Source organism: Archangium sp., assembly GCF_045802675.1.
Lineage (GTDB): Bacteria > Myxococcota > Myxococcia > Myxococcales > Myxococcaceae > Archangium.
On record NZ_JBJMQO010000119.1, the window covers coordinates 1 to 56,056 of the forward strand.

A 56,056-nucleotide genomic window follows, 5' to 3' on the forward strand; every position below is an offset into this window, starting at 1 on the left:
CGCGCAGCAGGGCGTCTTCTACCTGCTCGAGGGCGACGGGGACGGCGCGATGCTGAAGCTGCTCTCCAGCTACGCCTACCGCGAGCGGAAGCACCTCTCCAACCAGTTCCGGATCGGCGAGGGCCTGGTCGGCCAGTGCGTGCTGGAGAAGGAGCGCATCCTCCTCACCGACGTGCCGGACGACTACATCCGCATCAACAGCGGCCTGGGTGAGTCCAAGCCCCTCAACATCGTCGTCCTCCCCGTCATCTTCGAGGGCCAGGTCAAGGCCGTCGTCGAGCTGGCCAGCTTCTACCGGTTCAGCGAGACGCACCTGTCCTTCCTGGATCAGCTCACCGAGTCCATCGGCATCGTGCTCAACACGATCGCCGCCGGCATGCGGACGGAGGAGCTGCTCAAGCAGTCGCAGAGCCTCGCCGACGAGCTGCGCAGCCAGCAGCAGGAGCTCACCGAGACCAACCGCCGCCTGGAGCAGCAGGCCAAGAGCCTCCAGGCCTCCGAGGAGCGCCTCAAGCAGCAGCAGGAAGAGCTGCAGCAGACCAACGAGGAGCTCGAGGAGCGCAGCCGCCTCCTCCAGGTGCAGAACATGGAGGTCGAGCGGAAGAATCGCGAGATCGAACAGGCCAAGGTGGCCCTGGAAGAGCGCGCCCAGCAGCTCGCCCTCTCCTCCAAGTACAAGAGCGAGTTCCTGGCCAACATGAGCCACGAGCTGCGCACGCCGCTCAACAGCCTCCTCATCCTCTCCAAGCTGCTGGCGGAGAACTCGGAAGGCAACCTCAGCGGCCGTCAGGTGGAGTTCGCGCAGACCATCCACGGCGCGGGAAGCGATCTGCTCAGCCTCATCAACGACATCCTGGACCTGTCGAAGATCGAGTCCGGGACGATGAGCGTGGACGTGGACGAGGTGTCGCTCAACAGCCTCAAGGACTTCGTCGAGCGCACCTTCCGCCAGATGGCGGTGGACAAGAAGCTGGGCTTCAAGCTGGACTTCGCCCAGGCCCTGCCCTCGCACGTGCTCACCGACGGGCGCCGGCTGCAGCAGGTGCTCAAGAACCTGCTGGCCAACGCCTTCAAGTTCACCGAGGAAGGCCAGGTCATCCTGGACGTGCGCCCGGCCCGCGGCGGCTGGAGCGTGGATCACCCCATCCTCAACCAGGGTGGCTCGGTGCTCGCCTTCTCCGTCATCGACACGGGCATCGGGATTCCCGAGAACAAGCAGCGCATCATCTTCGAGGCCTTCCAGCAGGCGGACGGCACCACCAGCCGCAAGTACGGCGGCACCGGCCTGGGCCTGTCCATCAGCCGTGAGATCGCCAAGCTGCTCGGTGGCGAAATCAAGGTGGTCAGCGCTCCGGGCAAGGGCAGCACCTTCACCCTCTTCGTGCCGCAGACGTACATGCCGGCGCCCAGCCTGGTGCGGCCGCAGATGCCCACGGGCAATGGCAATGTCGGTCCCATCGGCCTGGGCTCGCCCAGCAGCCGGGCCGCGTCCGAGGAGCGGCTCAACGCCCTGCGCGCCGAGGTGGAGACGGCGGTGCAGGACGCGGAGCTCGCCCGCGAGGAGGAGGTCGAGGACGACCGGCGCACCATCCAGCCGGGAGACCGCACGCTGCTCATCATCGAGGATGACATCGTCTTCGCCCGCATCATCCTCGGCCTGGCGCGCGAGAAGGGCTTCAAGGGACTCGTCGCGCTGCGCGGCGACACGGGCCTGGCCATGGCGCGCCAGTACCGCCCGGACGCCATCACCCTGGACATCGGGCTGCCCGTCATCGACGGGTGGAACCTGCTCGACAGGCTCAAGCACGACAGCCGCACCCGCCACATCCCGGTGCACATCATCTCCGCCAGCGAGGAGGAGCGCAGCCGCGGCCTGCGGTTGGGCGCCCTCGCGGTGCTCCAGAAGCCGGCCAGCCGCGACGCGCTCGTCGAGGCCCTGGGCCGCGTCAAGGGCTTCATCGAGCGGCCCATGAAGAACCTGCTCGTGGTGGAGGATGACGAGCGGCAGCGCGACAGCATCGTCAGCCTCATTGGCAACGGCGACGTGAAGTCCACCTCCGTGGGCAGCGGCCAGGCGGCGCTGCTGGCCATGAAGGAGAAGTACTTCGACTGCGTGGTGCTCGACCTGGGCCTGCCGGACATGACGGGCCTGGAGCTCATCGAGGCGATGAAGGCCGCGGGCCACACCCCGCCCATCATCGTCTACACGGGCAAGGAGCTCACCGAGGAGGAGGAGACGGTCCTCAAGCGCGTCACCGACGCCATCATCATCAAGAGCGTCAAGTCGCCCGAGCAGCTCCTGGACGAGACGGCCCTCTTCCTGCACCGCGTGGAGGCCAATCTCCCGGAGAACAAGCGGGCGATGATCAAGCAGGTGCACCAGAGCGATCCGGTGCTCGCCGGCAAGAAGGTGCTGGTGGTGGACGACGACGTGCGCAACATCTTCGCCCTCACCAGCGTGCTGGAGAAGCACAAGATGCAGGTGGTCTACGCGGAGAACGGCCGCAAGGGCATCGAGATCATCCGCAGCACGCCGGACCTCAACGTGGTCCTCATGGACGTGATGATGCCGGAGATGGACGGCTACGAGACCATGCGCGCCATCCGCCAGGTCAACGAGCTCAAGTCGCTCCCCATCATCGCGCTCACGGCCAAGGCGATGAAGGGCGACCGCGAGAAGTGCATCGAAGCGGGCGCCAGCGACTACATCACCAAGCCGGTGGAGACGGATCAGCTCCTCAGCCTGCTGCGCGTGTGGCTGTTCCGCACCGCGGAGCGCCTCATCAAAGGGTAACCCGTGACGAAGGAAGCCCTGGCGTTGGAGGTGGCGGAGAGCGCCGACGCCCTCGAGGACATCGAGCTGGATCTGCTCCTCGAGGGCCTGATGCGGCGCTACGGAGTGGACTTCCGTGGCTACGCCCGTGCGTCCCTGCGGCGCCGGGTGTGGAACATGGTGCACGCCCGGAAGCTCGGAACCATTTCCGCGCTTCAGGCGGCGGTGCTGCATGAGCCGCGGGTGATGGACGAGCTGCTCCAGCACCTGTCGGTGAACACCACCACCATGTTCCGCGACCCGAGCTTCTTCGTGGCCTTCCGCGAGAAGGTGGTGCCGCACCTCTTCTCCTCGCCCTTCGTGCGCATCTGGCACGCGGGGTGCTCCACCGGAGAAGAGGTGTACTCGCTGGCCATCCTCCTCATGGAGGCGGGCCTGTACGAGCGCAGCCGCATCTACGCCACGGACATGAACGCGGCCGTGGTGGAGCGGGCCAAGTCGGGCATCTTCCCGCTCGAGCACATGCGCGAGTACACCGCCAACTACCTGCGGGCCGGCGGCCAGGCCGTCTTCAGCGACTACTACACGGCCAACTACGACCACGCCATCTTCAAGGCCCCGCTGCGCAAGAACATCGTCTTCGCCCAGCACAACCTGGTGAGCGACGGGACGTTCAACGAGTTCAACGTGGTGCTGTGCCGCAACGTGCTCATCTACTTCGGCCCGCAGCTGCAGGAGCGCGTGCACCGGCTGCTGCACCAGTCCCTGCGCCGCTTCGGCATCCTCGCGCTCGGCCGCGGCGAGACGCTGCGCCACACCGTGCTGGAGAACGACTACGACGAGGTGGACGTCCAGGATCGCCTCTACCGGCGCCGCGCCTGAGCCGCCCCGGGGCCCGCTACCGGGCCCCTACTCCACGGGGGCCGGCAGGCGGTACATCTCGTAGATGTCCCCGTGGTGCCTCAGCCCCATCGCCTCGCGCTGGACGATGAGGTACCAGCGCTGCTTGTCCGCGTCCGCGCGCAGCTCCTTGTGCCGGGCCACCAGGCGGGCCCTCGCCGGGCCGCTCGTCTCCCGGAGCACCTGCTCCGTCTCCTGGAGCTCCACGAGCAGGGCCTCCAACCGCGAGGCCACCCGCCGCATGGCGGAGGCCTTCTCGGATTGGATTTCCACTTCGATGGCGAGCGGCGTGTCCGGAGAACGGGGGCGCGTGGACATGGCGTTTGTCTAACCATGTCCTCTCGCGGTGGCCAGGGCCCGAGCGCCCTGCCGGCGGCTCGCCGGGTACCTCGGCGCTCCCGTGGGCCGCGGCATGAGAGGGATTGAGGGCCCCCTGTCCCTCACGGCTCGAGTGCTTGGGGCGGGGGTTTGGCACTGAGGATGGGCGCGTAGCACTTGCCCTCGTTCTCGTAGACGTAGCGCGGGCTCTCCGGGCATGGGGCCTCGAGTTTGAGAATGATCCAGCAGGCGCCGATCAACTCGGCCTCGACGTAGCGGGCGCAGGGAGGGCGCTTCTGCCCCTTGAGGGGCTCGCTCGGCAGCGGCCGGGAGATGGGGATTTCATTCCCAGCATCCTGGGCGTCCGTGAGCCATCCCTCGTCGAACGGGTCATCCGGCGTCCCGGCTGTATCCGCCTGTACGTCATAGCTCTCGGCGGCGGGCGGGGTGCTCGCCAGGGACTCCGGGCCACCCGGTGGTGGGGACCCGGAGACCAGACGCACCAGCGCGAAGAGCAGGGCAGCCACCGCGGCAACGCTCGCCCATGCCAATCCCAGACGCCACAGGGGGCGCGGCTCCTCGGGGCCGTCGAGGGCGCGAGTCATGCGCCCCACTCCCTCACGCACATCGCCGAGCAGCGGCATCAGTGCATCCGCCGAGTGCTTGTCAGGGGCCCGGGCCCGGCGCGAGTCCTTCACCTCCAGGGCGAGGTAGTCCTTCGCTTGCGAGGCGATGAGCTCCACCCGGAAGTCCGGAATGGGGGCCGCATCCTCCCCGGCCGCGGGCTTGAGCACCACGGCCGTAGCGCCACTCTCCTCGTGCGTGGCCAGGTAGAGCTCCCCGGGACTGCCAGGGTCTTGGGGCAGCTGCTCCTCAAGCTGATAGGGCCCCACCTGCGTCCGCTCCTCCCACTTCTTCTCCTCGTCCATGCGGGCTTCTCCCAGGCCTCTCCGCGCACCCGAGGCCTTGTGCGCTTGTTCGCATGGTGCAGGGCCCTCGTGCCAGGAGCCGCCCGGTGCCTCTCGTGACGTCCTACCCCACGAGTGCACTCGAGTGTCACCCCTTGGGTCTCCTGCTGATGGGCCTACCCGCGTTTTGACACAGGCGCATGGTTTCCATTAAATCCTGGAATCCCATTTTCATACTGGATGGCCGCAGGAGGTGCGCTGTGTTCCCTCGTCTTCCTCGCCCGCGCCTCCCCAGCGCGCAGTGGCGTCCTCCGCTGGGGGCCTGGTTCCTCCTCTTCTTCTTCGTTCAGGCCGCCTGCGCCACGAGGGCCCCATGGGGAGGCCTCACACCGGGCTACCGCTATTCGTCGCCCACTCCCCCACCGGCACCCAGGGAGCGCACGACGGAGCCCGACCTCGGGGCGGCCACCGTGTACGAGGTAGGCTTCCTGGAGCCCGGTGCCGTCGCCCCCCGCCCGGTGCCCATCCGCACGGCGGAGTTCCAGCGGGCCTTCCAACGCCTCAGTGAGGATGTGCGTTTGGGGCGTCGTACTCCACGCCAGGCCGCCCTGGAGTTGCTGCGCATGTCCAAGCAGCAGGCGCAGGAGGTGGAGACGGTGGAGAGCGCGGGAGAGTGGAACCTGGAGACGTACGCCGGCCAGGGCTACACCCTGGTGCCGGCGAAACAGGAGGGCCCGGTGTCCCTCACTCCCGAGGCGGAGGAAGCCCTCAAGCAGCAGTACCTGCACTGGTGCGAGCCCCAAGGCGGAGGCGATTGCCTGGGCTTGCTGGACGATGGGCCGTACCTGCGCACGGATGATCGGCGCACGTTCGCCCTGGCCCTGGCCTTTGGCCGCGTGCTGGAGGAGACGCAGGCAGCTCTGGGCCGCCAGCTCAACGCACAGGCGCTCGTGTCCATGGCCGTCTGGACGGTGGCCTTGTACTGCATGCTGTGGGTGGTGCCCGAACCCACCACGAAATTCCTCGCCGCGAGCCTGACCGTGATTCTCATGGCGTGGCTGGGGCTGGAGACGGTGTACGGGCTGATGGATGGCTGGGCCCGCATGGCCAACGCGGCGCACGAGGCCAGCACCTTCGAGGAGTTGCGCGCGGCGGGCGAGGAGTTTGGCCGGGTGCTGGGAGAGGACACGGCGCGGGCGCTGATTCTCGCGGTGTCCACGCTCGCGGGGCGCACGCTGGGCGAGGTAGCGGCGAAGGTGAAGTCCCTGCCGGGCTTCCGCCTGGCCGAGATGCAGTGGGAGGCGCAGGGAGGAGCCGCTGCGCTGGCGCCCGAGGTGGTGGAGGAGACGGCCCTGGCGCAGGAGAGCGCGCTGGCCCGGGCGGTGGCGGCGGCGGAGACGGTGGCCACGTCGCCCCAGGGCCCCCTGGCCGTGGTGCTGCTCAAGAAGACGGGTGGTGCGGCGAAAAGGGCCCCGGGGGGCCGCTCGGCCCGGACCGTCATCCGCCATCGGGGCGGCAATCAGCAGGTGGAGCTCAGCGATGGCCAGCGCTGGCACTTGTCACGGGGCAAATCGCTCGCGGACATTCCCGCCCAGGACAAGGTCGGCGACATGCTCCAAGAGGCCGTCACGCGGGCCGCCCAGGAATGGGGACCCCACAGGCTCAGCATCAAAGAACGCAAAGCCATCAACGATGCCCTCGAAAAGGGAGAATACTGGCTGGCGCGGCTGTTGGAACGCGAGGCCCGGGGGCGCTACGTAAACGAGACGGTGAAAGCCCAGTTCAAACGGCTCTATCAGTTCAATACTCAGGGAGTAGACGTGGTTGACCCAGCAACCAGCTACAAGTACGAGATCCTCTCCGGCACCGAGTCGAACCTGGCGCGTCATGGCAGACGTATGGCGGGCGAGCTCTTCCGGATGCTCACCTTCTGAAAAGGAACGGCCATGAACGGGCCCGGTAACATCATCATCGAGGACAGGGAGATTACAAACGAGCGGTTCGAGTTAACGGACAAGAGCGCTCATTACTTCCTGGGTCCCAACCTGACGCTGCGCCACTGCACCGTCGTCTTGAAGGTGCCCGCCAGTCGCTTGTACTTCGACCGGCCCCTGTTCATCGACTGCACCTTCGAGGTGAAGCAGGAGTTGAAGAACCATCAGCAATGGGTAGCCGCCTCCCTGAAAGGCTGCCGGTTCAAAGGGCGGTTGTCGGGGTGCGACTTCGGGCACTGGCCCGAATACAGCAGCCTGCCGGGATTCCAGTTCGGTTCCATTGAGGACTGCGACTTCACCGAGGCCCGTATGGATGGCTGCCGCATCATGGGGTGCGACCCCGCCACCCTTCGCTTTCCCAAGTGGCCCTGCTTCACCATCCTGGATCCCATCCGCCGGGCTCCTGAACTGTGCCGTGTCAAATGGCCCGGTCGTATTGGCCGTGTCCTCATGGAGGACCTTCACGCCCAACCGGCTCGCACCCAGGCACTGACTGAACATGCCCCTTCCCTTGCAAAGCAATTGGGCACCACTCCGGAAGAGATTCGCGCCGTCATCGAGCAGTTCGACTGCATCGTCTACTGACGCCCCCCGGCCCCGAGCGCCTCAATGCGTGTCAGCCGCGGGAGGCTCGTCCCGTTGCTCGGGCGGCAGTTCCTGCGCCACCTTCTTGCGCACCAGTTGCTTGGTGGCGATCTCCTCCTCCTCCGTCCGCTGGCGCCGGCGCACCAGGCCCTGCGACTCGTCCACGAACCAGAAGAGGACCCGGTAGAAGGCCGCGATCACGGTGACGAGGATGGACGAGAGGAACCAGCTCAGCACGCTGCCTACCCAGCCCCCCACCACCACCCGGATGGGATAGGTGCCCGTGAGCGGCACCAGCGCGAAGGCCACGTAGTGCGAGACGCAGTAGGGGCAGGACATCAGGTAGCCAAACCACGTGTCCATGCCGCCCAGCCGCTCGCGAATGGGGGCGCTGATGCGCTCCTTCGCGATCGTCTGGGAGATGCCCATCACCACCGCGGAGACGGCGAAGAGTTGGAACAGGTCCGTCATGCCGCCCAAGGTGGGCACGGCCGCGCGCCCGCGCGTGGTCCCCGAGGACAACCCGCCCCGGAAACCGGCACCCGAGCAACCAGGCGCTCCTCAGCGCGCCCGCCGCTCCGGACGCTCCCGGGCCTCGGCCTGCTTGCGCCGTGAGGCCTCGGCCGCCGTCTCTGGAGGCACCAGCGCGTTCGGCCCCCGGCCGATGAGATCCTCGCGGCCCGCCTGCTCCAGCGCCTCGCGCGCCAGCGGCCAGTGCTCCGGGTTCCAGAAGAGCAGCAGCGCCTTCTGCAGCCGCTTCTCGCGCAAGCCCTTCGCCGTGTACACGGGCTCCATCTTCAGGGGATCCAGGCCCGTGTAGTACATGGCCGTGGCCACCGACATGGGCGTGGGGATGAAGTCCTGCACCTGGCGCGGGCGCTTGCCGTTCTTCTTCAGCCACAGCGCCAGCTCCACCATGTCCTCCAGCGCCGAGCCCGGGTGCCCGCTGATGAAGTAGGGAATGTCGTACTGCTCCTTCCCCGCCTCCTCGCTCGCACAGGCGAACATGTGCTGGAAGCGCTCGAAGCTCTCAATGCCGGGCTTCTTCATCTTCTCCAGCACCCGCTTCGACACGTGCTCGGGCGCCACCGACAGCTGGCCTCCCACGTGGTGCGCCGCCAGCTCCTTCACGTACTCGGGCGAGCGCTCGGCCAGGTCGTAGCGCACCCCGCTCGCGATGAAGACGTGCTTGACGCCCTCCTCCTCGCGCACCTGTTGCATCACGTCGATGAGCGGCCCGTGGTCCGTGCCCAGGTTCTCGCAGACGCCCGGGTGCACGCACGAGAGCTTGCGGCACCGGCGCTCGATGTCCTCGCTCTTGCACTTGAGCTTGTACATGTTCGCCGTGGGGCCCCCGAGGTCGGTAATCGTCCCCCGGAAATCCCCCATCCGCCTCAGCGCCCGCACCTCGCGCAGCACGCTCTCCGCGCTGCGGCTCTGGATGACCCGGCCCTCGTGCTCGGTGATGGAGCAGAAGGTGCACCCGCCGAAACACCCGCGCATCAGCACGATGGAGTGCTTCACCGTCTCGTAGGCCGGAATCCGCTCCTGGTACATGGGGTGCGGCACGCGGTTGAAGCTCAAGTCATACAGCTCGTCCATGGCCACCGACGCGCCGTCGCCCTTGCCCTCCCCGTCCTCCAACGGCCGCGCCGGAGGGTTGAAGTAGACGGCCCGGTTGCCGTGCCGCTGCGCCAGGGGACGCCCGTTGCCGGGGTTCGTCTCCATCTGGAAGTCGCGCGACATGCGGGCGAAGGCCACCTTGTCCGCCACCGCCTCCTCGTACGAGGGCAGCACCACCACCTTCTGGTCCGCCGCCCGCTTCGCCGGGTCCGCCTCGTGCGCCTTCATCTCCGCGTCGTTGATGATGTACGCGGTGCCGCGCACGTCGCGGAGCTCCTCCACCTTCTCGCCCCGGCGCAGGCGGTCGGCGATCTCCCAGATGGGGCGCTCGCCCATGCCGAAGACGAGCAGGTCCGCCTTGGCGTCCATGAGGATGGAGCGGCGCACCTTGTCGCTCCAGTAGTCGTAGTGCGCAATCCGGCGCAGCGAGGCTTCAATCCCCCCGAGGACGATGGGCACGTCCGGGTACGCCTCGCGGCAGCGCTGGGCGTAGACGATGGTGGCGCGGTCCGGCCGGCAGTTGGTGCGCCCGCCCGGGCTGTACTGGTCCTCGGAGCGGTTCTTCTTCTGCGCGGTGAGCCGGTTGAGCATCGAGTCCAGGTTGCCCGCGGCCACCCCGAAGAAGAGCCGGGGCTTGCCCAGCGCCTTGAAGGGCTCGGCCGAGTGCCAGTCCGGCTGGGAGATGATGCCCACCTTGAAGCCACGCCCCTCGAGGAAGCGGGCGATGAGCACCGGGCCGAACGCGGGATGATCCACGTATGCGTCCCCGGAGACGATGATGATGTCGAGTTGCTCCCACCCCCGGGCCAGCATGTCGGCGCGGGTGACGGGAAGGAAGGGATGCGGGAAGCGGATCTGCGTGGCCATGGGGGTACCCATCCCTCCCCTAACCGCTGAAGGCGGCCGGACGCAAATGCCCGCTGTCCGAAAAGCCCTCCGCCCCCCGGCTAGCCGGGCCCCTGGGCGCCCGTCCTGCCGAGCCTCTGGGCCTCCACCCGGGGGGTGGGCAGCACCAGTCCCGCCGCCCGGAAGCGCCCCGCGGCCCAGTCCCGCGCCGCCTGGAGGTCGCTCACGATGGTGTGCGGACAGGGCAACGGCTTGAGCTGGTAGATGATGTTCAGCGCCAGCCGGATGAAGGGCGAGGTAATGATGAAGGCCGTGCCGAGCGAGCGCTGCCGCAGCGCCACTTCGTGGCGTTGAATCCACTCCACCTGGAGCTGGCGCTGCTCCATCGTGGGCGCGGTGGTCTCCGCCCGGGTGTCGAGGATGGCCAGGTACTTCTCGCCCCGGTTCAGGTACGCGCTCATCCTCGACAGGTAGGCGGCGAAAACCTGGGACGAGCTCGTCCCCGAGAACGTCACCCTCAGCAACGGCCACTGCGAATCATCGAATGTAATCAACGCACCGCCCCCCGTGAGGAGGACAGTGTACCGGCGGGGTCCGCGCTCCCCGTCTCCCACCTCCCCGCCGGGCCCCCGCTTCTGTTGTGGGGTGATCGCACGAGGGGTACATCCGTGGTCACTCCCCGCCAGCCCCCGCGGCCGATTGACTCTCAGCCCTCGAGCGGCCGCTGGGAGACGCCGGTGCGCCGCCGCCACGCGGAGATGGCGAGCCGGTACACCGTGCTCGCGCCCAGGCCCGCGCAGACGTAGAGCGGGGGCAGCACGAGCAGCAGGTACTGCGCCCACTTGGTGGGCCAGAGCACCAGGAACACCACGCCCACCAGCGCCCAGGCCGCCCACACGGGACGCTCGCGCCAGGTGGCCGGCAGTCCGAGGAGCGCCAGCGGCACCAGCACCCAGACGGTGGCCCCGGTGGCGAAGACGTCCCGGTGCCACTCGGTGGGCGTCGCGTGCGTCAGGTGGTAGAGCGGCTGGTACCAGGGCAGCGCCGAGCGCACCACGTGCTCGCTGTGCGAGTAGTTCCAGTGGAACGTGAGCGACTCCCACAGGTGCCCCACCGGATCCGTCCAGAGTGCCGGGTGTGCTGCCAGGAACATGGCCGCGCAGGGCAGCACGAAGGCCGCCCAGACCCGGCCCCGCGCGCGCCCGTGGGCCACCAGGAACGGCAGCAACGCCAGCCCCACCACCATGGCGTACGGGTACTTGCCCGCGGCCGCGAGCCCCAGCAGCGCCCCGGAGAGCGCGAGCGGCACGAGCTGGAAGGAAGCCCCCTGCCCCGCCTCGACGGCCTCGCGGCGGGCGCGCTCGAAGGCCAGCACGGCCAGAATGGCGAAGAGCCCCGGGACGCCCTCCAGGTAGGCCTGGGAGGTGTACTTCGCGTGGTACGAGTCGAACGCGAGCAGCAGCGCGCCCACCGGGTGCACCAGGCCCGTGAGCCCCACCTGGAGGATGCCCGTCACCGCGGACAGCCAGCGCGTCTGCCGGAAGGCCGGGGCGGCCGGTGCCGGAATGGGGCGGCCCACGCGCACCGTCTTCCACGCGGGCTCGGGAGCGCCCGAGGCCAGCAGCTCCGAGGCGAACAGCAGCTTCACCAGCGGCGGGTGCTCGAAGTTCTCCCGGTAGCTCGCCACCTCGCCCCACCGCCCGCCCTCCAGCAGCTCCGCGTACCGGTAGGCCACGGGCAGGTAGACGAGCTCGTCGAAGTCCGGAGGCAGGCGCTCGACGGCCCGGGCGCGCTGCCACGTGGCCGCCAGGAGAGCGAGGAGCAGGGTGGCGAGCGCCAGCAGGCGTTTCGACGGCATGGGCGCCGCTGATAACACGGTTCCCTCCCCACCCGCCTGGAGTGGTAGAGGCCGGAACACCTCCCCATGACGCCCCCGCATAAGACGATCGTCTTCGACCTCGACGGCACGCTGGTAGATTCGCTGCCGGACATCATCGCCAGCTTCCAATACGGCTTCGCCAGCCTCGGACTGCCGGCCCCCGCGGACGCCGAGGTGCGCACGCTCATCGGCCAGCCGCTCGAGGCCATGTACATGCACTTCGCGCCCGCGCACGCGGTGAACCTGTGCGCTGTCTACCGCGAGCACTACGCGCGCAACTTCGTCAACCGCTCGCGCCCCTACCCCGGCGTCGCCGAGCTGCTGCGCACCCTGCGCGAGCGCGGCTACAAGCTGGCCATCGCCACCACCAAGCGCACCGACATGGCACGGCGCTTCGTCGAGGCGCTCGGGATGATGCCCGCCGTGGACTACGTGCAGGGCACCGATGGCTTCCCCCACAAGCCCGCCCCGGACGTCATCCACCGCGCCCTGGCCGCGCTCGGCGCCGAGGGCCTGTGGATGGTGGGCGACACCACCGCGGACATCCTCGCCGGACGCGCCGCGGGCCTGCGCACCTACGCCGTCACCTGGGGCAACCACGACGCCGGCCTGCTCGCCACCGCCACCCCCGACGAGCTCCAGCCGGACCTCGCGCGCCTGCTCGCGCACCTGCCCCCGCTGCCCCGGGCCTGAGCGGTCTCCGCCGCCCCGGCCCGCCGGGCCTCACGCATGCCCGGCCGATGGCGTGTCGTCCTCGTGCACGTGCGCCTTCTGCTCCCGGTAGTCGGTGATGTGCTCGTAGACGCTCTCCGGGAACTGGAGATCCTTGTAGACGTTGCAGGCGTCCGGGTCCTCCGCGTTGGGGCAGAGGGGGAACTCCTGCTGCGCCTGGAACTGGAGCACCTTCTCGCGCCTCGGCGGACTGTAGTCCCGCCCCTTCACCTGCTCGACGAGCGAGACCGCCTGCCGCTCGTCGCAGGCCGGGTCCTGCATCAGCGTCTGGCGCAGCTCCTCGTCGTCCATGAAGTACCGCGCCACCATCGCGAAGACGAGCCGGCCGAAATGGCCGATGTCCTGGCCCGCGTCGAGCGAGTCCAGCAGGTGCGCCATCATCCCGTTCTTCCGGAGCGCCTCCCGCCCGCTGCTGCTCCGGCGCTCCTTGCGTGTGCGTGCCATGATTGAAGTGTCCTCTCGTGGAATCGGCTGGAGCGCGTCTCACTGAAACCGCGTTCAGTCCCCTCCCTCGAAAGTAGGCACCCTCCCCGGCGCGGCCAGGGGTCCCCTCCGTCCGTCTCCAGACGTCCGCGCAGCAGGCATGCGGGCTTCCCGCAGGGCCCCTTCCCGCCACGCAACACCCCCGCCACAACGTGCTTGGGCACGCCCCCCCGCCCCCCTAGAGTCCGCGCCCCATGGAACTCGAGCTTCGCAACCGTCGTGCCCTCGTCACCGGCTCCACCTTCGGCATCGGCTTCGCCATCGCGCGCGGGCTCGCCGCCGAGGGCGCCCACGTCATCGTCAACGGCCGCAAGAGCGAGTCGGTGGACAACGCCATCGCCCGCATCCGCAAGGAAGTCCCCGGCGCCCACGTGGAGGGCGTGGTGGCCGACTCCGGCACCGCCGAGGGCGCCCAGGCCGTGTTCGCCCGCGTCCCCTCGGTGGACATCCTCGTGAACAACCTGGGCATCTTCGAGCCCCGGCCCTTCTTCGAGATTCCCGACTCCGAGTGGATGCGCTTCTTCGAGGTCAACGTGCTCAGCGGCGTGCGCTTCTCCCGGCACTACGCCCCCGGCATGCGCGAGCGCGGCTGGGGCCGCATCCTCTTCGTCTCCAGCGAGTCGGCCCTCAACATCCCCAAGGAGATGATCCACTACGGCACCACCAAGACGGCCCAACTGAGCGTGTCGCGCGGACTCGCCATCGAGCTGGCCGGCACCGGCGTCACGGTGAACGCCCTGCTGCCCGGCCCCACCAAGACCGAGGGCGTGCAGGACTTCGTGCAGAGCCTCGCCACGGGCAGCGGGCGCACCCTCCAGCAGACCGAGTCCGACTTCTTCAAGTACGAGCGCCCCACCTCGCTGCTGCAACGCTTCGCCACGCCCGAGGAAGTGGCGAACCTCGCCGTGTACCTGTGCAGCCCGCGCGCCTCGGCCACCACCGGCGCGGCGATGCGCGTCGACGGCGGTACCGCCAACTACATCCTGTGAGCCGGAGCCCACCATGTCCCCCCTCTCCAGCCTGACCAACGCCCTGTCCCAGCTCGCCTCCGCCGAGATGCTGCGCCGCACCTGGAACGTGCTGCGCCACGCGCCCGGCGGCGGCGTGCTGATGGGACAGATTCTCGGCAACCTGGCGCCCTATACCGGCACCATCCACCCGGAGGTCCTCACGCTCGAGGAGGGCTACGCCCGGGTGCGGATGCGCGACCGGCGCAGCGTGCGCAACCACCTGCGCTCGGTGCACGCCATCGCGCTGATGAACCTGGGCGAGGTGTCCACCGGCGTGGCGATGATGTCCGCCCTGCCCGAGGGCCTGCGCGGCATCATCACCCACCTCGAAATGGACTACCTGAAGAAGGCCCGCGGACACATCACCGCCGAGTGCCGGGCCCCCGTCGCCGCCGCGGGCGAGCGGCGCGAGTACGAGGTCCAGGCCGACCTCACCGACGAGGCCGGCGAGGTGGTGGCCCGGGCCCGCGCGCGCTGGCTCATCGGCCCCGCCTCGCACTGACCCGGGCCTCCGGACACGCGGGGTTCAGGGCCCCGCGTCCACTCCGGCGTCACCGGTCGGCACACCACCGGGCGGCGTCCCGCCATCCGGCTGCGTGCCGCCGTCCGCGTCCGTGCAAGGGTACGGGTCGCCGCCATCCGCCACGGTGCCGCCATCCTGCGCGGACGAGGCGCAGTGGGGCTCGGTGTCGTAGCACCAGTAGCGGTCGGCGCCGCCATCCGGCGCGGGGGCGTCACAGGGCGGCATGCCGTAGCAGGCCATCAACGTGAGGCTCGCCACGCTCGCGCCGGCCAGACAGAACAGGCCCTTGAGCAACATGCCGCCCGCCGGCGCGGACGCCAGCATCGGCGCACCGCAGTGCACGCACTCGGCGCTCGCGGGGGGGACGAAACCACGACACTTCTGACAGGTGGAGAGAGCGGACACGGGATACCTCGTTCCAGGGGCTACCCTCATGGTAGCCGGACGGGCGGGCCTACAGCGAAGAGCGTGCCGAGCGCCAATGTGCTGGAATGACTGGGTTCGCCCTTTCCCCTGCCCCTGACACGCGCGTCAGGGCGAGGGGCACGCCCGCTTCTTGCTCCGGCCCCGCTCATGTCCATGTTGCGCCGACTCGACGTCTCCCGCCCCGACTACCACCCGGCCTACGTGGTCTGGGAGCTGACCCTGCGCTGCGATCAGCCCTGCACCCACTGCGGCTCGCGCGCGGGCACCCACCGCCCCGACGAGCTGTCCACCGAGGAGGCCCTCGGCGTGGTCCGGCAGTTGCGAGAGCTGCGCGCCCGCGAGGTGGTGCTCATCGGCGGCGAGGCCTACCTGCACCCGGGCTTCCTCGACATCGTCCGCGCCCTGAAGGAGGCGGGCATCCGTCCGGGGATGACCACCGGCGGCCGAGGCATCACCGAGTCCCTCGCCCGGCAGGTGGCCGAGGCCGGACTGTACGCGGCCTCCGTCAGCATCGACGGCCTGGCGCCCACGCACGATTTGATGCGCGCGGCCCCGGGCAGCTTCGACTCGGCCACGGCGGCGCTGCGCTTCCTCGCGGGGGCCGGCGTGCGCGTGGCCGCCAATACCAATATCAACCGCCTCAACCAGGCCGACCTGGAGCCGCTCTACGAGCACCTGAAGGGCCTGGGCATCCTCGCCTGGCAGCTGCAAATCACCGCCCCGCTCGGGCGCGCGGCGGACCGCCCGGCCATGCTGCTCCAACCGTGGGATTTGCTCGACGTGCTCCCGCGTATCGCGGCCCTCAAGACGCGTGCCTTCGAGGACGGCATCACCCTCATGCCCGGCAACAACCTGGGGTACTTCGGCCCCGAGGAGGGCCTGCTGCGCTCGCCCCGCCCCGACGCCGGAGACCACTGGCGCGGCTGCATGGCGGGCCGGTACGTGATGGGGATTGAGTCCAACGGGGCCGTGAAGGGGTGCCCCTCCCTGCAGACGGCGCACTACGTAGGCGGCAACCTGCGCCAGCAGCCGCTGCGGGAGATCTGGGAGGGCTCGCCCCAGCTCGCCTTCACGCGCACGCGCACCGTGGAGGACCTCTGGGGCTTCTGCCGCACCTGCCCCTTCGCCGCCACGTGCCTGGCCGGGTGCAGCTTCACCGCCCACTCCCTCTTCGGCAGGCCGGGCAACAACCCCTACTGCCATTTCCGGGCTCGGACGCTGGCCAGACAGGGCCTGCGCGAGCGCGTGACGCCCAAGGCCCCCGCCCCCGGCCAACCGTTCGACAACGGTCTGTTCGAGCTCGTCGTCGAGCCGCTCGACGCGCCGGACCCGCGCCCGCCCACGCCGCGAGAGTTGGTGAAGAAACGGAAGTGGCCCGAAGCCGGGACGCCATGAGCCGTCCGGTGCATGCTGGCGCCTTTCCTGGCCGGCCCCGGAGGTTCACATGGCGTCCCCCGTGTTCGGATTCGCGGATCTGCACTGCCACCTGATGGCGCACCTGGGCTTCGGCGGACATGTGCTCGCCGGCTTCCCGGATGGGAACCTCGAGCAGGCGCTCTCGCGCTGTGACCTCCACCTGCACGGGCCTGGGGGCCTCGGCGGCAACATCGGCAAGGGCTGGTCCCCGCTGGTGGCCCTCTTGGAGGGAGGCCTGGGCCACGGCCCCTGCGGCCACGGCACCTACGCCGACTGGCCCCGCTTCACCACGCTCATCCACCAGCAGATGTTCGTGGACTGGCTGAAGCGGGCCCACGACGGAGGGCTGCGCGTGCTGTGCAGCGCGGCCGTCAACAACGAGCTGCTCGCCGAGCAGAGTGGCCACCCCGACAAGGACGAGAGCTCCATCGAGAAGCAGATGCGCGAGCTGCGCCGCTTCACCGAGCGGCACGCGGACTGGATGGGCCTGGCCCTGAGCGCCTCGCGGGCCCGGCAGCTCGTCGCCTCCGGCAAGCTCGCCGTGGTGGCCAGCGTGGAGGTGGACTCGCTGGACAGCCTCCTGGGTGACCGCACGGCGCTCAACCAGCAGCCCCTCTCCCTGGAGCAGCTCCCGCGCATCCTCCGGTGGCTGCGGGATTTGGGCTTCCGGATGATGACGCCGCTGCACCTGGCCGATAACAGCTTCGGTGGCGCCGCCGTCTACGACGACAAATTCAACCTGCTCAACCACTTCCTGCGCGGGCGCTTCTACGACGTGCGGGGGGCGCCCGACGTGGCCTTCCGGCTCGGCGGAAAGGACCTGGACACCCAGACCAGGCTGGCCATCTCCTTCTACGAGCTGACGCGCCGCGCGCACTACCCGCAAGGCTATGCCCTCAACGCGCCGGGCCAGGGCCACGCCAACCAGCGCGGCCTCACGCCCACCGGCGAGGCCTTCCTGCGCGAGGCCATGCACCAGGGCTTCCTCCTCGACGTGGAGCACATGTCCGAGCGCTGCACCGATGACGTGCTCGCCCTGGCCGAGCAGGCGGGCTACCCCGTCGTCGCCTCGCACTGCGCCTTCCGCGAGCAGGGCCTCTCCACCCAGGAGACGAGCCGCAAGGCCAAGCGTGCCAACGAGTACATGAAGACGCACGAGCAGGCGCGGCGCATCCTCTCGCTGGGCGGGCTGCTGGCCCCCATCACCCACCAGCACGAGCTCAAGGACCTCCCCGGCAGTACGGTGGAGAACGACTGCGCGGGCACGAGCAAGACGTGGGCCCAGTCCTACCAGTACGCGCTCGCCGTGCTGCGCGAGGTGGGCGCCGGGGGCGTGGCCATGGGCACCGACTTCAACGGCCTCAACGCGCAGCCCGGCCCCCGCTACGGGCCCCAGGCCGCCCACGGGTTGAAGGACGACGCCCTGCGCCTCAAACGCCAGCCCGTCCAGCAGATGCTGCAGCGCAACCACCCGCCCCTGTCCTACTCGGGCACCCTGTACCGCACGACTGTGCCCTTCACGAAGTCCCGCGCCGGCTCGCGCGAGTTCGACTTCAACACCGATGGGCTCGCCCACGTCGGCCTGCTGCCGGACTTCATCCGCGACCTCGTCCACGTGGGCCTGACGGACACGCAGCTCGAGCCCCTCTTCTCCTCGGCCGAGGCCTTCCTGCGCATGTGGGAAGCCTGCGAGGCCCGGGGCGCGGCCCTCACCTCGGGCGAGCTCACGGACGCGGCCATTCCCCGCTTCCCCGCAGGGCCCGCCCTCAGGCTCGCCGCGAGCCTCGCCCCGGCGCAGCCCGAGCCCCCACCCGCGCGCAAGCGCGGCACCCGGGCGAAGAAGGCCGGCTCCACGTCGCGCTCGAAACAGCGCCGCTCCCGGCGGTGAGCCACGCGAGCCCCTGTTGTCTCGCGCCTCACCCTGGCCTCGTGCCCCGGGGTGATTCCACGCTCCGCGACACGCCGTTATGACCGCAGCATCCGCGTGGCGACGATTCGTCCGCATCGCCGAACCACGCTCCGGGGGGAGACTGCCATGACGGAGAGACCTGCCACGCTCGTGCTGTCCGGCGGTGGTGCCAAGGGTGCGTTCCAGGTGGGGGCCGAGCGCGTGCTGCGCGAGGACTTCGGCTTCCGCTGGGAGCGCATCTTCGGCGTGTCCGTCGGGGCCCTCAACGCCACGCTCCTCGCCCAGCAGGAGTACGGGCGGCTGATGCAGCTCTGGCTGAACATCCGCGAGGAGGACATCTACAAGAAGTTCCCCTGGGCCCTCGTGGCCTTCCGGCTCGCCCTGCAGCGCAAGCTCGGGTTCTACGATGACACGCCGCTGCGCAAGCTCATCCAGCAGCACGCCTCGGGGCGGCCCTTCCGCGTTCCCGCCCACGTGGGCCGCGTCTCGCTCGTGTCCGGAGAGTACGAGCTGATTCCCAGCGACGCGCCGGACTTCCTGGACGCGGTGTGGCACAGCGCCACCATGCCCGTCATCTGGGAGGCCATTGGCGACAAGGCCTACGTGGATGGCGGCCTGCGCAACGTCACCCCGCTCGGCGACGCGCTGAACTTCAAGCCGACCGAGATTGTCGTCATCCCCTGCAGCTCGGCCGGCATCGACACCGCGAAGCCGCCCGCCACCATCCTGGACGCGGCCAAGCGCAGCCTCACCGACATCACCATCAACGAGATTCTCCGCAACGACGTGGACGAGTTCGTCCGCCTCAACGACCTGGTGCGGCAGGCGCACGACGCGGGGGTGACGCTCAAGAAGCCGGATGGCATGCCCTACCTCTACTGCCCCATCACGATCATCGAACCGACGAAGGCCATGGGAGACACCCTGGACTTCTCGCCGGAGACGATCCGCCTGCGCATGCGCCACGGCGAGGAGGTGGCCCGGTCCGTCCTCCAGCAGGCGGAGGTGAACCGGTTGAACCAGGTGCTGGTGGCCTCGCTGCCCACGCCCCAGCACCCCCACCCCGCCTGAGCCGCGCGGGCCAGGAATAGAAAAGCCCGCCGGGTGTCCTGGGGAGCCACCAGGGGGCCGAGCCATCCGTGGCTCGGCTGCTTCAACCCCTGCTCCACCCCCTTCGACTCCCGACCCATGACCACTTCCCGCAGGCAGTTCCTCCAGTTCTCCCTGGCCGCGGCCGCTTTGACGGCGTGCGGCACGGGCATGAAGGCCACCTCTGGAGGCGGCGCCCCCGCTTCCAAGAAGCACATCCTCGTCCTCGGCGGGACGGGCTTCCTCGGCCCGGCGTTCGTCACCGCCGCCCAGGCGCGCGGCCACACGCTGACGCTCTTCAATCGCGGCAAGACGCGGCCGGAGCTCTTCCCGGACGTGGAGAAGCTGCACGGAGACCGCGACCCGCTCAAGGGCGAGGGCCTCAAGGCGCTCGAGGGCCGCTCGTTCGACGCGGTGCTCGACACCTCGGGCTACTACCCGCGCATGGTGCGCGCCTCGGCGGAGCTGCTCGCGCCCCACGTGGGGCAGTACATCTTCATCTCCAGCGTGTCCGCCTACTCGAAGAACGACACGCCCGACGCCGACGAGAACGCGGAGACGGCCACGCTCGCCGATCCCACCGTTGAGACGATGGGCAAGAACTTCGAGAACTACGGCGGGCTCAAGCGCGCGTGCGAGCAGGCCACGGAGAAGGCCCTGGGAGGCCGCGCCACCGTCGTGCGCCCCGGCTACATCGTCGGCCCCGAGGACCGCACGGACCGCTACGTGTACTTCCCCCTGCGCTACGACAAGGGCGGCGAGATGCTCGCCCCGGGCAGCCCGGAGGATCCGCTCCAAATCATCGACGTGCGCGATCTGGCCGAGTGGCTCGTGCTGCTGGTGGAGCGCAACACGACGGGCACCTTCAACGCCGTGGGGCCGGAGAAGCCCTGGACGATGGGAGAGATGTTCGCGGCGTGCAAGGAGGTGACGGGCAAGGACACGAAGCTCACGTGGGTGCCCGGGGAGTTCCTCCTGAAGAACGGCGAGGACGGCGAGGGGGCCCTCCCCATCTGGGCGCCGGCCTTCGGGGCGTACGCGGGCATGCACCGGCGCAGCAATGCCCGGGCGGTGAAGGCGGGGCTGCGCTTCCGCTCGCCCGTCGTCACCACGCGGGATGCGCTGGCCTGGTTCCAGAGCCTGCCCGAGGAGCGCCGCAACCAGCTGCGCGCGGGACTGCCCGCCGAGCGCGAGGCGCAATTGCTCTCGCTCTGGGCCCAGGCCCAGGGCAACAAGCAGGGCTGAGCCGGGCCGGCGGAAGCGTGCGGGAGCGGACGGACTCCCCGCCCCCGCGTCTCCGGCCAGCAGGCGAGCAACCCCCGCCCCGGCCTCCCGGAGCGGGGTGAGACGAGGGAGCGCTCATTGCCGCTGCGCGAGGGAGCATCACCTTTGCGCGAGCCATCTCATGCTGGAGGCAAGCGCATGGCGAACACCCAGGCCGATGTCGAGACGCTCAACTCCTTCCTCCGCGGGGAGATCTCCGCGGTGGAGACCTACCGCCAGGCCATCGACCACGTGTCGGATGACCGGATTCGCACGCAGTTGGAGGACTGCCTGCAGGACCACGAGCACCGCGTGGAGACGCTGCGCGAGCGCGTCGAGAAGCTCGGGGGCATGCCGTCCGAGGGCTCGGGCCCGTGGGGCACCTTCGCGAAGCTGGTGCAGGGCGGCGCGGATCTCCTCGGGGAGAAGATGGCCATCGCGGCGCTCGAGGAGGGCGAGGATCGCGGCCTCGCGGACTACCAGAGCGGCATGGACAAGGCGCACGGCGAGGCCCGGCGCCTCGTGCGGATGGAGCTGCTGCCCGCGCAGAAGCGCACCCACGCGCAGATGAGCCGCCTCAAGAAGACGCTGCACTGACGCCTGGACGGCGGGGGCGGGACAGCGCCGCCCACGCCATGGCCAGCACGGTGAGCACCGAGAGGAGCGCCGCCGGACGCGCTCCTCGCGAGGGCCCGAAGCGCAGCACCACCTCGCCCGGGCCCGCGCGCAGCTTCATCAACCGCGCGCCCTCGACGAGGGCCGGCTCGAGCGGCACTTCCTGGCCCTCGCGCGTGGCGTGCCATTCGGGGGCCCAGTCCATCCACAGTAGGATCTCGGTGGGCTCGGGCCCGGTGAGGCGCAGGCGCACCGCCTCGTCCTCCCAGGACAGCACCCGCGCCTGCGCGCCCGGCGTCACGGCGCCCACCCGGGGGAGCGGCCGTACCTCGCGCACCTCGAAGCGGCCCTGCCGCGCGAGCACCGGCAACCCGCCCAGGGGCCCGCTCGCCGACGCATCCATCAGCACCGCCGTCACCCCCAGACGCCCCAGCATGAGCGGGTTCGTGGTGCTGAACTTGCCGCCGAAGACGGTGGCCGGAGTGTAGCCCACTTTGAAGAAGGGGCGCTCCAGCCACGGCACCGCGAGCACCAGGCAATGGGAGTGGGGCGAGGGGCTGTAGAGCGCCAACCGCCCCTCGCCCAGGCGCGGGCGGACGTCGTGCAGCAACCGCGCGAGCCCGGCCTCCTCCCCGGCCGTGTAGCACTGGAATTGCTTCGGGGGCTCCGACGTCCCGCCCGGTGGATCTCCCCCGCGCAGCCGCCACGTCCCCACGCCCGCGACGGACAGCAGCCCCAACGTCCCCACCGTCCACCAGCGGCGGGCACGCCACGCGAGGAAGCACTCGCGCCCCGCGAGCCCCGCGAGCCCCCCGAGCAGCAGCCGCCCCACCGCCCGGAAGCGCATCACCTGCAGCCCCTCCAGGGTGTGATTCTTCTCCAGCCCCAGCAGCCGGTAGGGTCCGTCCGTCGTCAGCACCAGCGCGCCCCAGGTGGCGAGCACCAGCCAGCGGCCCCACGCGCCGCCCTTGCGCCACGCCACGGCCGAGCCCAGCAGCGCCAACGGGCCCACCCAGCCGGGCAGCCCTGGCACGAGCTCCCCGCCCCACACCCCACTGCCCAGCTTCGCCAGGGGCAGTGGCGGCGCGCCCACGTGCTCGGCCTGCGGGGCCCGGAGGAGGAAGGGGATGAGCCACCACGCGGCGAGCCCCAAGCCCACGGCGGACACGGCCAGTCCCCGCAGAAGCACGGGGCGCCAGCCGCCCGCCTCCCGCCAGAAGAAGGCCCCCTGGAGCGCGGCGAGCGGGAAGAAGAGGACGAGCGCGAAGGGGTGGAACAGCAGCGCCAGCCCCCACAACACACCCGGGACGAGGGCCTCGCGGCGTCCGCCCTCCACGAGGTAGCGCGGCAGACGCGCGAGCACCGCCAGCACCAGGGCCACGGACGCGCCAAAGGGCCAGACGCCCATGTCCAGGTACCAGTGCCGGCCTCCCGCGTACGTGCCGCCCCGGTCCACGAAGAGGCACAGCGCCAGCACTCCCAGCGTCCAGAGCGGGCCGAGCACCGGACGCAACAGCACGAAGAGCGCCAGCGCGAAGCCCCCGAGGAAGGCGCCCAGGACGACGGCATAGCTGCCGTCCCACCCCAGCACGCCCCCGGTGAGCAGGTGGAGGCCGGCGAGGGTGAGGCTGGCGAGCGGCGGGTAGAAGGCGTTGGCGGGATGGCCCGCGAACTGGAAGTCGCTCCAGCCCACCAGGCGCCCGGAGCGCAGCAGACGCTCGGCCTCCACCGCGTTGGCGAGGTGGACGTTGTGGTCGGCCGAGTGCGGCGGCACGCCCCACCACACCGAGGGCCACAGCAGCGTCCCGAGCAGCACGGCCAGCACCGGTGCCCACCGCTCGACCCGAGCTCCAGAGTCCCTCACGCCCACGCTCCGTCCCATGGGCCATGTACACTACACCCGATGGAGAGCCCCCTGCCCAAGGCCTGCCCCCGTTGTGGAGAGCCTCGCATCCTCGCGCCGGAGTGCCCGAGGTGCGGCGTCCTCTACGCTCGGGCGGAGGCCCGTGCCGCGCAGCTCGCCGCCCGGGCCGCACCACCGGCTCCCGCCCGCGAGGAGCCCCCACCGCCCTCCCCCGCCGAGCCCGAATTCTCTCCGTCCCCCTCGCTGGAGGGCAGCGCGTGGGGCGGAGAGCTCGAGGACGCTCGGCGCGAGCTGCGCATGCGCCTCGTCGCCCTCCCCGCGGCGCTGGGCGTGGCGTGGCTGCTGGTGAAGAGCCCCCTGTGGGGCGGCCTGGTGCGCATCTTCCTCTCCATGTGGGTTCACGAGCTGGGCCACGCCGTCACCGCCTGGTTCTGCGGCTTCCCCTCCATGCCCGGGCCCTGGGTCACCCATACCGGGGAGGAGCGCTCCACCGTCGTCTTCCTGATGCTGGCCACGGCGCTCGGCGGGCTCATCATCCGCGGCTACCTCACGCGCAGCCGGGTGCTGAGGGTGGCGGGCGCCACGGGGCTCGTCCTCCAGCTCGTGGGCACCCGGGTGCTCTCCCCCTGGAAGGGGCAGATGCTCGTCACCTTCGGAGGCGATGGCGGCTGCCTGGTGCTGGGCAGCCTCCTCATGACGAGCCTCTACGCGCGCCAGGACTCCGCGCTGCGCCGGGGCCAGCTGCACTGGGGCTTGCTGGCCATTGGCGCCGCGGCCTTCATGGACGCCTTCGAGCAGTGGTGGGCCGCCCGGACGGACTTCGAGCGGATTCCCTTCGGGCAGATGGAGAACGTGGGGCTGAGCGATCCCTCCAAGCTCGTGGACGTCCACCACTGGGGCGAGCTGGAGCTCATCCACCGCTACAACGGCCTGGGCCTGGCGTGCCTGGCCGCGCTCGCGGTGCTCTACGCCGTGGGGCTGCTGCGCGCCCGGGCCGGGCTGCGCGCGGGGGAGCGCGAGCCCGGGGCCTGACGGACGCCGGGGCGCGGCTCAGGAGCCGCGGGACTTGCCCAGCGGGTGCCCACCGGCGGACTCGGCCAGGGCCTGGATGGACTGGACGCGCCGCTCCGCCTCCTGGGCATCCAGGAAGATGTGCAGCATGTCGCGGATGGTGGGCAGCGCCCGGGCCAGCGAGGTGGGGGTGAGCAACTGCGGCTCCACCCCGGCCTTGCGGCACGCGCGCGTCATGGTGGAGGGGGCGATGACGGGCGACAGGCCACAGCGCGCCACCAGCGCGTCGAAGAGGGAGCCATGCACCGAGCCCACGGACGGCGCGTGGGCGGGCGGCGCCACCGGGGCCACATGGGCCAGCGGGGCGGCGGGGGCCGTGGCGCGGGGCAGGTGGTGGGACGAGGTGGAGGACGCATGCGCGGCGTGCGCGGCCGGAGCAGCGGCCTGCTCGGACTCGGCCCGGCGCCGCAGCTCGGTGCGCACCTGCGCGCGCAGCACCTCGATGTCTTCCGTCTTGGAGCAGAAGGCGTCCACCTTCACCGCCAGCGCCTCGGAGATGAGCTTCGCGTCGAAGCCGGCCGTCAGCCCCACCACGGCCACCTGGGCCGTGGCCGGCAGCGCTCGCACCGCGCGCACCCACTCCGGACCCTCCAGCCCCGGCATCTCCAAATCCAGCAGGATGCAGTCCACCGGCTGGGCCTCCAGCAGCCGCATGGCGTCCTCGCCGGACTCGGCGATGATGACGTCATGGCCGTCCTTGCGCAGGGCGTCCCCGGCGCGGTGGCGGAAGTCGATGCGGCCATCCACCACCATCACCCGGCGGCGCCTGCCGGCCGACACCAGCCGCGGCGTGCCATCCGCCTCGGGCACCTGCGTCAGCTCATGGGCGCGCCGCACCACGTACGCCGAGTCGTAGGGCTTGCCCACGTAGTCATTGGCGCCGTGCGAGAGGCCCTTGAGGCGCTCGTTCACCGCCGCCTCGGTGGAGAGCATCAGCACCGGCAGGTGCGCGGTGCGAGGCGAGCGGCGCAGCTCCTCGAGCAGCTCCACGCCCTCCCCATCCGGGAGGATCATGTCCAGGATGACCAGGTCGAAATCGCCCTCGCTCAACGCCTTGCGGGCGACCGCCAGGCTCTCGCACAGCGTGGTGCCAAAACCCGCGGCACTCAATACCCCGCGCATGTCCGCCCGGACCGTCGCGCTGTCGTCCACGATGAGTACACGTGCCTTCATGCCGTTCCTTCCCTGGCGCCCGCTCGCGCGAGAGCCGTCAGCAGGGGTGGGATGTCCGTCAGCCCCACCACGTGCTGTGCAGCCCCCAGCCGGATGGCCTCCCGGGGCATGCCGAATACCACGCAGGTCGATTCATCCTCCACCACCGTGGAGGCCCCCGCGCGTCTGAGCGCCGCCAACCCCTCCGCCCCATCCCGTCCCATGCCCGTGAGCAGGCAGCCGATGGCGGCCGCCCCCAGCTCCCGGGCCACGGACTCGAACAGCTCGTCCACCGAGGGCCGGCACGAGTGCCGCTCCGGCCCGTCCACCAGCCGCAACCGGCCCGCCCGCACCACCAGGTGCCGGTTGCCCGGCGCCATCCGCACATTCAACCGGCCCGGCATGGAGAGCAACTCCCCATCCACCGCATTGCGCACTGACAGGCCGCTCTGCGTCTCCAGCCACTCGGCCATGGCGGTGTCGAAGTGCTCGGTGATGTGCAGCACCAGCAGCACTGGCAGGGGAAAGTCGCCGGGCAGCGAGCGGAGGATGTGGCGCACGGCCGCTGGCCCGCCCGTGGAGGCCCCCATCACCAGCAGCCGGGGGGGGACCTGGAGGGCGGACACCCGCGGCGGCTGCGGCGCGTGGGGCTCCAGCCGGGCCCGGACGTGGGTGATGACGCGCACCCGCGCCGCCGTCCGCACCCGCGCCATCAGCATCCCCATCCACTTGGCGTCCAGGATGCCCGAGGGCTTGTCCACCGCATCCACGGCCCCCGCGGCCAGCGCGTCCATGGTCCGCAGCCCCTCGGTGCGGTTCTCCGCCGCCGAGAGCACGACGATGGGCGTGGGACAGTGGGCCATGATGAGCTCGGTGGCCCGCAGCCCGTCCACCTTGGGCATCACCAGGTCCATCGTCACCACGTCCGGACGCAGCCGCTGGCACTGCTCGAAGGCCTGCTGCCCATCGGCGGCCTCGCCCACCACCTCGCACGAGGTGTCGAACGCCAGGGCATCCGCCAGCCGGCGGCGCACCGTGAGCGAGTCGTCGACGATGAGGACCCGCAGACGCGTCACGCGGGCTTCCTCCCGGCCGTCAGACGGGCCACGGTGTCCAGGTAGCCGTGCTGCTGGAACTCCCCCTTGACGATGTAGGCCGACACGCCCGCGTCCTTGCCGCGCTGCTTGTCCTCGTCCGTGGCCAGCGAGGACACCATGAGGATGGGCAGCGACTGGAGCGCGGGAATGGAGCGCACGCGGCGGGTGACGTCCAGGCCCGTCATGCCCGGCATCTCCACGTCCACGATGAGCAGGGCGTGGCCGCCGCGCTGAATCTTCTCCAGCCCCTCCTCGCCGGAGGCGGCGAGCTCCACCTCGTAGCCGGCGGCCTCGAGGATGCTCTTCTCCAGCATGCGGGTGGTGACGGAGTCATCCACCACGAGGATGCGGTGGCGCTGCGAGACGCGCGCCTTGGGGGGCCCGCCCGAGGAGCCCGCCTGCACCAGGCGCACCAGGCCCGAGGTGTCCAGCAGCAGCAGGGGTACACCCTGCTCGTCGAAGCTGGCCCCGGCCACCAGGGGCAGGGAGGGCACGGTGGCGGGCAGGGGCCGGCTCACCCGGCGGGAGATGCCCAGCAGCCTGTCCACGCCCACCGCGGCCTGGCCCGCCCCGCCCGCGTTGAGCACCAGCACGGACCAGGTCCGGGGCCGCTGCGTGGTGCCCGCGCTCCCCAGCGCGTCCACCAGGGGCAGGAAGGGCAGCACCTCGCCCGAGTAGGAGATGCACGCACGCGCGCCCGTCCAGGTGACGGCCTCGGCGGGCATGTGGATGGCGCCGGTGAGCGCGTCCAGGGGAACCAGCAGGCGCTGGCCGCCGGCCTCCACGCCCAGCATCTCCAGCGAGGCCAGCGTGAGGGGCACCTCCAGGGTGATGCAGGAGCCCTGGCCCGGCCGGGTGCTCATGGACACCTCGCCCTTGAGCCGGCGGACGGTGTCGCGCACCACGTCCAGCCCCACGCCGCGGCCGGATACGTCGGTGACGGCGCGGGCCGTGCTGAAACCGGAGTGGAAGAGCAACTGCAGCAGCCCGTCCTCGTCCAGGGCGGCCACCTCCTCGGGGGTGACCACGCCGCGCTCCAGCGCCACCTGGCGCACCCGCCCCAGGTCCACGCCGCGCCCGTCGTCCTCGCACACGAAGAAGACGCGTCCGCCGCGCCGCTGCACCTTCACCGAGAAACGGCCCGTGGGCGGCTTGCCCGCCGCCTGCCGCTCCTCGGGCGTCTCCAACCCGTGGTCCACCGCGTTGCGCACCACGTGCAGCAGCGCCTGGCGCACCGCCGACAGCACGTGCCCATCAATCTGGATGTCACCGCCCTCGGTGTGCACCTCCACCTGGCGGCCCAGTGAGACGGCCACGTCCCGGGCGGCCAGCTCCATGGGGCCGAAGAGCGTCTGCGCCGGAACGAGCCGCAGCGTATGCGCCCCGTCCCGCAGGCGCGCCAGCTCCGACTCCACCTGGCCCAGCCCGCCGCCGAACTGCCGCCCCGTCTTCACCAGTGAGGAGCGCAGGCTCTCGGCCACGGCCATGACGCGCGACTGCCAGCGGGCCCGCTCCGCGGGCGAGCCACTGGTGGCCACCGGCGCGGTGAGCTGCTCGAGGAGGGTGCTCGCGCTGTGCTGGGCCTGTGCCAGCGACTCCACCCCCCCGCGCAGGCCGCCCAGCTGCACCACCGCCTCGGACAGGCCCTCCAGCAGCGTGTCCAGGCGCGACAGCTCCACGCGCACCACCTCGGAGGAAGGGGCCTCGGGGGCCGCCACCGCCGGAGCCCCCTCCTGGGGCTGGCCCGGCTCCTCGGGGGCGGGCGCCGGCGCCGGGGCCTCCAGCGCGTCCAGCGCCTCCGCCATCTGCCCCACCAGGCGCAGGAACTCGTGCACGCTGTCCACGGGCAGGGCGCTGCCGCTGTTGCGGTAGGGCTGGAGCGCGTCCTCCACCGAGTGCGCCATCTCCGCCAGCTGCGTCTGTCCCACCACGCGCGCCGCCCCCTTGAGGGTGTGCGCATAGCGGAAGAGCTCGGGAATGGCCTTCGCCCCTCCCTCGCCGTCGGCCAGCGAGAAGAGGCCCTGCGTGAGCTGTTCAATCAGCTCCCGGGCCTCGATGCGGAAATAGCGGTACGGATCGCTGTCCAGGCTCATGTGGACGTCATCGCCCCTGCTGGGGGGCCGCAGCCTCCTCCAGCAACTTTCGCACGAGAGAGTCGATATCGAGTACCGGCAAGGGAGGCACGTCCGGCAGCAGGATGCTGGAGCCCAACAAGGGGTGGGTGGCGGAACTACCCCCGGGCCGGAGCTGCTCCCGGGTCGCACGCAGCTGCCCCTCGAAGCCGGCCGCGGCCAGCCCCACGCGGCGGGCGCCGCCGGCCAGCAGGAGCCAGCGGGGAGGCTCGCCCCCGGACGGCAGGCCCAGCAGCGCCGCCAGGTCGTGCACGGCGATGAGCTGGCCCCGGAGCCCCGCCAGCCCCAGCAGCGAGGCCGGAGCCCCGGGCAGGCGCACCAGTCGGGGCATGAGGTGGAGGCCGGAGAGCTGCCCCAACGGCGCGGCCAGGGGGGCACCGCCCACGCGCAGCCGCAGCAGCGCCTCGCCCGGGTCCTTCTGCGGCGGGGGCGGGCGGGAGAAGGAGGAATCGAAGCTGTCGCGCAGCTCGTCCAGCCGCAATGCCGCTCGGGTGCGATGCAGACTCATGAATTCTCCGTACACGCCTGCAGCTCCTGCAGGACCACTTGCATCAATCCATGACGCCCGAAGCCGCCCCCGAAGAGCGCCAGGTACAGGGGCTTCTCCTGGGGCAGCATCGACAGGGCCATGCGCAGACCCACCCGGGCTTCAACCACGTCCCCGGCCCGGCGCGCCAGTGTTCCCGCGCGCAGCTGGCCCAGGGCGAAGGTGGGATCCGCGCGCACGGCCGCGGCGTACCGGCCCCGGGCGCCCCGCTCGTCCCCGAACTGCTCCAGGCACAGGCCCAGCAGGTAGTGGGCCGGAGCCTCGGTGGCGCTCGCCGTGGCGAGCTGCCGGCCCAGCTGCTCGGCCTGACTCAGGCGCCCGGCGTGCAGGTGCAGCACCGCGCGCAGCAGCAGGCCCATGGGCTGGGTGGCCTGGGACAGCGACTCCAGCAGCGTCCCGGCCTCCGCGTAGCGCTCCGCCTCCAGCAGCTGCAGCACCCCGTCCAGTCCCTCCAGGGGCGGGGGCGGCGTGGGAGGCGTGAATACCGGCGCGCTCACGCTCGAGGCCGCCCGCTGCGGTGCGGCGGACGGCGGCACGGCCAGGGGGGCGGGAGGCGCCGGCGGCCGCAGGCGGTAGTAGAAGGCGTCCCCGCCGCGCAGCAGCTCGAAGTCCTCGGAGATGCCGCGCAGCGTCTCGCTCGGCCCGAGGAAGAGGTAGCCGCCGGGAACCAGCGCCTGCGCCATGCGGGCGATGATTTTCCGAATCACCTCGGGAGGGAAGTAGAGCACCACATTGCGGAAGAAGATGGCGTGGAAGGAGTTGGGCGCCCAGAAGGCGGCGGACTCCTCCAGGAGGTTGCGCTCCTCGAAGACGACCTGCTCCCGAAGCTGGGGCCGGAGGGCGAACCCCTCGGGCGTGCGCTGGAACCACTGCTCGCGCATGGCGAGCGGCACGGCGCGCAGCGACCAGGGCGAGTAGCAGGCCCGGCGGGCGTGGGCGATGGCCCGGGGATTGACGTCGATGCCCATGACGCGCAGCCGGGAGGCGTCCACGCGGCCGCGCTCGCGGGCGAGCAGGGCCACGGAGTAGGGCTCCTCTCCGGTGGAGCAGCCGGCGCACAGCACGCGCACATGAGGCGTCTGACGCAGGAAGGAGGGCAGGACCTGGTCCACCAGCGTCTCGAGCTGGGTGGGGTGGCGGAGGAAGTACGTCTCCCCCACGGTGAGCCGCTCGGCGAGCGCCTTCCACTCCGCGGGCGAGGGGGTGGAGGCCAGCTGCTCCAGGTACTTCTCTACCCCGGACCCGGAGGCCCGCTCGGTGAGCAGGGACTCCAGCTCGCCCCATTGGGGCGGGTCGTAGTGCAGGCCCAGACGCTGCTCCACGAGCGCGGCGAAACGGCCCACGGGTGTGCGGGAAGGCGCGGCAATCACGCGCCCCCCTCACCGGAGGCGGCCCGCAGCCGGCCCCAGAGCTCCTCGGGCAGAAGGCGGGAGGCGGCCAGCATGGCCAGCAGGCGGCCATCGAACGAGCCCAGGTGCTGGAGGTGACCGCTGGCGGTGGCACGCAGCAGGGCGGGCACGGAGTCGACCGTCTCCTCCTCCAGCCACCGCAGGCCGTGCACCTCCTCCACCTCGAGTGCCAGACGCCCCTCGGGCACCCGCAGCGAGACGAAGCGATGGCCGGCGCTCCCCTGGGCCGCGGCTCCGCCCAGCAGCCTCGCCAGGCTCACCACCGGCGCGGGCGCCCCTCTCACCAGACACACTCCCCGCACGAAGTCCGGGGCCGCGGAGACCGGGGTCACCGGCAGCGGCCTCATCGTCTCCTCTACTTCCTCGAGCGGCAGCGCGCACATCCACTCCTGCGCCCTCACCACGAGGAAGCAGCGCGACCCCTGCCTGGGCATGACTCCCCCTTCGGGTTCGAAATCCACGCAAATCATGCACCGTCAACAGATGTCAAGGCGAGGGCTGGTTGCATCCCACGGCCGCCTGCACGCCGCTGGCTCCCGCTGGACGCACCCCGACGCACCCCCGAGCACACCTGCGCTGAAGGCATACAAACCGCACCCACTTCCCGAGCCCACGGCACATCCACCGACGGCTTTGCTTTAAAGCCAGACGGAAATTTAGAACCCGCACGCAAACCCTTTCCCCCCGGTGCCACGTTGCCAGTCTTTCCGTGAAGAATTCGCGCGGCCTCCCGACAAAGTCTCGACATTTCCGGCGTCCTCCTGGTAATTGAGAATTGCCGTGTAGGCGTGGACGGCTCAGGGGTTGGCCCCGGCCGGCTTCGAAACAAGACAGTGTTTGCTCTGTGCTCGAAGACGCGCCGCGCGAGTCTTTTCCATGGCTGCGGGGAGCAATCTCACGCAGAGTGGTGCCCTGACGTAACAGACAGTGATTGCCACCAACCTGCCCTGCGCAGGCCGCCGAGTCGGAACCACGGGAACGGAGTCGACGCGTATGATTCGGATCGGGCGAAGGCAGTTCACCGCCGGGCTGGGAGCCTCGCTGCTGGCGGCGCCGCTGCTGCGGATGCTCAGCGGGGAGGCCCAGGCGGCGACGCCGCTGGCCAAGCGGCTCATCGTCATCTTCACGCCCAACGGCACGGTGCACAACCACTGGCGGCCGAGCGGGACGGAGACGGCCTTCTCGTTCCCCGCGGGCAGCATCCTGGAGCCGCTCAGCCGCCACCAGTCCAACGTGCTGGTGTGCGAGGGCATCGACTTCGTGGAGGTGGACAACCACGAGGCGGGCATGGCCAACATGCTCACCGGCGGAGGCACGGCGCAGAGCACCTCCGGCGGCCTGTCCGTCGATCAGTTCATCGCGAGCAAGATTGGCCAGGACTCGCGCTTCCGGTCGCTGGAGTTCGGCGTCCAGACGAGCATCTGGGGCGCCGCGCGCTCCACGCGCATGTCGTACTCGGCCCCCGGCGTCTTCGTGTCGCCCGAGGACAACCCGCGCAATGCCTTCCAGCGCCTCTTCGGCGCGCTCGGGGGTGACAGCACCACCGCGGACAAGCTGCTGCGGCGCCGCAAGAGCATGCTGGACCTGGTGCGCGGCGAGCTCAACGACTTGTCGCAGCGGGTGGGCGCCGAGGAGAAGCGCAAGCTCGAGCAGCATCTGGAGGCGCTGCGCCAGACGGAGAAGGGGCTGACCGAGCCCGTGGCGCTGCCCGGGTGCCCCTCGGCCACGGCGCCCGCCTCCATCGACGTCAACGCCAACGCCAACTTCCCCGCCGTGGGCCGCGCGCAGATGGACCTGATGGTGAGCGCGCTCACCTGCGGCATGACGCGCGTGGCGTCACTGCAATGGGCGCACACCGTGGCGCCCCAGGTCTTCAGCTGGGCGGGCGAGGCCGAGTCGCACCACGAGCTGTCGCACAAGGACGACTCCAACGCCGCGGGGCTCGCCAACTTCGTCACCTGCGAGCGCTGGTTCGCCGAGCAGTTCGCCTACCTGCTCGACGCCCTCAAGGCCCGCCCGGACCTGGAGGGCGGCGGCACGATGCTCGACTCCACCCTGGTGGTCTGGGCCAAGGAGCTCGGCGACAGCCGCCTGCACACCTGCCGCTCGGTGCCCTTCGTCCTCGCCGGGGGCGGCAGCAGCTATTTCCGCTTCGGGCGCTACCTGCGCTACAGCGGCGCCCCGCACCAGAAGCTGCTCACCTCGGTGTGCCACGCGCTGGGCGTTTCCATCGACACCTTTGGTGATGCCACCAAGGCCAGCGGTCCGCTCGACGGGCTCGCCTGACGCCTCTCCCCCCTGCTCATCCCACCTCGAGATTAGGAGGCAGACCCGTGCTCACCTCCCGGCACCTCACTGCCCTTGGCGCGATCATCCTCTCCGCCACCCTGCTGTCCGCCTGCAAGGAGCCGGACGGCTGCCCCGATGACCTGGAGTACTTCCGCACCCGGCTGTGGGAGCCGGTGATGTCCGTGCAGTGCATCGCCTGCCACAAGGCGGATGGAGTCGCGCAAGGAACCCGCCTGGTCCTCCTGCCCCCGGACGCACCGGGCGCGGTGGAGCGCAACTTCATGACGGTGCGGGCGCTGGCGCGCGAGAAGGTCAACGACGTGCCCCTGCTGCTGCTCAAGCCCTCGGGCATGCACCCGGAGGGACATGGCGGTGGCACGCTCATCGCCCAGGACAGCTCGCGCTACGAGAACTTCCGGCGCTTCACGGACCGCATCAATGGCGTTGCCGGAGCCTGCGAGGCCTCCGCCGTGGGGACGTGCGCGCCGAACAGCCTGGATCCAAGCGCGAAGCGGCGCATCCGCATGCTCACGCGCTTCGAGTACGACAACACCCTGCGCGACCTGCTCTACCTGGACTCCAGCTGGGGCCAGTCCCTGCCCGCCGAAGAGGTGGTGAACGGCTTCGACAACACCTCGGACGCGCGCGCCGTGGGCCAGCTGCTGACGGACAAGATGCTCAGCGCCGCCGAGCAGGCCGCCGAGGCCGCCATCGCGAACCTGTCCCAGCACGTCTCGTGCGAGCCGGGGGATGAGTGCGCCCTGAAGTTCATCCAGGACTTCGGCCTGCGCGCCTTCCGCCGCCCGCTGACGGACGCGGAGCGCCTGCGCTACCAGTCGCTCTACACGAGCGTGGCGCTGGAGGACGGGTACACCGAGGGCATCAAGGCCATCATCGCCGCCATGCTCCAGTCCCCCAACTTCCTCTACCGCACGGAGCTGGGGCAGCACCAGGGAGACGGGCTGTACGCGCTGACGGATTACGAGGTGGCCTCGGAGCTGTCCTACCTCTTCTGGGGCTCGATGCCGGACGAGGCGCTCTTCGCCAAGGCGAGCGCGGGCGCCCTGCACATGCCCGAGCAGATCTCCACCGAGGCGCGCCGCATGCTGGCCTCGCCCCGCAGCCGCTCCATGCTCGACCATTTCGTGAGCCAGTGGCTGGACCTGGAGAAGCTCACCCAGGCGCAGAAGGACGCCACCGCCTTCGCGGACTTCGACTCCAACATCCGCTCGGCGATGAAGTCCGAGACGCAGGAGTTCTTCGACTACATCGTCCGCAACAGCAGCGGCCAGCTGCCGGAGCTCTTCTCCGCCGATTACACGTTCGCCTCGGATCCGCTGGCGTCCTTCTACCGGCTGCCGTCCAGTCAGGTGGCCACCGCGACGACGACGAGCACCGGCCTGCGGATGTGGGAGCTGACGGGCTCGGGGCGCGGCGGCATCCTCACCCAGGGCAGCATCCTGGCGGCCCAGGCCACGCCGCAGACGTCCTCGCCCGTGCGCCGCGGCAAGCTCGTCCGCGAGCGCCTGCTGTGCCAGCCCCTCCCCCCTCCGCCTCCGGGCCTCAACGTGCAGCTGTCCCCCGTGGATGAGAACCTGCCCAACCGCGGGCGCTTCCAGGAGCACTCGCGCAACGCGGCCTGCGCGTCCTGCCACCAGCTGATGGACCCCATCGGCTTCGGCTTCGAGCAGTTCGACAGCGTGGGCCGCTACCAGCCCCAGGCGAACGGACAGCCGGTGGACGCCAGTGGCGAGGTGCTGTCGTCGTCCGCCACCAACGGCACCTTCAACGGCGTCAACGAGCTGCAGCAGAAGCTGGCGCAGAGCGAGGACGTGCACACCTGCTTCTCCATGCAGTGGCTGCGCTTCGGCTATGGCGTCTCCGGGGATGACGAGTCGTGCGTGAACCGCCAGCTCACGGACCGCTTCCGCCAGCAGGCGCTGAGCATCCCGGAGCTGATCATCTCGCTGACCCAGCTGCCCCGCTTCTCCATGCGCCTCGGAGAGGTGAGTGGCACGGTCGACCCGGGCACGGGAAGTGGCGGTGGCACGGGCGGTGGCGGAACGTCGGCCTCCGGCAACGCACAAATCACCGTGATTCCTCAGGACGATTGGGGCAGCGGCTACTGCAGCAACGTCAAGGTGACCAATCCGAGCTCGTCCCCCCTCGCCTGGCGCGTGAGCATGAGCGTGGACGGCACCATCACGCACGTCTGGAACGCCAGCGCCACGCCTTCCTCGGGAGGCCAGACCGCCTTCGTCGGCGAGGACTGGAACGCCCAGTTGGAGCCGGGTGGCAGCACCAGCTTCGGCTTCTGCGCGACCCGGTAGCCTCCACGCTTGAACCTCGCGCCTCCTGCCGGTAGGGAGGCGCGAGCCCCATGCCCCCGCCGCGCCGCCCCTTCAAGCGAGGGCTCTTCGTCCTCCCGCTGCTCGCCCTCCTGCTCGTCGCCAGTGGAGTGGCCGGGCGTGCATGGCTCCAGGGAGAGGCGGCGCGCGCCCGGGTGCTCGCGCGTGTGAAGCCCGCGCTGGAGTCTCGCCTGGGCCCGGTGCGCATCGGCGACGACTTCCACGTCGGGTGGACGGGCACGGTGACGCTGGGGCCGGTGGAGCTTCCGGGCATGCGGCCCGAGGGTCCTCCGGTGGTGCGCATCTCGCGAGTCACCGTCCACCTGCGGCGGCTGGCACTGCTCTCGGGTCATGTCGAGGCGAGCCAGGTGGTGCTCTCGGACGTGCGGGTAGACGCCGGACCTCGGGGGCAGGAGGTACGGGCCCTCGTCGAGCGGGTGCGCGAGGCGCGTGAGAAGTGGCCCTCGTCCCCCACCCCGGCCTCGTCCGGGGGCGCATCCCGCGAGCTGCCCGAGCTGGTGCTGAAGGACGTGTACCTGGCCTTCGAGCGGCAGGGCCGGGTGGAGTGGGGCCCGCTCTCGGCCCGGGTGCGGCTGGAGGGCACGGCGGAGACGCCTCGGATGGAGGCCACGGCCGAGCTGCCCGGCGGAGGAAGCGCGGGGGTGTCCCTCCAGCGCGAGGCGTCCGGCATGTCGGGGACACTCCGGGGACGGGGCATCCCGGCGGGCCCGCTGCTGTCGCTCGCGGAGCCGCCCGTGCGACTGGAAGGGGGCACGCTGGAGGGAGAGGTGCGGGTGGACGCCTCGGGCGCCACCTTCTCCGTGGCGATGACGGGACTGTCCGTGAACAGCGCCCAGCTCGCCCCCGAGCCGGTGGGGCCTCTCGCCTTGTGGGCCGAGGGCCGCGCGCACTGGGACCTGGAGCGCCGGCACGCGCAGCTCGAGCCCCTGCGGCTGAGGGTGGGCGAGCGCCGCGAGGCATGCGTCGAGGTCCACGGTGAGGCCTCCTGGAGCGACGAGCCCCGTTTCTCGCTGCGGGCGGAGCTGCAACCGCTCTCCTTCGAGCAGGCCATGGCGGCGCTGCCCGCCGCCCTCGTGCCCGGCACCGAGCTGGCGCGGCTGGAGGGCCATTTCCAGGCCTCGCTGTCGCTCTCCGGTCCGGTGTTCCGGCGCCCGGATTGGGAGGTGAAGGCGACGCTGGACCTGTCGGAGCTGAAGCACTCGGCCAGGGCGGGGCCGCTCGCCTGGCTGCGAGAGCCCTTCGCCTACCGGCCGCTGACGACGGAGGGCCGTGGGCGCGAGTTGCACATCGGCCCGGGCAACCCCTCGTACGTGCCGCTGGCCGAGCTCCCGCGTCCGCTGGTGCGCGCGGTGCTGCTCAGCGAGGACGCTGCCTTCTGGGTCCACCGGGGCTTCGACTTCGAATCCATCCGGGGCATCCTCCTGACGCCCGAGGACGACAAGGTGCGCGGTGGCTCCACCCTCACCCAGCAGCTCGCCAAGAACCTCTTCCTGTCCCGGGAGAAGACGTTCGCGCGCAAGGTGAAGGAGGCCTTCCTCACGCTGGGCCTGGAGGCCTCGGTGCCCAAGGAGCGGCTGCTCGAGGTGTATTTCAATATCATCGAGTGGGGACCCGAGCTGTATGGCATTGGCGAAGCGGCTCGGCACTACTTCGGGAAGGATGCGCGAGAGCTGAGCATCCGCGAGTCGGCCTTCCTGGCCACCATCATCCCCAACCCGGTGCGCTACCACGTGTACTGCAGCCGGGGAGCGCTCTCCGATATCTGGAAGAAGAACGTGGAGAACCTGCTGACGGAGCTGTACGAGGGGGGCGACATCACCCTGGCGGAGTACCAGGACGCCCTCGCCGCACCGCTCGTCTTCGCCGGCCACCACGGCTCGCAGCCGCCCTCCGACGAGGAGACGCCCGTCCGCACCGCCCCCCGGGAGTGACGGGCCCGTGGATTTGCCCTTTTCACTGCGCATCGATGCGCAGTGGATTTGCCCTTTTCACTGCGCATCGATGCGCAGTGGATTTGCCCTTTTCACTGCGCATCGATGCGCAGTGAAACCCGGAATTCGTGTGCAGGAAGGTACAGGCGTCCCTTGACGTGGACGGTCCCTCCAGCGGCTGGGATTCCCTCGCGCGGATTCGATACACAAGTGCGCGAATTCACGAGCCCAGGTACTGGCCTTCGGCTTGCTCTGGCATGACCCCGCTGCAATTCGCAGCAATGACTGGAGAAAAACATGAAAGAAAAGAACGACAGCAACAGCCTGTCCGAGCTGACGCTCGAGCAGGCGCGGGCGTCCATTGCCAGCGCCCTGGAGCAGGGCAACGCCGGGCAGTACAACATCGGCCGAATCTACAATCAGATCGTCGTCCGCAATCTGGCGAAGAAGAATGGCTACGAGAGCACCGAGGCCTTCTTCAACCAGCACTTCAAGGCGCTCTCGCAGGCGATGCTGACCCGCTACGGCACCGTGGCCAAGAAGTTCTCCGAGGAGGCGTGCAGGAAGTACGGCGTCACCAACCTGATCGCCCTGCGCAACTACGCGAAGACGGCCAACATCCAGATCGCGAGCGACGATCCGGGCCCCACGCCCATCGACGTGCCCCAGGAGGACGGCGGCATCGAGCAGAAGCCCTTCTCCGAGTGCAGCGTGGTCGATCTGAAGCTGGCGTCGAAGCACAAGCGGGAGCCGTCCCGCGCGACCATGCCCGCCGAAGAGGAGGCCCGTGTCGAGTCCATGCGCGACAGCATCGACCGCCACTTCGGCGAGAACTCCCAGGTCCAGATCAAGGCGAGCGTCCAGGACGGGGAGACCTTCCTCACCATCCAGGGCGTGCCCTTCAAGCAGGTGGATCGCCTCATGGAGGCGCTCCTGGATGGCTTCATGCCCCAGCCCGTGCGCGCGGCGGGCTGAGCACACGGCCGAGAGCACGGCGACGGCGTCCGGTCAGGTGTCCGCGCGCAGCGTGAAGATGGACACCTCGGCCGGCACGCCGAGCCGGAAGGGCAGCCAGTGGCCCGTGCCGCCCGACACGTAGAGCTGGCCGTCACCGCGCCGGTAGCGGCCCAGCATGTAGTCGAAGGCGAACCGGAACAGGGGCATGCCAAAGACAGCCACCTGCCCGCCGTGCGTATGCCCGGCGAGCGTGAGCCGCGCGCCCCGCTCCAGCGCGAACGGGAAGAAGTCCGGGTGGTGAGACAGGCAGATCACCACCTCGTCCGCCGACGCGCCCTGGAAGGCCACCTCCGCCGAGCGCCGCATGCGCTCCATCTTCGCGCGCATGGCGCGCCGGGTCCCCATGGGGTAGTCCACGCCCACCACGCGCACCCGCTGCCCGGCATGCTCGAGCACCTGCGCCTCGTCCACCAGCAGGCGGACCGGGCTCCCACGGCGCGCGCTCGCCGCGTAGGCCTCGAGGATGGGAGGGAGGCCGCGCCAGTGCTCGTGGTTGCCGAGGATGGCGAGCATCCCGTGCGGCGCCCGGCACGCCTCGAGCGCGGCCATCGTCCCGTCGAGCTGTGTCAGGTCGTCGATCAGGTCTCCCGTCATCACCTGCAGGTCGACCTTCGCCTCATTCATCGCCTCCACGGCGGCACGCACGTACTCGGCGTCGATGAACGCGCCGACGTGGATGTCGGTAATCTGGCCGATCCGGAAGCCGTCGAGCGCCTGGGGCAGGCCCCGCAGTCGCACCTCCACCTGGCGCACCTCGAAGCCGGAGGAGCCGGCCACGAGGCCCGCCGAGCTCGTCCCCGCCGCCAGCAGCGGCAACGCACGTCCCACCCCGGTGAGCAGACTCCGTCGTTCCATGTCGACCTCGACCTCGACCTCGACCGGGGGCGCCGCCACGAGGCTCCCGCTGCCCGTCTCCAATACGGGAACCAGGCTCGCGCGGGCGCGCGCGCGGCGTCCACGCAGGAGCGCGAGGGGCCACCCCAGCAGCAGCACCAGGCCCACCGCGACGATCCACCCCGAGCTGAAGAGCTTCAAGGGCATGCCCACCCCCGGCAATACCCCATGCTCACCGAGCCCCAGCACTATCGGCAGGGCGAACGCCAGGACCGACAGCGCCGACAACCCGAAGAAGGTATGCCGGCGCCACCCGTCGCGGAGCTCGGGCCACAGCTGGCGCAGCACGAAGAAAGAGCCGAGGTTGACGAGCGTGATGAAGAAGAGTCTCCCCATGGGCGCCAGTGCATAACAAAGCGCGCCCCCACGTGCCGGTCGAACGCTCGGCCGTGCTCCGGGTGGGCCCTCACGCGAAAGGCCGTCCTCCCGTGTCGGGGAGCCTTGGCCGGGGTGGCCCCATGTGCGACGGTCGGCCACCATGAGCGAGCAGGACGAGGCCACCGCCCGGGCCGTACGCGAGCGCTATGCGGAGCTGACCGCCAAGGTGGACACCTTCTTCACCCGCGTGCAGGGCCGCTACGGGAGCGCCATGCAATGCAAGGCGGGGTGCACGGCCTGCTGTCATGTGCGGCTGTCCGTCACCGCGCTCGAGGCCAGTGTCATCCGCGAGGGGCTCGCCGGGCTGCCGGAAGAGGAGCGTGCACGGCTGGCCCTCCAGGCGAAGCAGGGAGCGCGGGGAGCCTGTCCGGCACTCGAGGCGGATGGGCGCTGCGCCCTCTACGCCTGGCGCCCCCTGGTGTGCCGCTCGCACGGGGTCCCCATCCGTCACCGGGAGCCGGGAGGCGAGGCGTCCGTCTCCGCGTGCGAGAAGAACTTCGAGGCCGGGGCCGGGCTGCCCGATGTGTCGCCGGACTGTGTGCTCGACCAGACAACCCTGTCCACGGTGCTCGGTGCGCTGGACGCGGCCTACGCGGACGCTCGGGGTGCCCGGCGGGGCGAACGCATCCCGCTGGACACGTTGCTGGCGGAAGCGGGCTCGTGAGCGCGGCGCTCTAGTATCCTGGGCACATGCCCAACAGCCTGCTGGTCGTCCACGTCCACGTCCATGTCAAGCCCGAGTGGGTCGACGCCTTCCGCGACGCCACCCTGGCCAACGCGCGCGAGAGCGTGAAGGAGCCGGGCATCGCCCGCTTCGACGTCATCCAGGACAGTGAGGCTCCAACGCGCTTCGTGCTCGTCGAGGTCTACAAGACGCCCCAGGCCCCCGCCTCGCACAAGGAGACGGCGCATTACCTGACGTGGCGCGACACCGTGGCGCCCATGATGGCCGAGCCACGCACCTCCCGGAAGTACGTCAACCGGTTCCCTGACGACGCGGGGTGGTGAGATGGGTGTGACGGGCTTCGAGTTCGCCACCGCTACACGCATCCTCTTCGGGGCCGGCCGGCTGGCGGAGGCGCCCGAGGCGGTGCGGGCCCTGGGCGGGCACAAGGTGCTGCTGGTCACGGGCCGCAACCCCACGCGCGCCGGGCCGCTGCGCGAGGGGCTCGAGCGGCTCGGCCTCTCCACCGTCACCTTCGCGGTGGAGGGAGAGCCCACCGTGGAGCTGGCGCGGGAGGGGACGTCCACCGCGCGGAGCGCGGGGTGCGACGCGGTGGTGGCCTTCGGCGGGGGCAGTGCGCTGGACGCGGGCAAGGCCATTGCCGCGCTCGCCGCCAATGGAGGAGAGCCGCTCGACTACCTGGAGGTCGTGGGCCGCGGGCAGGCGCTGACGAAGCCCTCGCTGCCCCTGGTGGCCATTCCCACCACGGCGGGGACTGGCTCCGAGGTGACGCGCAACGCGGTGCTCGGGGTGAAGGAGGCCCAGGTGAAGGCGAGCCTCCGCAGCCCCTTCATGCTGCCCCGGTTGGCCCTCGTGGATCCGGACCTGCTGGCGGGCGCGCCCCGCGAGGTGCTGGCCTCCAGCGGGCTGGACGCGCTCTCCCAACTCATTGAGCCCTTCCTGTCGGCCCGGGCCAACCCGCTCACCGACGCGCTGGCCCGCGAGGGCATGGGCCGCTCGGCCCGCTCGCTGCGCCGCGCGGTGCTGGAGGGCCCCGACGCGGCGGCGCGAGAGGACCTGGCGCTCGCGAGTCTCTTCGGGGGCCTGTGCCTGGCCAACGCGGGCCTGGGGGCGGTGCACGGCTTCGCGGCCCCCCTGGGGGGCATGTTCGAGGCGCCGCACGGCGCGGTGTGCGCGGCGCTGCTTCCCGCCACGTTGGAGGTGAACCTGCGCGCGCTGCGGGCCCGTGCTCCCTCGCACCCGGCGCTTCCGCGCTTCCAGGAGGTGGCCGTGCTGCTCACCGGGCGTGTGGACGCCCGGGCCGAGGACGCCATCTCCTGGGTGCGGGAGTTGTGTCAGGCGCTGGGCGTGCCGGGGCTCGGGCGTTACGGATTGACGGAAGCCGAGGTGCCACGGCTGGTGAGCCGCGCGAAGGCAGCCAGTAGCATGAAGGCCAACCCCCTCCCCCTCACGGACGAGGAGCTCACGGACATCGCCATCCGCTCACGGTGAGCGAGAGGACCCCATGGCCAATCGGATCAGCCGCATCACCTCCTTCGTCGAAAAGCACAAGCTCGGCTTCGGTGTCGCGCGTCTCATCATGATGAGCGGGGTGAACGTCCGCAGCTTTGGCCCGAATGATCCGGACCCCCCGGACGCCCTCCGGCGTCTGGAGCAGGCGTTGCCCCAACTGTTGTCGGCCCAGGAGTTGCTGGAGTTGCAGAACCTTCTCTCGGAGGCATGAAGATGACGGTCTCAATCGGAGTCGGAGTCGGAGCTGCAGCGGATGCGGAGAAGGCCGTGCGGGCCGCGGTGGAGCAGGCCCGCACGCAGCTCGGAGGCCTGCCCGCCCAGGCGGCCTACCTCACCGCGACGGTGGACTACGACGCCGCGCGCGTCCATGCCGCCTTCCGGGAAGCACTTCCGGGAGTGGCCCTGCACGGGGTGACCACGTCGCTGGGTGTGCTCACCCCGGCCGGCGTGCGCAACGAGGGCTACGGCGCCGTGGCGGTGATGCTGCTCGGAGGAGTGCCGGGGACGGCCTTCGTGGCCTCCTCCACGGAGGTGGACGGGCGCCGGGCCGGCGAAGCCGCGGCGCGCGAGCTGGTGCGCAGGGCGGGCGGAAGGATGCCGCGGATGATCCTCTTCAACGCCTCGCCCGGCGAGGAGGAGGCGATGCTGGAGGGCATCGCGAGCGTGTGCCCGGACGTCCCGTGTCAGGGAGGCAGCGCCGCGGACCACGCCATCGCCGGACAGTGGAGCGTCTTCACCCACGAGGGGCCAGTACCCGCGGGCGTGTCGCTGCTGGGCGTCTTCGGCGAGGTGCGGGTGGGGACGGCGCTGTCCACGCCCTACAGCCCCACGGGAGAGCGGGCCCGAGCCACCGGAGCCCAGGGCCGCACGCTGCTGACGCTGGATGGCCAGCCGGCCGCGCGGGTGCTGGCGCGGTGGATGGACGGCGCCATCGACGACCAGATGCGCTCGGGCGGCAACATCCTGGCGCAGACGGCGCTGCGGCCCATCGCCGTGCGCCGCGGCGTGGGCCAGGGAGAGCACTACGTCACCGTGCACCCGGCCCATGTCCACGCGGACAAGGGCACGGTGGACGTCTTCGCCCGCATCGAGCCCGAGGACGAGGTGTGCCTGATGAGCGGCACCGCCGAGGGTCTGGTGAACGAGGTGGCCCACCTCATCGACAAGTCGCTGGCACAGGGCGGCCTCACCGTGCGGGACGTGAAGGGCGCCTCGCTCATCTTCTGCGCCGGGTGCGCGGGAGCGCTGGGGCCTCGTATCGACGAGGGCCTGCGCACCTTCGCGCGGCTGCTGCCCGGTGTGCCCGTGCTCGGCCTGTGCACCTTTGGCGAGCAGGGCCACATCCCCGGCCTGGGCAACGTGCACCAGGATCTGTCGCTCAGCCTGACGCTCTTCGCCTGAGGCTGACGCCGGGCCGTGCGTCAAGCCCTACTCCGCGTGTGGTACGGGTCCTCGAATTCGAGGACTCCGTAAACCTCCGCCAGGAGTGACACACGGCCCGTCACGGGGGTGCACTGCTCGTTGCACCCCCAGCGGTACGGGGCCATTCCGCGCTATACCTGCACCGTTCCCTCCGCTCCCCCCGGCGGACGACAGGAGCGCGTCGCACTCATGGCTCGTCGGTCTCCCGTGCATCCCTTCCTGGCGCTGATGGCGCTCGCCGCGAGCGCTTGCGCGTGGGTTCCTCCCGCGGAGCCCGAAGCGCCTCCAGCGGCGGAGACGAAGGCGCCTCCACCCCCGGAGCCCACGGCCTGCCTGACGGCCCCCATCGTGACGAACGGCAGCCGCCACCGGATGCGGCTCGCGCTCACCTTCGACGCCTGCTCCACGCACAGGAACGAGTACGACGAGCGCGTCATCCGCACCCTGCTGGAGACCGGCACGCCGGCCACCCTCTTCATCGGCGGCGGCTGGGCCCTGGCCAACCCGCGCACCGTCCAGGAGCTCGCGCAGTACCCGGACTTCGAGTTCGGCAACCACACCTTCTCCCATCCCCACATGCCCGAGGTGAAGGAGGACCGGAAGGTGCTGGAGGAGCTGCTGCACACCCAGCAGGCCGTCTATGACCTGACGGGCCGCATCCCCAAGTACTTCCGCCCGCCCTTCGGTGAGGTGGACAAACGCGTCGCCTGGCTCGCCTCCCAGGCGGCGCTCACCACCATCAACTTCGACCTGCCTTCGGGAGATCCGGACGAGACCGTCACCACGAAGCGGCTGGTGGACTGGGTGCTGCGCAAGGCGAGCCCCGGAGGCATCGTGGTGATGCACATGAACCACAAGCGCTTCCCCACCGCCGAGGCGCTGCCAGACGTCATCAAGGGGCTGCGCAAGCGGGGCTTCGAGCTCGTCACGGTGGGCACGCTGCTCGAGGACGACACCTGGCCCACGTGCACGCACGCCGAGGAGCCCACGCGGCCCCTGGTGGCGGACGTCATCCCCTGACGCGCGGCTTCCAGAAGACGCGCTCGCTGACGCCCGGGGCGGCGAACCCCGGCAGCTCGCCGACCTGACGGTACCCGTGGCGCTGGTAGAAGCGCTGCGCCCCCTCGTTGAAGTCGGAGGTGAGCAGGAACCAGCCTCCGGGAGGCTCTCCGCACCCGGCCTCGTAGGCCGCCAGCAGCTGCGCGCCAAGCCCCGAGCCATGACGATCCTCCCGGATGGCCAGCGTCCGCAGGTAGGCGCCGGTGCCGAAGGTGCCCCGGGTGAGGAACCAGCACACGCCCACCGGTCCGCTCTCGTCCGAGGCCAGGAGCAGACCCTCTCCGCGCTCGAGCGCGCCGCGGAAGCGCGCCGCCAGGGCCGTGGCCTCCAGACCATAGGCCTTGAAGAGCGGGAGCGGTGCCAGCGCGGCGGCCAGCGCGGGCAGGTCCTCCGGAGTCGCGGGGCGGATGACGGCGGGCATCGGGTCCTCTCGGTTGCGGGGAGCGCCGGGAGATTGGACCGGAGCGCCGTGCCAGACAACAGGACTCGTGCTCAGCCGGCGCGGAGCGCCGCCGCGAGCCGGGGGAGCACCTCGCCGGCACGCGCCTCCACGCGCACGTCCACCAGCTCGCCCCCGCGGCACTCGCCCATGTTGACGAGCCCGACGGGCAGGTGGCGATCCGCGGCGCGCTGGAGGAAGCGGAAGCCCGAGTAGATGGCCAGGGACGAGCCCACCACCAGCAGCGCGTCCCCCTCCTCGAGCAGCGAGAACGCGGCCTCCACGGTGGGCGGGGGCACGTTGTCGCCGAAGAAGACGACGTCCGGCTTCAGCGTCCCGCCGCAGCGGGTACACGCGGCCACCTGGAAGGCCGCCACCGCCTCCACGGGCAGCTCGGCGTCCCCGTCCGGCCGCGGCTCGGCCGTCCGCTCCGCGAAGCCCGGGTTGAGGGCCAGCAGGCGCTCCTGCAGCTCCGTGCGCGGCTCGAGCGCCTCGCAGTCCAGGCACCGCACCCGGGCCAGCGCCCCATGCAGCTCGATGACGCGCTGGCTGCCGGCGGCGTGGTGCAGCCGGTCCACGTTCTGGGTGATGAGGCCGAGCACGTGCCCGTCGCGCTCCAGCTCCGCGAGCGACTGGTGCGCCGCATTCGGACGCGCCGACGAGAAGCGGGGCCAGCCGAGCAGGCTCCGGGCCCAGTAGCGCGCACGCACCTCGGGCCGGGTGAGGAACTCGCGGTGCTGGATGGGATTGCGGGCGCGGGCGCGCGTGCCGGGCCCCCGGTAGTCCGGGATGCCCGACTCGGTGCTGCACCCGGCGCCCGTGAGCACCACCAGCCGGCGGCCCCGAAACAGCGCGGCCAGGGCGTCCACGCCCTCGGTCGCATCGACAACGGACGGTGTTTCCAGGGGGGTGGTCATTCGGCTGGAATCTATAACGCGCCTTCCGCGCGCCCGCCGTCCCCCGGCCTGGAGACCGGGCGTCCGAGCCGCCTACGGGTTCTCCGGCTCCTCCTCTTCCAGCACCACGCGCTCCGGCCGCCGCAGCACGTACAGCAGGGCGATGCCCGCGAGGAGGCCCCCCGCGATGAGCGGCGCGCGGACCTCCGACCCGGGGCCGAAGACGCGGCCGCCAATCATCACCAGGCAAACCAGTACGCCCGCCCCGGGGATGACCACCGGCACCTCGAAAGCGCCCCGGGGCTCACCCGGGCGGAGCTTCAGCACGAGGAGCGAGCCATTCACCACCACGAAGGCCCCCAGCAGCAGCAGTGACGTGGCGTCGGCGAGCTGGCGGATGTCGCCCGACAGCGCCAGCGCCAGGACGATGACCAGGAGCACGAGGATGGCGACGTGCGGCGTGCGGCGGCCCGGGTGGACGCGGCCCAGGCGCGCCGGGAGCAGCCCCTGGCGGGACATGCCGTACAGCAGCCGCGAGCCCATGACGTAGTTGAGCAGGGCCGTATTGGCGACGGAGAAGATGCTGATGGCCGTGAAGAGCACGGGCGGGAAGGCGGGAGCGGCCTTGCGCACCACGTCCACCAGCGCGGCCTTCGACTGGCCCAGCTCGCGGTAGGGCAGCACCGACACGGCGGTGATCGCCACCAGCACGTAGAGCACCGTGGCGATCAGCAACGCCAGCAGCAGCCCCAGCGGCAGGGTGGTGCGCGGCCGCTTCACCTCCTCGGCGACGTTGAGGAGATCCTCGAAACCGATGAACGAGAAGAACGTCAGCACCGCGCCCTGCAGCAGCAGGCCCACGGTGATGCGGGCCTCCGTGCCCCCCTCCCCCGGCGGAATCTCGAGGTAGTCGACCGAGCCCCAGGAGCTCATCCCCACGCCGATGACGAGTAGCAGCCCGGTGAGCTCCACGGCGGTGCACACCATGTTCATCCACGTGCTCTCGCGCATGCCCCGGAAGACGACGAGCGAGAGCAGCACGAGGAACGCGGCGGCCAGTGCCCCGGTCGGCAGCCGCACGCCCAGGGCCTGCAGGTACCCGGCGATGATGCGCGAGCCGGTGGCCATCGACGTCAGGCCGGAGGCCGCCACGCCCAGGCCGATGAGGAACGAGACGAACGGAGCCCGGAAGGCGCGGTGGACGACATAGGGTGCGCCCGCCGCGCGGGGGTAGCGCGAGCCGATGTTCGCGTAGCTCAGCCCCGTCAACAGGGCGACAACCATGGCCATGACGAACGCGAGCCAGACGGCGTTCCCCATGAGGCCCGCGGCCTTCCCAATCAGCCCGTAGATTCCCGCCCCGAGCATGTCCCCCACGCCGTAGACCGTCAGCGCTCCCAGGCCCATCGTCCGGACCAGGGTCGGCTGTGGGGAGGAGGTGTCTTCGCCAGCGGCCATGGTCACCGTCTTACACATGGCGCCCGTCCGGTTCGACCTGACCCGGGGGGACTTGTCCGGAAGCCGCCAGCTGCCGCCCACGCCGGGCTGGATCGCCGCGGCGTGCTGGCATCATGAGCCCATGAGGAAGGTGCTCTGGCTCGCCGGCTATGTCTGGGCGCTCCCGGTGACGATGCTGGGACTGATGCTCTCCATGCTCTTCGCCCACCTCGAATCCGTGGACGAGGAGGGCATCCTCCACTTCGTCGTCCAGCCCGGCACGCCCCTGGCCTGGTACATGCGCCGCTTCCACATCTCCGCCTTCACCGTGGGCGCCGTGGTGACGTATTTCGGAGCGGACGGCCCGCGGCAGATCCGCCTGGTACGCCACGAGCGCGCGCACGTCCTGCAGACGCTCGTCCTCGGGCCTTTCTTCCTTCCCCTCTACGTCCTTGCCTCGCTCTGGCAGCTCGCGCGCGGGGGCCACCCCTACCGCGACAACTGGTTCGAGGTCCGCGCGCGCGCGGCGGAGGTCCCCGGCTACCGCGCCCTACGACTCGTGCGCTAGAGCCACCCGCGTGTGACACAATGAGCGGGCCATGCCCGCCCAGCCCTGCATTCGCGGCTTCATGTCCAGGATGATGCTCGACGCGGCCAGGGGCCTCCCGGCCGACAAGCAGCAGCGGGTCTTCGCGCTCACCCCGGAGCCGGTGCTCGCCCTCATCGAGTCCACCCCCCGGCTGGGCTGGATACCCCTCGAGCAGAGCATGAAGCTGTCGGACGCCGTCCACCAGACGCTGGGAGACCCGGGCTTCCGCCATTTCTTCACGACGCTCTCGGAGCGCATGCTGACGTACCCGCTGCTGCAGTCGTTCTTCGACGGGGCGGCGCGGCTCTTCGGGCTGACGCCCCAGGCACTGCTGAAGTGGTCCCCCTACGCCTGGGAGCAGTCCTTCCGGGACTGCGGCAGGCTCGTGTACGTGCCGCACCGCGAATCGGTGAACAACGGCCGGGCGGAGCTGGTGCTGGAGGACTTCTCTGCCGCGCTGCTGCGCTCGGGCACCTTCGCCGAGTCGCTCGCGGGCACCTTCGACATGTACCTGCGGCGCGTCTCCAAGAAGGGCCAGGTGGAGATCCGCGAGCGCGACCTGGAGAGGGGCCGCGTGGTGTACGACGTCTCCTGGGAGTAAACGGGGCCCGGCTCCGCTGTAACGCCTCACTCAGCCCCCCCTGGGACCGCGGAACCACGCGCGTGTTGACCTCACGACACAGCCCTCGGCGCACCGCGTCGTGCCCGCCAGCGTCTGCACAGTATTCTTCTTAGACGGGATTTCTGTTATATCCGTGAAGCCGGCCAATCAGCCGAGCCCCTGTTTCACTTTGTAATCCCAATATTCCAGGAGTCTTCCATGTTCTCTCGTCTCAACGGGCAGGGCCTGACCCTTGCCGTGACGCTCGCGGCCACCTGCATGGTGGGCGGCGACGCGGTCGCGAGCACCATCAACCAGAACACCTCGTGGACCATCAACCGCACGGGCGCGACCGGGACGTACCGCGTCGTGTCCTACGGCGACTCCATCTTCGCCGGCTACAACGGCTCGCTCTTCAGCGTGGCCAAGCGCGCCGCGCCGCTCGTCGAGGGCGAGTACCTGGGCAAGACGCTCAACGCCAACGTCGAGGTCGTCCGCCGCACCAAGTCCGGCGCGAAGGCCGACGACATCTACAACAACAAGATCATCGCCGAGCGCTCGTACATGCAGGCGACGAACACCCGCGTGGTGTCGTTCGAGATGTGCGGCAACGACTACCTCCAGGCGCGCTCCGCCTTCACGGACCAGACGGGCACCTGCAGCTACGCCGGCATGGACACGGCCCTGGCCAACTGCACCTCGTACACCGAGAAGGCCATGCAGGCCATCAACACGTACGCCACGACGGCCAAGGCCAAGGTCGTCATGAACATCTACTACCCGGGCTACAACGCGGACAACGTGCTCACCAACTGCACGGACTCCACCACCGGCACGAAGATCAACAAGCGCGCCAAGTTCCTGCCCTACCTGGCCAAGAGCAACTGGCGCACCTGCAACCTGGCGGAGAAGTACGGCTTCAAGTGCGCCGACTCCTTCGCCGAGTTCATGGCCGCCGACTACGACTCCAACGGTGACGGGCAGATCGACGCCGACTCCATCCGCTACCGCTCGGGCGAGACCGAGGCCGACTACGTCACGCGCATCACCAGCACGTACGCCGGCCTCCTGCGCGACTCCAACACGCACCTCGCCAACGCGAGCACCAGCGTCGACTACCTCCAGTCCGACGACACCCACCCGACCTACTACCTGGGCACCATCGGCACGGGCTCGGGCTCGGGCACGGCGGACTTCGCCGACACGGCCGTCGTGGGCGGCAAGAACACGTCGTGGGACAAGACGGGCCACGAGCGCGCGGGCTGGAGCCTGTCCACGTACAACCCGACCACGCCGTAGTCGGAGCAGTCACCCGGGCGGGGGCCTGAGTCCCCGCCTGGAGTCCTCCTGCCCCCTCCTCGCCGGAGGGGGCCGGTGCGGGAGTCTCTGCTAGGGTGCGCGCCCATGTGCGGCCGGAAGCCGCCGCCCTCCGATGACCCCGCCCCCCTCGCTCGTCCCTCCCCCGCCCTCTCCCACCGAGCCCCTCTCCCAGGAAGGCTGGCTCGCCCCGCTGGCGCTCGCCGGACATGCGCTGCTGGGCTTCGTGCTGGCGCGCACGCGGGGGCACTACCGGGGTGACTTCATCTTCGTCGTCGTGGCCCTCCTGCTGCTCTGGCTCGTGGGGCTGGGGGTGTCCCGGCCGGTGCCGGCCCGCGTGGCGCGGGACAGGACGCGCGCCTGGGCCTGGGGTGTGGCCGCCTTCTTCACCGTCTACGGCCTCGTCCTCTCTCCGGGCCTCAACCTGAAGCCGGAGGTGGACCTGCGGCCCTTCTCGCTGCTGGGAGGCCTCGCGGTGCTGCTGGTGGGCAGCTGCGCCATGCCCGTGGGCCCGTCCTCGCGCCTCGCCCGGTGGCTGCGCGCGGCACGCACGGTGGGCTTCTTCGTCCTCCCGTTGGCGCTCGGACTCGAGCTCATCGCCGCTTCGCCCGCGCCCCTCATCGACGTCTGGGAATTGCACCAGCAGGGAGCCCAGGCGCTGCTGCACGGGCAGCCCGTGTATGGCGGGGCGCTGCACGCCGTGGACTCGTACTCCTTCGCGCGGACGATTGACGCGTACGCCTACCCGCCGCTCAACCTGCTGCTCACCACCGCCGCGTTTGCCCTCACGGGGGAGACGCGGCACGCCCAGCTCGCGTGCATGTTGGTGGGGGCCTTCTTCTTCTGGCGGGCGGCCCGGCGCCGCCTGGAGCCGGAGGACCCCCTGCCCGAGCTGCTCGTGGCCTGTCTCCTCTTCCACCCGCGCGCCCTCTTCACGCTGGAGCAGGCCTGGGGCGAGCCGCTCGCGCTGCCCTTCCTCGGGGCCTTCGTGTACTTCGTCGGCGAGCGCCGGAGCACGGCCGCCGCGGTGGCCCTGGGCCTGCTGTGCGCGACGAAGCAGCACTTCGTCCTGTACCTGCCCCTGGCCCTGCTACTGCCCGGGCCCCGCTGGCGCACCGCGGCCCTCACGGTGGGGACGGCGGCCGCCACCTTCGTCCCCTTCCTCCTCTGGACGCCCGAGGGGCTGTGGAAGGACCTGGTGGTGCACCACCTCACCAACCCCTTCCGTCCGGACTCGCTCTCGCTGCCGGCGTGGGTGGAGCACCACGGCGGGGCCCTGCCCGGCTGGCTCGGCTTCGCGGGGGCGCTGGCCCTGTGGGCGCTGACGCTCGCGCGGCGCCGGAGCCCGGAGCGGATGCTGCTGGGCAGCGCGCTCGTCTTCGGCGTCTTCTTCTTCCTGGGCCGCCAGGCCTTCTGCAACTACTACTACCAGGTGGGCGCCACGGTGCTCGCGGCCGTCGTCGCCTCGCTGGGGAGCCGCCCGGTGGAGGAGGCCGGAGCCGGCTCGCCCGGCGGCTCGCGGGAGGCCCAGGCCTCCAGGGCCCCTCCGCTGGCGGCCTGAGCCGGCGGGCGAGAAAGGCAGTCCTCTACTTCCCCGGGCTTCACGGGTAGGGTGCACGACATGAATCGGATGCTGGAGCTTCGAGCGCGGTGGACCCTCGTCACCGGCGCCTCTTCCGGGCTGGGCCAGGAGCTGGCCCGGTCCATCGCGAGGGACCAGGGCGGCCACGTGCTGTTGGTGGCGCGGCGGCGCGACAAGCTGGAGGCGCTCGCCGAGGAGCTGCGCTCGCGCCACGGCGTGCAGGCGGCCTGCATCGTGGCGGACCTGTCGCGGCCCGAGGACGTGGAGCGCGTCTACACCGAGGCCACGCAGGGGCGGGACGTGCACGCCGTCATCCTCAACGCGGGCGTCACGTACTGGGGCGAGGCGCTGAAGCTGGACTGGAGTGCCTTCCAGGCCATGCTGGACACCAACGTCACCAGCATGGTGCGCCTGTCCACGCTCTTCGCGCGCCACTTCGTGGAGCGGCGCACCGAGGGCGGGCTGCTGCTCGTCTCGAGCGTGGCGGCCTTCATCCCCGTGCCGTACCAGGCGGCCTACAGCGGCACCAAGGCCTTCATCACCAGCTACGGCCAGGCGCTGGCGCAGGAGGTGCGGGCGCAGGGCGTGTCCGTCACCGTCTTCGCCCCGGGCGGCATCGCCACGGAGCTGCTGGAGAAGTCCGGCATGTCCAACCGCTTCAAGGCGGGGGACTTGGGGATGATGAGCGCCGAGGAGTGTGCCGCGCACGCGCTGCGCGCCTTCGTCCACCGCAAGGAGCTCTCCGTCCCCGGGCTCATCAACCAGACGCTCGCGCTGGCCGCGAGGCTGCTGCCGCGGGGTTTCCTCGCCCAGCGCACGGCCGCCATGTACCGGCCCTGAGCCCTACTGCTGCCGGGCCAGCTCCTCGTGGATGGCCCGCAGCAGCGCCTCGTCGGGCAGGCCCTTCTCCCAGTCTCCGGGCAGCTCGACGCGCACCGACTTCGCGCCACCGCTCGGCGTGCAGACGACGTGGAAGTGGTTGCGCGCGCCGTCCACGCGCGCCGCCTCCGTCTTCTCCGAGTCCTTGCCCAGCCCCGCGAAGGCCTGGATGCAGGACCAGGTGATTCCGTCCGAGTCCTTCACTTCCCGAGGCATGCCGTCGTTCTCCTTGCGCGGCGTCGAGGGGGATGCGTCACGAGTGCCGCGGCCTGCGCCAGAAGGGATGCCAGCCGCCGCGCCTGCCGAGCTGCTCCGCCACGTCCCCCTCGAGGGGCAGGTTGAGGCGCTCGCGCCGGAGCAGCAGCAGCTCGCGGATGACGATCTGACAGGCGCCCACGATGGGCACCGCGAGGAAGGTGCCGAGCACGCCGGCCAGGTCCGCGAAGAGGATGATGCCGAGCAACGTCACCAGCGGGTTGAGCTCCACGGTGCGCTTGTAGACGACGGGCGCCAGCACGTGGTTCTCGAACTGCTGGTAGACACAGACGTAGGCGAACACCGCCACGCCCTCCACCCACCCGCCCGAGGCGATCGCCACCAGCATGAGCACGCACCCCGCCAGCGTCGCGCCCAGCAGGGGGATGAGGCTGCCCAGGCCGGAGAGGATGCCGAGCGGCAGGAAGTAGGGCACGCCGAGGATGGCCAGGAAGAGCGTGGCGCAGGTGGCGTTTACCACGGCGATGAAGGCCAGCCCGCTCAGGTAGCCCCCCACCGAGTGGTACACCTTGCCCATCACCCGCTCGTAGCGCTGGCGGTGGACCGGGAGGGACTCGGCGAGCACGCCCCGCACCACCCGGCCGCCGTAGGCCAGCATGAAGATGACGAGGAAGAGCACGGTGATGACGGCGCCCGCTCCGGCCAGCAGGCCCCGCAGCAGGCGCAGGGCCGGGTCCACCGCCCATTGCAGCAACCCGCTGCTGCCCTTCCCCAGCGCGCCCAGCCGCTGATCAATGTGCAACCGCGTGTCGAGCCACCGGAAGAACTGCGTCTCGTGGAGGCGCGCGTTGAGCTCGGGCAGGCGGTCGGCCAGGTCGCGCACCTGGGCCACCGTGGGCGGGATGATGAGGAAGCTCACCCCGGTGAGCGCTCCCAGCAGCAGGGCCAGCACCACCGCGATGGCCACGGGCCGTCCCAGCCCTCGTCTCTGCAGCCAGTCCACGCCGTGGTTGAACGCCACCGCCAGGAGGAGCGCCATCACCACCAGCGTGAGGGTGACGATGGCGTGAATCACCAGGTAGATGGCCGCCGCCACCCCCACCACGGTGCCGCAGATGGTGAGCACCGTCTTCACCGTCACCTGCGAGCGGGGCACCGGCACCGGCTCGCGATCATTCACGGGCTCGACGGGCGGACGCACGGGCCTGTCGGGTTCCACGGACAACCTCCCCTCCAGCGAGAGCCTGCGGGAAAGCTGGGGCTCCGCTGGAAGGAACGGCAGTGCTTCTCACCGGATGAGACGCCAGCCGCCCGTCCGCCCGGCCGCTGCTTTTGCCCGCTTCCGGCGGCGTTCGGGCCAAACCCGGGTGCCTGACTAGAATGGCGCCGCAATGGGTGACAACCGATGGACCGATGAGCTCCTGGACGGCCTGCGCCAGCGGGGAGATCCGCTCGCGGACGAGACCGTGAAGAACCTGTTCCGCCAGGGGCAGGTGGAGACCGCCAACGCGCTGCTCAAGCAGCTCATCCGCAATGATCAACTCGTCCCCGAGACGCTGCCCGGACTGCTGCGCGAGTACCTCGTGCGCACCGAGGCCCTGCCGTCCTGGGCGGACCCGGAGCGGATGCGTCAGGGCGAGGCGCTGTTCGGCCGGTATGGGCCGCAGGCCGTCGTCTCGCTCTTCTGCGGGGCCCTGCCGGCGAGCTACGCGGCGGCCCAGGGCGTCCAGGTCCTCCACCTCACCGCGCGGCTGGCGACGGACCCGTACCGCCGCATCATGGAGACGGCGCAGATGCTGGTGGACGTGCTGGCGCCGGGCGGGCTGGCGCCGGGCGGCAACGGCGTGCGCAGCGCCCAGAAGGTGCGGCTGATGCACGGGGCCGTGCGCCACCTGATTCTCGAGAGCGGGCAGTGGAACCCCGCCTGGGGCCACCCCATCAACCAGGAGGACCTGGCGGGGACGCTGTCCGCCTTCTCGTACGCCGTCGTGGTGGGGATGGAGAAGCTGGGCTGCACGTTGTCCCAGCGCGAGCAGGACGCCTATTTCCACTGCTGGCGGGTGGTGGGGCACGTGATGGGGTTGGAGCCGGCCGCGCTCCCGGAGGACATGGCGGACTGCGCGGCGCTCGCCGCCGTCATCCAGCGGCGCCACTTCCGCGCGTGCCCCGAGGGACAGGAGCACACGCGCGCGCTCATCCAGATGGCCGAGCACGTCACTCCCGGAGACCTCTTCGATGGGCTCGCCGCCTCGCTCATGCGCCACATCCTCGGCGACGACGTCTGCGAGATGCTGAAGGTGCCCCCGGCGGACTGGACGCGGCATCTGATTGGCCCCCTGGCGCTGTGGGGGAGGACGTCGGACGAGCTGGGGGACCGCTCGCGGGCGGTGGCGAAGCTGGCGGAGGTGTTCGGCCGCAAGCTGGTGGAAGGCATGATGTGGATGAACCGCGGCGCCGGGCGTCCGCCCTTCCGCATCCCCGCCACGCTGCGGGAGTCGTGGCACGTGGAGGGCCGCGAGCCGCGCTAGAGTGGGGCCATGAGCGCACCCCGGTTGGTGGCCGAGTTCACGAGCGCCGAGGACTTCCTCGGCGTTCATCAGCGGGAGATTCTCAAGGGCGGGCTGCTGATCCGCGGTGCCTCGCTGCCGGCGGCAGCCGCGCTGGGCGCGTGCGTGGTGGTGGTGTCCGTGGCCGGCCAGGCCCCGGTGGAGGCGCCGGCGCAGCTCGCCGCGGCCATTCCGGGCGTGGGGGTGGCGGTGATGTTCCCCTCGCCTCCGGGAGCCCTCCTGGCGCTCGCGGAGCGGCTGCGCGCGGCCCCGCAACCCGCGCCCTCCGAGGTGGAAGAGGAGTCTGGGGCCGGGCCCGAGCCGGAGGGTGACGTGCCCCCCGCCCCCGCGCACAACCCGCTGATGTCCGCGCGGCTGGCCGCCCTGAGCGTCACGGAGAAGATGCAGCTCGCGCTCTCCGGGGACCGGGAGGCCCGGGCGTACCTGCTGCGGGACACCAACAAGGTCCTCCACGTCTACGTGCTGCGCAACCCGCGGCTCGGGCTGGACGAGGTCATCTACGCGGCCAAGCTGCCCTCGCTGTCGCCCGAGGCGCTGAAGGTCATCGCCGAGCACCGCGAGTGGGGCGTCAACACCACCATCTGCACGGCCCTGGCCCGCAACCCGCGCACGCCGGTGCCGCTCGTGCTCAAGCTGCTGCCCCGCGTGCCCATGCAGGAGCTGCGCGTCATCGCCAAGGGCCAGGGCCGCGCGCCCATCGTGCAGGCCGCGCGCAAGCTCGTGCTGAACGAGCACTGAGGCGCTCCTCGCCCCCATGCCGCGGTGACGCCCTGTGGGCTTCCTCGCCGTGCGCCGGTGCGCTAAGCGTGCCCCGCCCGGTGGCACGGGAGCGGAGGAGTCACGGTGAAGCGTCTGTTCGTCACGGGAGGCACGGGGTTCATCGGCGCGAGGTTCGTCCCCCTCGCGCTGGAGGCGGGCTATTCGGTGCGGGTGCTCACCCGGAATGTCCAGGCCGTCGAGCGCTGGAGGAGCGCGGGCGCCGTCCCCGTCCAGGGAGATCTGCTCACCCCGGGCCCCTGGCAGGAGGAGGCGGCGGCGAGCGAGGCGGTGGTGCATCTCGCCCAGCCGCTCACCTTCGGGGCCCGCGTGACGCACCAGCGCGCCGAGGCCTACCAGCAGCAGCGCCTGCGCATGGACTCGCTGCTGCTCGAGTCGCTGAAGCCGGGCAGCGTGCGGCGCGTGCTCTACGTCGCGGGCACCAGCTACTACGGAGACCAGGGCCGCGCGTTGGTGACGGAGGAGGCCACGCCGAGGCCCTCGGGCTGGGGGCCGTACATCGCGCCCGCCATCGAGGCCCTGCCGGGGTACCTGGCGCGCGGGCTGCCCCTGGTGGAGGCCTATCCCGGCTCGGTGTACGGGCTGGGCTCGTGGTTCGAGGAGTACGCGCTGGTGCCGCTGAAGAAGGGCAAGCCC

General features: G+C 70.8%; 52 protein-coding genes (1 of these 52 cut by a window edge). 31 read left to right on the forward strand and 21 right to left on the reverse strand.

The annotated features are described in order from the left end of the window. Together ACJ8AN_RS33025 and ACJ8AN_RS33030 are read left to right on the forward strand one after the other, a co-directional pair. The coding region (locus ACJ8AN_RS33025) for a response regulator (RefSeq protein WP_407759530.1) at nt 1-2,794 on the forward strand (2,794 nt) is incomplete at its 5' end. Nucleotides 2,795-2,797: 3 nt separating this feature from the next. Further along, complete coding sequence (locus ACJ8AN_RS33030; protein WP_407759531.1) at nt 2,798-3,655, forward strand: CheR family methyltransferase; 858 nt, start codon at nt 2,798-2,800, stop codon at nt 3,653-3,655. A gap of 27 nt (nt 3,656-3,682) precedes the next feature. Here ACJ8AN_RS33030 and ACJ8AN_RS33035 read toward each other — a convergent pair whose 3' ends face one another. Together ACJ8AN_RS33035 and ACJ8AN_RS33040 are read right to left on the reverse strand one after the other, a co-directional pair. After that, nucleotides 3,683-3,991, reverse strand: coding sequence for a hypothetical protein (locus ACJ8AN_RS33035; RefSeq protein ID WP_407759532.1), 309 nt, complete (start codon nt 3,989-3,991; stop codon nt 3,683-3,685). Between the two features lie 122 nt (nt 3,992-4,113). Then, on the reverse strand, nt 4,114-4,920 hold the full coding sequence (locus ACJ8AN_RS33040) for a hypothetical protein (RefSeq protein WP_407759533.1): 807 nt from the start codon (nt 4,918-4,920) through the stop codon (nt 4,114-4,116). Nucleotides 4,921-5,471: 551 nt separating this feature from the next. Here ACJ8AN_RS33040 and ACJ8AN_RS33045 point away from each other — a divergent pair. Then, nucleotides 5,472-6,833, forward strand: coding sequence for a hypothetical protein (locus ACJ8AN_RS33045; protein WP_407759590.1), 1,362 nt, complete (start codon nt 5,472-5,474; stop codon nt 6,831-6,833). Between the two features lie 12 nt (nt 6,834-6,845). Then, nucleotides 6,846-7,478, forward strand: a complete 633-nt coding sequence (locus tag ACJ8AN_RS33050) for a hypothetical protein (RefSeq protein WP_407759534.1) — start codon at nt 6,846-6,848, stop codon at nt 7,476-7,478. A 21-nt stretch (nt 7,479-7,499) separates the two neighbouring features. Here the strand turns inward: ACJ8AN_RS33050 and ACJ8AN_RS33055 are convergent, their stop codons facing one another. The 4 genes from ACJ8AN_RS33055 to ACJ8AN_RS33070 all read right to left on the reverse strand — a co-directional run bounded on the left by ACJ8AN_RS33055 (nt 7,500) and on the right by ACJ8AN_RS33070 (nt 11,805). Then, a complete protein-coding gene (locus tag ACJ8AN_RS33055) occupies nt 7,500-7,967 on the reverse strand; it encodes a DUF1360 domain-containing protein (protein ID WP_407759535.1) in 468 nt (155 codons plus the stop codon). 72 nt (nt 7,968-8,039) lie between these two features. After that, nucleotides 8,040-9,968, reverse strand: a complete 1,929-nt coding sequence (locus ACJ8AN_RS33060) for a YgiQ family radical SAM protein (RefSeq protein WP_407759536.1) — start codon at nt 9,966-9,968, stop codon at nt 8,040-8,042. Nucleotides 9,969-10,048: 80 nt separating this feature from the next. Further along, on the reverse strand, nt 10,049-10,501 hold the full coding sequence (locus ACJ8AN_RS33065; protein WP_407759537.1) for a hypothetical protein: 453 nt from the start codon (nt 10,499-10,501) through the stop codon (nt 10,049-10,051). 152 nt (nt 10,502-10,653) lie between these two features. Then, nucleotides 10,654-11,805, reverse strand: coding sequence for a hypothetical protein (locus ACJ8AN_RS33070; protein WP_407759538.1), 1,152 nt, complete (start codon nt 11,803-11,805; stop codon nt 10,654-10,656). Between the two features lie 66 nt (nt 11,806-11,871). Between ACJ8AN_RS33070 and ACJ8AN_RS33075 the strand changes: the two genes are divergently transcribed. Next, a complete protein-coding gene (locus ACJ8AN_RS33075) occupies nt 11,872-12,519 on the forward strand; it encodes an HAD family hydrolase (RefSeq protein ID WP_407759539.1) in 648 nt (215 codons plus the stop codon). A gap of 30 nt (nt 12,520-12,549) precedes the next feature. Here the strand turns inward: ACJ8AN_RS33075 and ACJ8AN_RS33080 are convergent, their stop codons facing one another. Further along, entirely contained in the window at nt 12,550-13,002 is a 453-nt protein-coding gene (locus ACJ8AN_RS33080; protein WP_407759540.1) for a hypothetical protein, read from the reverse strand. A 233-nt stretch (nt 13,003-13,235) separates the two neighbouring features. Between ACJ8AN_RS33080 and ACJ8AN_RS33085 the strand changes: the two genes are divergently transcribed. Next, a complete protein-coding gene (locus tag ACJ8AN_RS33085; RefSeq protein ID WP_407759541.1) occupies nt 13,236-14,030 on the forward strand; it encodes an SDR family NAD(P)-dependent oxidoreductase in 795 nt (264 codons plus the stop codon). 13 nt (nt 14,031-14,043) lie between these two features. Next, entirely contained in the window at nt 14,044-14,553 is a 510-nt protein-coding gene (locus tag ACJ8AN_RS33090) for a DUF4442 domain-containing protein (protein ID WP_407759542.1), read from the forward strand. A gap of 24 nt (nt 14,554-14,577) precedes the next feature. Here the strand turns inward: ACJ8AN_RS33090 and ACJ8AN_RS33095 are convergent, their stop codons facing one another. After that, on the reverse strand, nt 14,578-14,979 hold the full coding sequence (locus ACJ8AN_RS33095) for a hypothetical protein (RefSeq protein WP_407759543.1): 402 nt from the start codon (nt 14,977-14,979) through the stop codon (nt 14,578-14,580). 174 nt (nt 14,980-15,153) lie between these two features. On the opposite strand from ACJ8AN_RS33095, the gene ACJ8AN_RS33100 reads away from it, so the two are divergent. The 5 genes from ACJ8AN_RS33100 to ACJ8AN_RS33120 all read left to right on the forward strand — a co-directional run bounded on the left by ACJ8AN_RS33100 (nt 15,154) and on the right by ACJ8AN_RS33120 (nt 21,274). Further along, nucleotides 15,154-16,395 carry a radical SAM protein gene (locus ACJ8AN_RS33100; RefSeq protein ID WP_407759544.1) on the forward strand — a complete coding sequence of 414 codons (1,242 nt, stop codon included), beginning with the start codon at nt 15,154-15,156 and terminating at the stop codon, nt 16,393-16,395. A 49-nt stretch (nt 16,396-16,444) separates the two neighbouring features. Beyond that, entirely contained in the window at nt 16,445-18,304 is a 1,860-nt protein-coding gene (locus tag ACJ8AN_RS33105) for a membrane dipeptidase (RefSeq protein ID WP_407759545.1), read from the forward strand. A 147-nt stretch (nt 18,305-18,451) separates the two neighbouring features. Next, the gene (locus ACJ8AN_RS33110) at nt 18,452-19,396 is read left to right on the forward strand and encodes a patatin-like phospholipase family protein (protein ID WP_407759546.1); all 945 of its coding nucleotides are present in this window, start codon (nt 18,452-18,454) and stop codon (nt 19,394-19,396) included. 117 nt (nt 19,397-19,513) lie between these two features. Further along, complete coding sequence (locus ACJ8AN_RS33115; RefSeq protein WP_407759547.1) at nt 19,514-20,659, forward strand: NAD-dependent epimerase/dehydratase family protein; 1,146 nt, start codon at nt 19,514-19,516, stop codon at nt 20,657-20,659. A gap of 177 nt (nt 20,660-20,836) precedes the next feature. After that, complete coding sequence (locus ACJ8AN_RS33120) at nt 20,837-21,274, forward strand: DUF2383 domain-containing protein (protein ID WP_407759548.1); 438 nt, start codon at nt 20,837-20,839, stop codon at nt 21,272-21,274. On the opposite strand, the gene ACJ8AN_RS33125 is transcribed toward ACJ8AN_RS33120, so the two are convergent. Continuing rightward, on the reverse strand, nt 21,255-23,156 hold the full coding sequence (locus ACJ8AN_RS33125) for a hypothetical protein (RefSeq protein WP_407759549.1): 1,902 nt from the start codon (nt 23,154-23,156) through the stop codon (nt 21,255-21,257). The genes ACJ8AN_RS33120 and ACJ8AN_RS33125 overlap by 20 nt on opposite strands. Nucleotides 23,157-23,195: 39 nt before the next feature. Between ACJ8AN_RS33125 and ACJ8AN_RS33130 the strand changes: the two genes are divergently transcribed. After that, nucleotides 23,196-24,188: a hypothetical protein gene (locus tag ACJ8AN_RS33130; protein ID WP_407759550.1), complete on the forward strand. Its 993-nt coding sequence runs from the start codon at nt 23,196-23,198 to the stop codon at nt 24,186-24,188. 18 nt (nt 24,189-24,206) lie between these two features. Here ACJ8AN_RS33130 and ACJ8AN_RS33135 read toward each other — a convergent pair whose 3' ends face one another. Genes ACJ8AN_RS33135 through ACJ8AN_RS33160 form a run of 6 tightly spaced genes read right to left on the reverse strand, consistent with a single transcriptional unit; the run spans nt 24,207 to nt 30,998 of the window. Further along, nucleotides 24,207-25,400, reverse strand: coding sequence for a PleD family two-component system response regulator (locus ACJ8AN_RS33135; RefSeq protein WP_407759551.1), 1,194 nt, complete (start codon nt 25,398-25,400; stop codon nt 24,207-24,209). Beyond that, nucleotides 25,397-26,455: a chemotaxis-specific protein-glutamate methyltransferase CheB gene (gene cheB, locus ACJ8AN_RS33140; RefSeq protein ID WP_407759552.1), complete on the reverse strand. Its 1,059-nt coding sequence runs from the start codon at nt 26,453-26,455 to the stop codon at nt 25,397-25,399. The genes ACJ8AN_RS33135 and cheB overlap by 4 nt, the downstream gene beginning before the upstream one ends. Next, a complete protein-coding gene (locus ACJ8AN_RS33145) occupies nt 26,452-28,569 on the reverse strand; it encodes a response regulator (RefSeq protein ID WP_407759553.1) in 2,118 nt (705 codons plus the stop codon). The genes cheB and ACJ8AN_RS33145 overlap by 4 nt, the downstream gene beginning before the upstream one ends. A 7-nt stretch (nt 28,570-28,576) precedes the next feature. Further along, the gene (locus ACJ8AN_RS33150; RefSeq protein WP_407759554.1) at nt 28,577-29,116 is read right to left on the reverse strand and encodes a chemotaxis protein CheW; all 540 of its coding nucleotides are present in this window, start codon (nt 29,114-29,116) and stop codon (nt 28,577-28,579) included. Next, nucleotides 29,113-30,525, reverse strand: coding sequence for a CheR family methyltransferase (locus tag ACJ8AN_RS33155; protein ID WP_407759555.1), 1,413 nt, complete (start codon nt 30,523-30,525; stop codon nt 29,113-29,115). The genes ACJ8AN_RS33150 and ACJ8AN_RS33155 overlap by 4 nt, the downstream gene beginning before the upstream one ends. Further along, nucleotides 30,522-30,998, reverse strand: a complete 477-nt coding sequence (locus ACJ8AN_RS33160; protein ID WP_407759556.1) for a chemotaxis protein CheW — start codon at nt 30,996-30,998, stop codon at nt 30,522-30,524. Before ACJ8AN_RS33160 ends, ACJ8AN_RS33155 begins: the two co-directional genes overlap by 4 nt. Before the next feature lie 559 nt (nt 30,999-31,557). Between ACJ8AN_RS33160 and ACJ8AN_RS33165 the strand changes: the two genes are divergently transcribed. From ACJ8AN_RS33165 to ACJ8AN_RS33180, 4 genes are all read left to right on the forward strand, one after another. Then, nucleotides 31,558-32,850, forward strand: coding sequence for a DUF1552 domain-containing protein (locus tag ACJ8AN_RS33165; protein WP_407759557.1), 1,293 nt, complete (start codon nt 31,558-31,560; stop codon nt 32,848-32,850). A 47-nt stretch (nt 32,851-32,897) separates the two neighbouring features. Continuing rightward, a complete protein-coding gene (locus tag ACJ8AN_RS33170) occupies nt 32,898-35,183 on the forward strand; it encodes a DUF1592 domain-containing protein (RefSeq protein WP_407759558.1) in 2,286 nt (761 codons plus the stop codon). A 50-nt stretch (nt 35,184-35,233) separates the two neighbouring features. Further along, nucleotides 35,234-37,153: a transglycosylase domain-containing protein gene (locus ACJ8AN_RS33175; protein ID WP_407759559.1), complete on the forward strand. Its 1,920-nt coding sequence runs from the start codon at nt 35,234-35,236 to the stop codon at nt 37,151-37,153. A gap of 297 nt (nt 37,154-37,450) precedes the next feature. Beyond that, nucleotides 37,451-38,128, forward strand: coding sequence for a hypothetical protein (locus ACJ8AN_RS33180; protein WP_407759560.1), 678 nt, complete (start codon nt 37,451-37,453; stop codon nt 38,126-38,128). A gap of 33 nt (nt 38,129-38,161) precedes the next feature. Here ACJ8AN_RS33180 and ACJ8AN_RS33185 read toward each other — a convergent pair whose 3' ends face one another. Further along, nucleotides 38,162-39,400 carry a metallophosphoesterase gene (locus ACJ8AN_RS33185; protein WP_407759561.1) on the reverse strand — a complete coding sequence of 413 codons (1,239 nt, stop codon included), beginning with the start codon at nt 39,398-39,400 and terminating at the stop codon, nt 38,162-38,164. A gap of 142 nt (nt 39,401-39,542) precedes the next feature. Between ACJ8AN_RS33185 and ACJ8AN_RS33190 the strand changes: the two genes are divergently transcribed. The 6 genes from ACJ8AN_RS33190 (at nt 39,543) to ACJ8AN_RS33215 (ending at nt 44,081) form a co-directional block, all read left to right on the forward strand. Continuing rightward, entirely contained in the window at nt 39,543-40,106 is a 564-nt protein-coding gene (locus ACJ8AN_RS33190; protein WP_407759562.1) for a YkgJ family cysteine cluster protein, read from the forward strand. 26 nt (nt 40,107-40,132) lie between these two features. Next, nucleotides 40,133-40,450, forward strand: coding sequence for an antibiotic biosynthesis monooxygenase (locus tag ACJ8AN_RS33195; RefSeq protein ID WP_407759563.1), 318 nt, complete (start codon nt 40,133-40,135; stop codon nt 40,448-40,450). A gap of 1 nt (nt 40,451) precedes the next feature. Then, nucleotides 40,452-41,618 (forward strand): iron-containing alcohol dehydrogenase, encoded by a 1,167-nt coding sequence (locus ACJ8AN_RS33200; protein ID WP_407759564.1) that lies wholly within the window; start codon nt 40,452-40,454, stop codon nt 41,616-41,618. A gap of 13 nt (nt 41,619-41,631) precedes the next feature. After that, on the forward strand, nt 41,632-41,850 hold the full coding sequence (locus ACJ8AN_RS33205; protein WP_407759565.1) for a hypothetical protein: 219 nt from the start codon (nt 41,632-41,634) through the stop codon (nt 41,848-41,850). Between the two features lie 2 nt (nt 41,851-41,852). Then, nucleotides 41,853-43,040, forward strand: coding sequence for an FIST signal transduction protein (locus ACJ8AN_RS33210; RefSeq protein WP_407759566.1), 1,188 nt, complete (start codon nt 41,853-41,855; stop codon nt 43,038-43,040). A gap of 210 nt (nt 43,041-43,250) precedes the next feature. After that, complete coding sequence (locus tag ACJ8AN_RS33215; RefSeq protein ID WP_407759567.1) at nt 43,251-44,081, forward strand: polysaccharide deacetylase family protein; 831 nt, start codon at nt 43,251-43,253, stop codon at nt 44,079-44,081. Here the strand turns inward: ACJ8AN_RS33215 and ACJ8AN_RS33220 are convergent. The 3 genes from ACJ8AN_RS33220 to ACJ8AN_RS33230 form a co-directional block, all read right to left on the reverse strand. Continuing rightward, complete coding sequence (locus ACJ8AN_RS33220) at nt 44,071-44,541, reverse strand: N-acetyltransferase family protein (protein ID WP_407759568.1); 471 nt, start codon at nt 44,539-44,541, stop codon at nt 44,071-44,073. The two genes, ACJ8AN_RS33215 and ACJ8AN_RS33220, sit on opposite strands and share 11 nt — an antisense overlap. 71 nt (nt 44,542-44,612) lie before the next feature. Next, nucleotides 44,613-45,476 (reverse strand): NAD-dependent protein deacetylase, encoded by an 864-nt coding sequence (locus ACJ8AN_RS33225; RefSeq protein WP_407759569.1) that lies wholly within the window; start codon nt 45,474-45,476, stop codon nt 44,613-44,615. 72 nt (nt 45,477-45,548) lie between these two features. After that, on the reverse strand, nt 45,549-46,913 hold the full coding sequence (locus ACJ8AN_RS33230; protein ID WP_407759570.1) for an APC family permease: 1,365 nt from the start codon (nt 46,911-46,913) through the stop codon (nt 45,549-45,551). On the opposite strand from ACJ8AN_RS33230, the gene ACJ8AN_RS33235 reads away from it, so the two are divergent. From ACJ8AN_RS33235 to ACJ8AN_RS33255, 5 genes are all read left to right on the forward strand, one after another. Further along, nucleotides 46,912-47,460 carry a hypothetical protein gene (locus tag ACJ8AN_RS33235; protein ID WP_407759571.1) on the forward strand — a complete coding sequence of 183 codons (549 nt, stop codon included), beginning with the start codon at nt 46,912-46,914 and terminating at the stop codon, nt 47,458-47,460. The two genes, ACJ8AN_RS33230 and ACJ8AN_RS33235, sit on opposite strands and share 2 nt — an antisense overlap. 31 nt (nt 47,461-47,491) lie before the next feature. After that, the gene (locus tag ACJ8AN_RS33240; RefSeq protein WP_407759572.1) at nt 47,492-48,082 is read left to right on the forward strand and encodes a hypothetical protein; all 591 of its coding nucleotides are present in this window, start codon (nt 47,492-47,494) and stop codon (nt 48,080-48,082) included. Nucleotides 48,083-48,301: 219 nt separating this feature from the next. Continuing rightward, a complete protein-coding gene (locus ACJ8AN_RS33245) occupies nt 48,302-49,381 on the forward strand; it encodes an SGNH/GDSL hydrolase family protein (protein ID WP_407759573.1) in 1,080 nt (359 codons plus the stop codon). Between the two features lie 133 nt (nt 49,382-49,514). Continuing rightward, nucleotides 49,515-50,960, forward strand: coding sequence for a hypothetical protein (locus tag ACJ8AN_RS33250; protein WP_407759574.1), 1,446 nt, complete (start codon nt 49,515-49,517; stop codon nt 50,958-50,960). A gap of 60 nt (nt 50,961-51,020) precedes the next feature. Next, nucleotides 51,021-51,821: an SDR family NAD(P)-dependent oxidoreductase gene (locus ACJ8AN_RS33255; RefSeq protein ID WP_407759575.1), complete on the forward strand. Its 801-nt coding sequence runs from the start codon at nt 51,021-51,023 to the stop codon at nt 51,819-51,821. Between the two features lie 3 nt (nt 51,822-51,824). On the opposite strand, the gene ACJ8AN_RS33260 is transcribed toward ACJ8AN_RS33255, so the two are convergent. Both ACJ8AN_RS33260 and ACJ8AN_RS33265 read right to left on the reverse strand, forming a co-directional pair. Then, nucleotides 51,825-52,076 (reverse strand): hypothetical protein, encoded by a 252-nt coding sequence (locus ACJ8AN_RS33260; RefSeq protein ID WP_407759576.1) that lies wholly within the window; start codon nt 52,074-52,076, stop codon nt 51,825-51,827. A gap of 37 nt (nt 52,077-52,113) precedes the next feature. After that, nucleotides 52,114-53,295 carry an AI-2E family transporter gene (locus tag ACJ8AN_RS33265; RefSeq protein WP_407759577.1) on the reverse strand — a complete coding sequence of 394 codons (1,182 nt, stop codon included), beginning with the start codon at nt 53,293-53,295 and terminating at the stop codon, nt 52,114-52,116. A 172-nt stretch (nt 53,296-53,467) separates the two neighbouring features. Between ACJ8AN_RS33265 and ACJ8AN_RS33270 the strand changes: the two genes are divergently transcribed. The 3 genes from ACJ8AN_RS33270 to ACJ8AN_RS33280 form a co-directional block, all read left to right on the forward strand. Then, nucleotides 53,468-54,604, forward strand: a complete 1,137-nt coding sequence (locus ACJ8AN_RS33270) for an oxygenase MpaB family protein (RefSeq protein WP_407759578.1) — start codon at nt 53,468-53,470, stop codon at nt 54,602-54,604. Between the two features lie 9 nt (nt 54,605-54,613). Beyond that, the gene (locus tag ACJ8AN_RS33275; protein WP_407759579.1) at nt 54,614-55,381 is read left to right on the forward strand and encodes a hypothetical protein; all 768 of its coding nucleotides are present in this window, start codon (nt 54,614-54,616) and stop codon (nt 55,379-55,381) included. 105 nt (nt 55,382-55,486) lie between these two features. Then, nucleotides 55,487-56,056, forward strand: partial view of an NAD-dependent epimerase/dehydratase family protein gene (locus ACJ8AN_RS33280; protein WP_407759580.1) — the 5' portion only. It continues 381 nt past the right edge of the window; only the first 570 of its 951 coding nucleotides appear in the window; the start codon lies at nt 55,487-55,489; its stop codon lies beyond the right edge, outside the window.

Coding starts and splice junctions, on each gene's coding strand:
- ACJ8AN_RS33035 (WP_407759532.1), bottom strand. CDS start 3,991: ATGTCCACGCGCCCCCGTTCTCCGGACACGCCGCTCGCCATCGAAGTG.
- ACJ8AN_RS33040 (WP_407759533.1), bottom strand. CDS start 4,920: ATGGACGAGGAGAAGAAGTGGGAGGAGCGGACGCAGGTGGGGCCCTAT.
- ACJ8AN_RS33050 (WP_407759534.1), top strand. CDS start 6,846: ATGAACGGGCCCGGTAACATCATCATCGAGGACAGGGAGATTACAAAC.
- ACJ8AN_RS33060 (WP_407759536.1), bottom strand. CDS start 9,968: ATGGCCACGCAGATCCGCTTCCCGCATCCCTTCCTTCCCGTCACCCGC.
- ACJ8AN_RS33070 (WP_407759538.1), bottom strand. CDS start 11,805: ATGCCGTCGAAACGCCTGCTGGCGCTCGCCACCCTGCTCCTCGCTCTC.
- ACJ8AN_RS33075 (WP_407759539.1), top strand. CDS start 11,872: ATGACGCCCCCGCATAAGACGATCGTCTTCGACCTCGACGGCACGCTG.
- ACJ8AN_RS33080 (WP_407759540.1), bottom strand. CDS start 13,002: ATGGCACGCACACGCAAGGAGCGCCGGAGCAGCAGCGGGCGGGAGGCG.
- ACJ8AN_RS33085 (WP_407759541.1), top strand. CDS start 13,236: ATGGAACTCGAGCTTCGCAACCGTCGTGCCCTCGTCACCGGCTCCACC.
- ACJ8AN_RS33090 (WP_407759542.1), top strand. CDS start 14,044: ATGTCCCCCCTCTCCAGCCTGACCAACGCCCTGTCCCAGCTCGCCTCC.
- ACJ8AN_RS33100 (WP_407759544.1), top strand. CDS start 15,154: ATGTTGCGCCGACTCGACGTCTCCCGCCCCGACTACCACCCGGCCTAC.
- ACJ8AN_RS33105 (WP_407759545.1), top strand. CDS start 16,445: ATGGCGTCCCCCGTGTTCGGATTCGCGGATCTGCACTGCCACCTGATG.
- ACJ8AN_RS33110 (WP_407759546.1), top strand. CDS start 18,452: ATGACGGAGAGACCTGCCACGCTCGTGCTGTCCGGCGGTGGTGCCAAG.
- ACJ8AN_RS33115 (WP_407759547.1), top strand. CDS start 19,514: ATGACCACTTCCCGCAGGCAGTTCCTCCAGTTCTCCCTGGCCGCGGCC.
- ACJ8AN_RS33120 (WP_407759548.1), top strand. CDS start 20,837: ATGGCGAACACCCAGGCCGATGTCGAGACGCTCAACTCCTTCCTCCGC.
- ACJ8AN_RS33130 (WP_407759550.1), top strand. CDS start 23,196: ATGGAGAGCCCCCTGCCCAAGGCCTGCCCCCGTTGTGGAGAGCCTCGC.
- ACJ8AN_RS33135 (WP_407759551.1), bottom strand. CDS start 25,400: ATGAAGGCACGTGTACTCATCGTGGACGACAGCGCGACGGTCCGGGCG.
- ACJ8AN_RS33145 (WP_407759553.1), bottom strand. CDS start 28,569: ATGAGCCTGGACAGCGATCCGTACCGCTATTTCCGCATCGAGGCCCGG.
- ACJ8AN_RS33150 (WP_407759554.1), bottom strand. CDS start 29,116: ATGAGTCTGCATCGCACCCGAGCGGCATTGCGGCTGGACGAGCTGCGC.
- ACJ8AN_RS33160 (WP_407759556.1), bottom strand. CDS start 30,998: ATGCCCAGGCAGGGGTCGCGCTGCTTCCTCGTGGTGAGGGCGCAGGAG.
- ACJ8AN_RS33165 (WP_407759557.1), top strand. CDS start 31,558: ATGATTCGGATCGGGCGAAGGCAGTTCACCGCCGGGCTGGGAGCCTCG.
- ACJ8AN_RS33175 (WP_407759559.1), top strand. CDS start 35,234: ATGCCCCCGCCGCGCCGCCCCTTCAAGCGAGGGCTCTTCGTCCTCCCG.
- ACJ8AN_RS33180 (WP_407759560.1), top strand. CDS start 37,451: ATGAAAGAAAAGAACGACAGCAACAGCCTGTCCGAGCTGACGCTCGAG.
- ACJ8AN_RS33185 (WP_407759561.1), bottom strand. CDS start 39,400: ATGGGGAGACTCTTCTTCATCACGCTCGTCAACCTCGGCTCTTTCTTC.
- ACJ8AN_RS33190 (WP_407759562.1), top strand. CDS start 39,543: ATGAGCGAGCAGGACGAGGCCACCGCCCGGGCCGTACGCGAGCGCTAT.
- ACJ8AN_RS33195 (WP_407759563.1), top strand. CDS start 40,133: ATGCCCAACAGCCTGCTGGTCGTCCACGTCCACGTCCATGTCAAGCCC.
- ACJ8AN_RS33200 (WP_407759564.1), top strand. CDS start 40,452: ATGGGTGTGACGGGCTTCGAGTTCGCCACCGCTACACGCATCCTCTTC.
- ACJ8AN_RS33205 (WP_407759565.1), top strand. CDS start 41,632: ATGGCCAATCGGATCAGCCGCATCACCTCCTTCGTCGAAAAGCACAAG.
- ACJ8AN_RS33210 (WP_407759566.1), top strand. CDS start 41,853: ATGACGGTCTCAATCGGAGTCGGAGTCGGAGCTGCAGCGGATGCGGAG.
- ACJ8AN_RS33215 (WP_407759567.1), top strand. CDS start 43,251: ATGGCTCGTCGGTCTCCCGTGCATCCCTTCCTGGCGCTGATGGCGCTC.
- ACJ8AN_RS33220 (WP_407759568.1), bottom strand. CDS start 44,541: ATGCCCGCCGTCATCCGCCCCGCGACTCCGGAGGACCTGCCCGCGCTG.
- ACJ8AN_RS33225 (WP_407759569.1), bottom strand. CDS start 45,476: ATGACCACCCCCCTGGAAACACCGTCCGTTGTCGATGCGACCGAGGGC.
- ACJ8AN_RS33235 (WP_407759571.1), top strand. CDS start 46,912: ATGGTCACCGTCTTACACATGGCGCCCGTCCGGTTCGACCTGACCCGG.
- ACJ8AN_RS33230 (WP_407759570.1), bottom strand. CDS start 46,913: ATGGCCGCTGGCGAAGACACCTCCTCCCCACAGCCGACCCTGGTCCGG.
- ACJ8AN_RS33240 (WP_407759572.1), top strand. CDS start 47,492: ATGCCCGCCCAGCCCTGCATTCGCGGCTTCATGTCCAGGATGATGCTC.
- ACJ8AN_RS33245 (WP_407759573.1), top strand. CDS start 48,302: ATGTTCTCTCGTCTCAACGGGCAGGGCCTGACCCTTGCCGTGACGCTC.
- ACJ8AN_RS33250 (WP_407759574.1), top strand. CDS start 49,515: ATGACCCCGCCCCCCTCGCTCGTCCCTCCCCCGCCCTCTCCCACCGAG.
- ACJ8AN_RS33255 (WP_407759575.1), top strand. CDS start 51,021: ATGAATCGGATGCTGGAGCTTCGAGCGCGGTGGACCCTCGTCACCGGC.
- ACJ8AN_RS33260 (WP_407759576.1), bottom strand. CDS start 52,076: ATGCCTCGGGAAGTGAAGGACTCGGACGGAATCACCTGGTCCTGCATC.
- ACJ8AN_RS33270 (WP_407759578.1), top strand. CDS start 53,468: ATGGGTGACAACCGATGGACCGATGAGCTCCTGGACGGCCTGCGCCAG.
- ACJ8AN_RS33275 (WP_407759579.1), top strand. CDS start 54,614: ATGAGCGCACCCCGGTTGGTGGCCGAGTTCACGAGCGCCGAGGACTTC.